At 54.8% G+C, this 57,671-nt stretch carries 55 protein-coding genes and 1 pseudogene (2 of these 56 cut by a window edge); 32 read left to right on the forward strand and 24 right to left on the reverse strand.

Going from position 1 to position 57,671, the window contains the following annotated elements:
* A protein-coding gene (locus tag BHAP_RS04790; RefSeq protein ID WP_094729608.1) for a xylulokinase crosses the window boundary here: on the forward strand, positions 1-218 show its end. Its footprint begins 1,294 nt before the window's first position; the window shows 218 of its 1,512 coding nt (coding positions 1,295-1,512); its start codon lies off the left edge, out of view; it ends in the stop codon at positions 216-218.
* Between the two features lie 449 nt (positions 219-667).
* Here BHAP_RS04790 and xylA read toward each other — a convergent pair whose 3' ends face one another.
* Positions 668-2,014 carry a xylose isomerase gene (xylA, locus tag BHAP_RS04795; RefSeq protein ID WP_094729609.1) on the reverse strand — a complete coding sequence of 449 codons (1,347 nt, stop codon included), beginning with the start codon at positions 2,012-2,014 and terminating at the stop codon, positions 668-670.
* Positions 2,015-2,350: 336 nt separating this feature from the next.
* On the opposite strand from xylA, the gene BHAP_RS04800 reads away from it, so the two are divergent.
* The 3 genes from BHAP_RS04800 to BHAP_RS04810 all read left to right on the forward strand — a co-directional run bounded on the left by BHAP_RS04800 (position 2,351) and on the right by BHAP_RS04810 (position 4,163).
* On the forward strand, positions 2,351-3,373 hold the full coding sequence (locus BHAP_RS04800) for an aggregation-promoting factor C-terminal-like domain-containing protein (RefSeq protein ID WP_094729610.1): 1,023 nt from the start codon (positions 2,351-2,353) through the stop codon (positions 3,371-3,373).
* 177 nt (positions 3,374-3,550) lie between these two features.
* Positions 3,551-3,973, forward strand: a complete 423-nt coding sequence (locus BHAP_RS04805) for a hypothetical protein (protein ID WP_094729611.1) — start codon at positions 3,551-3,553, stop codon at positions 3,971-3,973.
* Complete coding sequence (locus tag BHAP_RS04810) at positions 3,963-4,163, forward strand: helix-turn-helix transcriptional regulator (RefSeq protein ID WP_211279690.1); 201 nt, start codon at positions 3,963-3,965, stop codon at positions 4,161-4,163. The genes BHAP_RS04805 and BHAP_RS04810 overlap by 11 nt, the downstream gene beginning before the upstream one ends.
* A 255-nt stretch (positions 4,164-4,418) precedes the next feature.
* Here BHAP_RS04810 and BHAP_RS04815 read toward each other — a convergent pair whose 3' ends face one another.
* From BHAP_RS04815 to rplS, 4 genes are all read right to left on the reverse strand, one after another.
* A complete protein-coding gene (locus BHAP_RS04815) occupies positions 4,419-5,498 on the reverse strand; it encodes a LacI family DNA-binding transcriptional regulator (RefSeq protein ID WP_094729687.1) in 1,080 nt (359 codons plus the stop codon).
* 144 nt (positions 5,499-5,642) lie between these two features.
* Entirely contained in the window at positions 5,643-6,359 is a 717-nt protein-coding gene (locus BHAP_RS04820; protein WP_094729612.1) for a ribonuclease HII, read from the reverse strand.
* Positions 6,360-6,419: 60 nt separating this feature from the next.
* Positions 6,420-7,160 (reverse strand): signal peptidase I, encoded by a 741-nt coding sequence (lepB, locus tag BHAP_RS04825; RefSeq protein WP_338024684.1) that lies wholly within the window; start codon positions 7,158-7,160, stop codon positions 6,420-6,422.
* 166 nt (positions 7,161-7,326) lie between these two features.
* Positions 7,327-7,692: a 50S ribosomal protein L19 gene (rplS, locus tag BHAP_RS04830; RefSeq protein WP_094729614.1), complete on the reverse strand. Its 366-nt coding sequence runs from the start codon at positions 7,690-7,692 to the stop codon at positions 7,327-7,329.
* Between the two features lie 265 nt (positions 7,693-7,957).
* On the opposite strand from rplS, the gene BHAP_RS04835 reads away from it, so the two are divergent.
* The 4 genes from BHAP_RS04835 (at position 7,958) to BHAP_RS04850 (ending at position 11,733) form a co-directional block, all read left to right on the forward strand.
* Complete coding sequence (locus BHAP_RS04835) at positions 7,958-8,818, forward strand: aldo/keto reductase (protein WP_244569304.1); 861 nt, start codon at positions 7,958-7,960, stop codon at positions 8,816-8,818.
* A gap of 9 nt (positions 8,819-8,827) precedes the next feature.
* The gene (locus BHAP_RS04840; RefSeq protein ID WP_094729616.1) at positions 8,828-9,478 is read left to right on the forward strand and encodes an HAD family hydrolase; all 651 of its coding nucleotides are present in this window, start codon (positions 8,828-8,830) and stop codon (positions 9,476-9,478) included.
* A 170-nt stretch (positions 9,479-9,648) separates the two neighbouring features.
* A complete protein-coding gene (locus tag BHAP_RS04845; protein ID WP_094729617.1) occupies positions 9,649-10,221 on the forward strand; it encodes a hypothetical protein in 573 nt (190 codons plus the stop codon).
* A 39-nt stretch (positions 10,222-10,260) separates the two neighbouring features.
* Positions 10,261-11,733, forward strand: a complete 1,473-nt coding sequence (locus BHAP_RS04850; protein WP_094729618.1) for a class I SAM-dependent rRNA methyltransferase — start codon at positions 10,261-10,263, stop codon at positions 11,731-11,733.
* Positions 11,734-11,805: 72 nt separating this feature from the next.
* Here BHAP_RS04850 and BHAP_RS04855 read toward each other — a convergent pair whose 3' ends face one another.
* The 10 genes from BHAP_RS04855 to BHAP_RS04900 form a co-directional block, all read right to left on the reverse strand.
* Positions 11,806-12,246 carry a DUF1893 domain-containing protein gene (locus tag BHAP_RS04855; RefSeq protein WP_158216435.1) on the reverse strand — a complete coding sequence of 147 codons (441 nt, stop codon included), beginning with the start codon at positions 12,244-12,246 and terminating at the stop codon, positions 11,806-11,808.
* Positions 12,247-12,251: 5 nt separating this feature from the next.
* The gene (locus tag BHAP_RS04860) at positions 12,252-12,830 is read right to left on the reverse strand and encodes an ECF transporter S component (RefSeq protein WP_094729620.1); all 579 of its coding nucleotides are present in this window, start codon (positions 12,828-12,830) and stop codon (positions 12,252-12,254) included.
* Positions 12,831-12,886: 56 nt separating this feature from the next.
* Entirely contained in the window at positions 12,887-13,789 is a 903-nt protein-coding gene (locus BHAP_RS04865) for a DUF362 domain-containing protein (protein ID WP_094729621.1), read from the reverse strand.
* Positions 13,790-14,276: 487 nt separating this feature from the next.
* Positions 14,277-15,977: a glucose-6-phosphate isomerase gene (gene pgi, locus BHAP_RS04870; RefSeq protein ID WP_094729622.1), complete on the reverse strand. Its 1,701-nt coding sequence runs from the start codon at positions 15,975-15,977 to the stop codon at positions 14,277-14,279.
* Positions 15,978-16,220: 243 nt separating this feature from the next.
* Positions 16,221-18,473 carry an LTA synthase family protein gene (locus tag BHAP_RS04875; protein WP_244569305.1) on the reverse strand — a complete coding sequence of 751 codons (2,253 nt, stop codon included), beginning with the start codon at positions 18,471-18,473 and terminating at the stop codon, positions 16,221-16,223.
* Between the two features lie 254 nt (positions 18,474-18,727).
* Positions 18,728-19,654 (reverse strand): DUF3027 domain-containing protein, encoded by a 927-nt coding sequence (locus BHAP_RS04880; RefSeq protein ID WP_094729689.1) that lies wholly within the window; start codon positions 19,652-19,654, stop codon positions 18,728-18,730.
* A gap of 37 nt (positions 19,655-19,691) precedes the next feature.
* Complete coding sequence (locus tag BHAP_RS04885; RefSeq protein WP_094729623.1) at positions 19,692-20,081, reverse strand: cold-shock protein; 390 nt, start codon at positions 20,079-20,081, stop codon at positions 19,692-19,694.
* Positions 20,082-20,171: 90 nt separating this feature from the next.
* On the reverse strand, positions 20,172-22,262 hold the full coding sequence (locus BHAP_RS04890; RefSeq protein WP_169713168.1) for a sensor histidine kinase: 2,091 nt from the start codon (positions 22,260-22,262) through the stop codon (positions 20,172-20,174).
* Positions 22,259-23,002, reverse strand: a complete 744-nt coding sequence (locus BHAP_RS04895; RefSeq protein ID WP_094729624.1) for a response regulator transcription factor — start codon at positions 23,000-23,002, stop codon at positions 22,259-22,261. Before BHAP_RS04895 ends, BHAP_RS04890 begins: the two co-directional genes overlap by 4 nt.
* A 71-nt stretch (positions 23,003-23,073) precedes the next feature.
* Positions 23,074-23,898 (reverse strand): TPM domain-containing protein, encoded by an 825-nt coding sequence (locus BHAP_RS04900; RefSeq protein ID WP_244569306.1) that lies wholly within the window; start codon positions 23,896-23,898, stop codon positions 23,074-23,076.
* An 82-nt stretch (positions 23,899-23,980) separates the two neighbouring features.
* Here BHAP_RS04900 and BHAP_RS04905 point away from each other — a divergent pair, with 82 nt between their 5' ends.
* Positions 23,981-24,271: a WXG100 family type VII secretion target gene (locus tag BHAP_RS04905; protein ID WP_094729626.1), complete on the forward strand. Its 291-nt coding sequence runs from the start codon at positions 23,981-23,983 to the stop codon at positions 24,269-24,271.
* A 118-nt stretch (positions 24,272-24,389) separates the two neighbouring features.
* Here the strand turns inward: BHAP_RS04905 and groL are convergent, their stop codons facing one another.
* The 3 genes from groL to BHAP_RS04920 all read right to left on the reverse strand — a co-directional run bounded on the left by groL (position 24,390) and on the right by BHAP_RS04920 (position 27,478).
* Positions 24,390-26,006: a chaperonin GroEL gene (gene groL, locus BHAP_RS04910; protein ID WP_094729627.1), complete on the reverse strand. Its 1,617-nt coding sequence runs from the start codon at positions 26,004-26,006 to the stop codon at positions 24,390-24,392.
* A gap of 356 nt (positions 26,007-26,362) precedes the next feature.
* A complete protein-coding gene (locus BHAP_RS04915) occupies positions 26,363-26,566 on the reverse strand; it encodes a cold-shock protein (protein ID WP_094729628.1) in 204 nt (67 codons plus the stop codon).
* Between the two features lie 159 nt (positions 26,567-26,725).
* Positions 26,726-27,478 carry a LytR C-terminal domain-containing protein gene (locus tag BHAP_RS04920; protein WP_094729629.1) on the reverse strand — a complete coding sequence of 251 codons (753 nt, stop codon included), beginning with the start codon at positions 27,476-27,478 and terminating at the stop codon, positions 26,726-26,728.
* 97 nt (positions 27,479-27,575) lie between these two features.
* Between BHAP_RS04920 and BHAP_RS04925 the strand changes: the two genes are divergently transcribed.
* From BHAP_RS04925 to BHAP_RS04965, 9 genes are all read left to right on the forward strand, one after another.
* Positions 27,576-28,280, forward strand: coding sequence for a uracil-DNA glycosylase (locus BHAP_RS04925; protein ID WP_094729630.1), 705 nt, complete (start codon positions 27,576-27,578; stop codon positions 28,278-28,280).
* Positions 28,281-28,603: 323 nt separating this feature from the next.
* Positions 28,604-29,668 (forward strand): AAA family ATPase, encoded by a 1,065-nt coding sequence (locus tag BHAP_RS04930; RefSeq protein ID WP_094729631.1) that lies wholly within the window; start codon positions 28,604-28,606, stop codon positions 29,666-29,668.
* Entirely contained in the window at positions 29,665-30,600 is a 936-nt protein-coding gene (locus BHAP_RS04935) for a DUF58 domain-containing protein (RefSeq protein WP_094729632.1), read from the forward strand. The genes BHAP_RS04930 and BHAP_RS04935 overlap by 4 nt, the downstream gene beginning before the upstream one ends.
* Complete coding sequence (locus tag BHAP_RS04940; protein ID WP_244569307.1) at positions 30,597-31,112, forward strand: hypothetical protein; 516 nt, start codon at positions 30,597-30,599, stop codon at positions 31,110-31,112. The genes BHAP_RS04935 and BHAP_RS04940 overlap by 4 nt, the downstream gene beginning before the upstream one ends.
* A 1-nt stretch (position 31,113) precedes the next feature.
* Positions 31,114-32,244 (forward strand): vWA domain-containing protein, encoded by a 1,131-nt coding sequence (locus BHAP_RS04945; RefSeq protein WP_094729634.1) that lies wholly within the window; start codon positions 31,114-31,116, stop codon positions 32,242-32,244.
* The gene (locus tag BHAP_RS04950) at positions 32,241-33,305 is read left to right on the forward strand and encodes a vWA domain-containing protein (RefSeq protein WP_094729635.1); all 1,065 of its coding nucleotides are present in this window, start codon (positions 32,241-32,243) and stop codon (positions 33,303-33,305) included. Before BHAP_RS04945 ends, BHAP_RS04950 begins: the two co-directional genes overlap by 4 nt.
* Positions 33,302-33,955, forward strand: coding sequence for a DUF6466 family protein (locus tag BHAP_RS04955; RefSeq protein ID WP_094729636.1), 654 nt, complete (start codon positions 33,302-33,304; stop codon positions 33,953-33,955). The genes BHAP_RS04950 and BHAP_RS04955 overlap by 4 nt, the downstream gene beginning before the upstream one ends.
* A 152-nt stretch (positions 33,956-34,107) precedes the next feature.
* Positions 34,108-34,755 (forward strand): TetR/AcrR family transcriptional regulator, encoded by a 648-nt coding sequence (locus tag BHAP_RS04960; RefSeq protein ID WP_094729637.1) that lies wholly within the window; start codon positions 34,108-34,110, stop codon positions 34,753-34,755.
* Between the two features lie 88 nt (positions 34,756-34,843).
* Entirely contained in the window at positions 34,844-35,617 is a 774-nt protein-coding gene (locus tag BHAP_RS04965; RefSeq protein WP_094729691.1) for a mechanosensitive ion channel family protein, read from the forward strand.
* 128 nt (positions 35,618-35,745) lie between these two features.
* Here BHAP_RS04965 and BHAP_RS04970 read toward each other — a convergent pair whose 3' ends face one another.
* The 4 genes from BHAP_RS04970 to BHAP_RS04985 all read right to left on the reverse strand — a co-directional run bounded on the left by BHAP_RS04970 (position 35,746) and on the right by BHAP_RS04985 (position 40,632).
* On the reverse strand, positions 35,746-36,885 hold the full coding sequence (locus tag BHAP_RS04970; protein WP_094729638.1) for a D-alanine--D-alanine ligase family protein: 1,140 nt from the start codon (positions 36,883-36,885) through the stop codon (positions 35,746-35,748).
* 61 nt (positions 36,886-36,946) lie between these two features.
* Complete coding sequence (locus tag BHAP_RS04975; RefSeq protein WP_094729639.1) at positions 36,947-37,942, reverse strand: NAD(P)H-dependent glycerol-3-phosphate dehydrogenase; 996 nt, start codon at positions 37,940-37,942, stop codon at positions 36,947-36,949.
* Positions 37,943-38,130: 188 nt separating this feature from the next.
* Positions 38,131-39,015: a lysophospholipid acyltransferase family protein gene (locus tag BHAP_RS04980; RefSeq protein ID WP_094729640.1), complete on the reverse strand. Its 885-nt coding sequence runs from the start codon at positions 39,013-39,015 to the stop codon at positions 38,131-38,133.
* A 204-nt stretch (positions 39,016-39,219) separates the two neighbouring features.
* Positions 39,220-40,632 (reverse strand): ATP-binding protein, encoded by a 1,413-nt coding sequence (locus BHAP_RS04985; protein WP_094729641.1) that lies wholly within the window; start codon positions 40,630-40,632, stop codon positions 39,220-39,222.
* 372 nt (positions 40,633-41,004) lie between these two features.
* Here BHAP_RS04985 and BHAP_RS04990 point away from each other — a divergent pair, with 372 nt between their 5' ends.
* Positions 41,005-41,649, forward strand: a complete 645-nt coding sequence (locus tag BHAP_RS04990; protein WP_094729642.1) for a TetR/AcrR family transcriptional regulator — start codon at positions 41,005-41,007, stop codon at positions 41,647-41,649.
* A gap of 115 nt (positions 41,650-41,764) precedes the next feature.
* The gene (locus BHAP_RS04995; RefSeq protein ID WP_094729643.1) at positions 41,765-43,000 is read left to right on the forward strand and encodes an MFS transporter; all 1,236 of its coding nucleotides are present in this window, start codon (positions 41,765-41,767) and stop codon (positions 42,998-43,000) included.
* Positions 43,001-43,113: 113 nt separating this feature from the next.
* Here BHAP_RS04995 and murA read toward each other — a convergent pair whose 3' ends face one another.
* Entirely contained in the window at positions 43,114-44,442 is a 1,329-nt protein-coding gene (murA, locus tag BHAP_RS05000; protein ID WP_094729644.1) for a UDP-N-acetylglucosamine 1-carboxyvinyltransferase, read from the reverse strand.
* Between the two features lie 313 nt (positions 44,443-44,755).
* Here murA and BHAP_RS05005 point away from each other — a divergent pair.
* A pseudogene (locus BHAP_RS05005) lies at positions 44,756-45,315 on the forward strand (manganese efflux pump MntP).
* A gap of 101 nt (positions 45,316-45,416) precedes the next feature.
* Here BHAP_RS05005 and BHAP_RS05010 read toward each other — a convergent pair.
* Positions 45,417-46,166: a hypothetical protein gene (locus BHAP_RS05010; protein ID WP_094729645.1), complete on the reverse strand. Its 750-nt coding sequence runs from the start codon at positions 46,164-46,166 to the stop codon at positions 45,417-45,419.
* 211 nt (positions 46,167-46,377) lie between these two features.
* Here BHAP_RS05010 and BHAP_RS05015 point away from each other — a divergent pair, with 211 nt between their 5' ends.
* The 11 genes from BHAP_RS05015 to trmD form a co-directional block, all read left to right on the forward strand.
* Positions 46,378-47,148: a winged helix-turn-helix transcriptional regulator gene (locus BHAP_RS05015; RefSeq protein WP_094729692.1), complete on the forward strand. Its 771-nt coding sequence runs from the start codon at positions 46,378-46,380 to the stop codon at positions 47,146-47,148.
* Positions 47,149-47,157: 9 nt separating this feature from the next.
* Entirely contained in the window at positions 47,158-47,814 is a 657-nt protein-coding gene (nth, locus tag BHAP_RS05020; RefSeq protein WP_094729646.1) for an endonuclease III, read from the forward strand.
* A 104-nt stretch (positions 47,815-47,918) separates the two neighbouring features.
* On the forward strand, positions 47,919-49,442 hold the full coding sequence (locus BHAP_RS05025; protein WP_094729647.1) for an ABC transporter substrate-binding protein: 1,524 nt from the start codon (positions 47,919-47,921) through the stop codon (positions 49,440-49,442).
* An 86-nt stretch (positions 49,443-49,528) separates the two neighbouring features.
* A complete protein-coding gene (gene ffh, locus BHAP_RS05030) occupies positions 49,529-51,172 on the forward strand; it encodes a signal recognition particle protein (protein ID WP_094729648.1) in 1,644 nt (547 codons plus the stop codon).
* Between the two features lie 6 nt (positions 51,173-51,178).
* A complete protein-coding gene (locus BHAP_RS05035; protein WP_094729649.1) occupies positions 51,179-52,306 on the forward strand; it encodes an endonuclease/exonuclease/phosphatase family protein in 1,128 nt (375 codons plus the stop codon).
* Between the two features lie 167 nt (positions 52,307-52,473).
* A complete protein-coding gene (rpsP, locus tag BHAP_RS05040; RefSeq protein ID WP_094729650.1) occupies positions 52,474-52,929 on the forward strand; it encodes a 30S ribosomal protein S16 in 456 nt (151 codons plus the stop codon).
* A 2-nt stretch (positions 52,930-52,931) separates the two neighbouring features.
* Positions 52,932-53,165, forward strand: a complete 234-nt coding sequence (locus BHAP_RS05045; protein WP_094729693.1) for an RNA-binding protein — start codon at positions 52,932-52,934, stop codon at positions 53,163-53,165.
* A gap of 8 nt (positions 53,166-53,173) precedes the next feature.
* A complete protein-coding gene (rimM, locus tag BHAP_RS05050) occupies positions 53,174-53,794 on the forward strand; it encodes a ribosome maturation factor RimM (RefSeq protein ID WP_094729694.1) in 621 nt (206 codons plus the stop codon).
* Positions 53,795-53,856: 62 nt separating this feature from the next.
* A complete protein-coding gene (locus BHAP_RS05055) occupies positions 53,857-55,662 on the forward strand; it encodes an ABC transporter ATP-binding protein (protein ID WP_094729651.1) in 1,806 nt (601 codons plus the stop codon).
* On the forward strand, positions 55,655-57,490 hold the full coding sequence (locus tag BHAP_RS05060; RefSeq protein ID WP_211279689.1) for an ABC transporter ATP-binding protein: 1,836 nt from the start codon (positions 55,655-55,657) through the stop codon (positions 57,488-57,490). The genes BHAP_RS05055 and BHAP_RS05060 overlap by 8 nt, the downstream gene beginning before the upstream one ends.
* A gap of 53 nt (positions 57,491-57,543) precedes the next feature.
* Positions 57,544-57,671: the 5' end (the start) of a tRNA (guanosine(37)-N1)-methyltransferase TrmD gene (gene trmD, locus BHAP_RS05065; RefSeq protein WP_094729652.1), read on the forward strand. It continues 709 nt past the right edge of the window; 128 of the gene's 837 nt are visible here — the first part of the coding sequence; its start codon is at positions 57,544-57,546; its stop codon lies beyond the right edge, outside the window.

Genomic DNA, 57,671 nt, shown 5'->3' on the forward strand with positions numbered 1-57,671 from the left:
AGTCGGCGGCCGTGCGCGCATATGCGCCGTCGATTCTCGGTACCGATGTGCTACTGCCGAAGACTGACGAGTATGTAGCGATTGGTGCGGCACGTCAGGCTGCGTGGGTGCTGTCTGGCGAGGCTGAACCACCGGCATGGCAGTTGACGATCGAGGATACGTTGACTGGCGAACCAACGCCGCAAGTATACGCTCAGTACGCGCAGTACCGCGGCTGAGGCCATAAACTAAGCGGCTCTCCTTGTAGACAATGTCCTGACAAGGGGAGCCGCTTGCGATGATTTACGCCTGACAGCTCATCCTGCATTAGGGATGTGCTACAGACACAGACTAGAGTCGACCGTCGCGGCGCATACGCGCACGCATAGCAATGCCGAGCAGGGACAGGCCAAAGGCAGTAAGTGCAGCGATAATCATGGTAAACCCCTTCCCGATTCATATTTTTTTACAACGTCTTATGTAATCTCCATGCAATCAGTTCAGCAATCCTATATTGCCACCGACATCAACAATGATACGGTACACATGTTGCACACGATTAACCGATAAACGTCAGTAATGTAACAAACGGGCGAGCTGCTCATGCAACCCGCCCGCATATCGGTTTGAGTCAACCGCCCTGTCATAGACAAGTTGGCCAAACCATTTCCGAACTCATATCAGACGATCATGCCTCTGCGAGCGCGTCGACGATGTAGTTGTTGATCGTGGCCTTAACCGACTCAAGGTGATCGGACTTGGTCGCAGCGATGAGCTCCGACTGCGGCTTGTCGATCGCGTACTGCTCAAGCGAGGCCAGCGTGGCGGTACCGTTCTCAATGGTTGCGCCAATGCCGGAATCATAGGAGCTATAACGCTCGGCCATGAGATTCTGAATGAAGCCGTCGCGGTTCATCTTGTCGGCGACCAGCAGGCCAGCAGCATAGGAGTCCATGCCGGCGATGTGCGAACGGAACAGATCCTCGGCGTAGAAGGAGGTACGACGCGGCTTGGCATCGAAGTTCAGGCCACCGCGCGGGCCAATGGAGCCAGCCTGCAGAACTTCCCACATGACGGCGACGGTCTCGTACAGGTCAGTCGGGAACTCGTCCATATCCCAGCCGATGAGCTTGTCGCCTTGGTTGGCATCCAGCGAGCCGAGGAAGCCGTTCTCGCGGGCAACGCGGATCTCATGCTGGTAGGTGTGGCCGGCCAGATTGGCGTGGTTGCCTTCGAGGTTGAGCTTGAAGACATCGGTCAGGTCGTGGCTACGCAGGAACTCGATGGCAGTGGCCGCGTCGAAGTCGTACTGGTGCAGCGTCGGCTCCTTCGGCTTCGGCTCGATCAGGAACTGGGCATCAAAGCCAATTTCCTTGGCGTAGTCGGCGCACATGTGGAAGAACTTGGCGATGTGGTCGGTTTCGCGCTTCATCTCGGTGTTCCACAGGTTCTCGTAGCCTTCACGGCCACCCCAGAACACGTAGTTTTCAGCGCCGAGGCGCTTGCCAATCTCGAGGCTCTTCTTGAGCTGGCCTGCGGCGTAGGCGTAGATGTCCGCAAACGGGGAGGTTGCGGCACCGGACACGAAGCGCGGGTTGGTGAACAGGGATGAGGTGTTCCACAGCAGCTTGACGCCGGTGGCCTTCATGTTCTCTTCGATCTTGTCGACGACCTTATCGAGGTTGGCGTTCGTCTCGCGCAGCGTATCGCCTTCCGGCGCGATGTCGCGGTCGTGGAAGCAGAAGTATTCGACACCGAGCTTGGTGAACAGTTCGAACGCGTAATCAACCTTGGCGAGCGCCTGATCCATCGGATCGGTGTACTTGTAGTACGGGCGATGGGCGGTGCCAGTGCCGAAGGGATCGACGAGTTCCTGATTGAAGGTGTGCCACCATGCGACACCGAAGCGCAGCCAATCCTTCATCTTCTTGCCTGCGACGACCTTGTCAGCGTCGTAGTAGTGGAACGCAAGGCCCTCCTGCGGACCCTTGGTGCGGCCGACGTATTCGATCTTATCGATATCCCACAAACCCATGTGCGGTACTCCTTCGTGACAGTGTGCTGCGTTTGATGCGCAACGTGACCATTCAGTCAACTTCGTTGTTCGCCAACCACCGCATCGCATGTAACCATAATCTGCAACACCGCGATCAGCTGACATTGATAATATAAAACCATTAAACTATATTTGTCAAATCACTAAACTTATCCCGCGCGTGTCTCGTATACCCCCGCTCAAACCAGCCATTCATACGCCCCGAATTACAACCAAATCCACCCTCGTCACATTCACGGTCTACACTATGGACTTAAGTGCCGTTCATCGCCGAAAGGCGGAACGTACGAAATATTGGATCAACCAAGGAGCAATATGGCCAATCACCGCAAGCACACGCCTACGCTAAAGTCCCTCAGTACACGACAGTGGGTGAAGTTAGGGGCTATCGTGGCGGCGGTGGGCATGTTGGCCGGCGCAGGGGTTATCTCCCGCAATTTTTATGTAGCGGAACATCAGGCAACTGCACAGCAGCAGGTCACCTCATATTCTGCAACCGACCCGGACGCCCTTGAAGTTTCACGTGGTCAGTCCCGTAGCGATCTACGCGGAGCTGATAAGAACACTACATACGTCACCGTGAAAATCAACGGACAGTCGCGTACTGTACTCGGCTCTCATTTCACCGATGTCAAGTCCGTACTTGATGCAGGCGATATCACGCTTGAGCCGAACGATAAAGTCACGCCTGCACTCACCGATACAGTCAAAGAATCCACAGTCATCACAATTGAACGCGCCGGAACACAAGTCGAAACGAAAGACGAGCCGATCGCTTTCAACGAAGTGCGTAAAGAGACTGCCGACCTGCCGAAAGGCACCGAGAAAGTCGAGACTGAAGGCGAAACCGGCATTATGGAGACCACGAGTTTGGTCACCCGTTCCGGCGATCAAGTAATCGCATCGAACGTGTTCACGTCGTTTGTCAAGAAAGCCCCAGTCGACAAAGTGATTCTCGTCGGCACCGCTGAACAGCAGACGTCTAGCGTGGCCGAAGCTAACGCAACCTCGACGGACATTGGTACAACAACGCCTGTCGGCGATATGCAGCAGTGGGCACACGATTACCTGCTGTCAAATGGATATACTGAAGCTGATTTCACTGCAACCGCATTCATTATTAACCACGAGTCTGGTTGGCGCGTGAACGCTACGAACGGTTCGTCTGGCGCATACGGTTTGCCGCAAGCGCTGCCGGGTAGCAAGATGGCTTCAGCGGGCGCGGATTGGGCGACGAATTATCAGACGCAGCTCAAGTGGTTCTGGAACTACTGTGCTAGTCGATACGGCTCGATTCAAGGGGCGTATTCATACTGGCTCGCCAATCGCTCGTACTGATAGTACTGATAGTCGTACTGATAGTACTGACGAGTTGCGCCGATCTGTGAGTGGCAGAAAACGCTCGCTGACGATAGTCTCAGCGAGCGTTTTCTGCCACTCAGAATTGTGATTAGCGGCCGGCGGAATAGCTTAGCTCGTTTTATAATCGAGATTAATTGCGTACCGGAGGGTATTATGACGTTCAATCGCTACATTGCGTTCAGGATGATCACTGAACTCATCGGTGCTGCCGCCTGCATTACGCAAGTGTATTACAACAATAATCTCAACGGTATTATTATCACGGGCGTCATCGCACTCGTATGGATTCTCGGCGAAATTTGGACGGTTATCGTGTTCAACCGCGCCAATCCTCGTACTGACGAGTTGAGCGATATGCATCAATATTCGGCATACCGATTCGCGATGCTCACGTTGGTGATTGCGTTGACGATTATCGGGTTTGCAGGCATGCTGTACACGTTAGTCACTCGCGTGCCGATTGAAGTGGGACCGATGGTATTGCCAAGCCTTGCTATGCTTGCGTTAGCGATTGCAGACGCACGATATTTGTGGCTTGAACATGACGGTACATCTGGTGGTGATGATGAAGACTAACCTCAAACTACGCCGCATGGAGCGCGGTATGAAGCAGTCTGATCTCGCCGATATGGTGAACGTGCGTCGAGAGACAATCGGCCGACTTGAGCAGGGGCAGTACTGTCCGTCGTTGCGGTTGGCGATGGATATCGCAAAGATTTTCGATACGACCGTCGAAGACCTATTCAGTTTCGACGACGAACACTAAGCAGACGCGCTATGCGTACGATGCTCGTTTTCGCGGCTCCCCTTGTCAGCGTTGCCGTCCCGGGCGAAGTGTTTTTATCTGTGGCTCCCCTTGTCAGGACGGCGCCGTTAAGCAAACAGCAGAGCTGTTTGTAGGCGCTATACGAGCCGACAGGCGAGCCAAAAATATAAGTCCGCGCGTCGCGTCCTTAATTGCAGGAGAGCCAAGAGACAGGAGTTACTTCAGACAACGTCTGACAGAGTGAGCTGCACACTACTATCGTCGCGCAGCGGGACCGAGCGATGAACGATTCACAACTTTCGCGGCGATCAATCCCACTCCGTGCGCGGACGAAGAGAACGTCACTTCGTCCCCCACGCCGAGCAGATGCAGCGTCTCACGCATCGCAACTGAGCCGAGCTGCTCAAAATCAGGCCGCACAGTCGTCAGCGGCGGATACATGTTATCCATCGCTGGCATATCGTCGAACCCAACCAAACTCACGTCCTGCGGAATACGCACGTCATGTTCATGCAACGCACGCGCCACACCAACCGCCTGACTGTCATTCGCACACACCACAACCGACGGAAGCACGCCACCCGACTGGCCGATCGAATCAAGCACATGATTCATCCGTGCATACGCTTCAGACGAATCCCACGTTTCACAACGTACCGTCACCGAACTAATCGACTTCGACCGTGTCGTTTTCACCCATGCATCTAGTCGCGTAGCAGCATCACGCCATTCGCTAGGACCGGCAAAATACAGCGCGCGACGGTGACCGTACTCCCCCAGCAGACGCACGACCTCCTCCATTGCACCCCACTGGTCGACGCCCATCATCGAGAATCGACCGCGACCGCGCGCACGAACAAGTCGCTGCCCTTCGCTTACGCCAAGCGTGCCGTGCGTTGAGGTGAGAAACACACACGGCTGACTCACCTGCGTGCGACACGCAGCTTCAAACATGACGTCCGTTGGCGTCAGAAAAATAAACGCATCCACGTTTTGCTCGTTAAACGTGCCGCACAGCTCCTCAAACTCTTGCTGCGTGCACAATGCTTCATGCACCATCATCACCGACATGAACAGACCATGCTGCCGCGCAACAGTTTCAATAGACGAAATCGCTGAGATCGGACCAAAGAATCGCATACCACCAGCGATCAGGCCGATGGTGCGTGATCGTCTCGATGCAAGCGCGCGTGCGGAATTACTGGGGTGATAGTCAAGCTGTTTGATAGCTGCTTGCACGCGAGCGCGGGTTGTATCAGACACGTCCGGCGAGTCGTTGATCACGCGGGAAACAGTCTGATGGCTGACTCCTGCTAGCTTCGCGACCTCGAACATAGATGGACGCTTAGTGCCACGGCTGTTACCCATACGTCAAACCTCCCCGCATGTCACGCTGCTGTGCTGTGTTTTAGCTTACCGCGTCACTGCTAACGACACGGTGAGAACGTTCACAATGCTGTAATATCAACTGCAATATCGCTACTTGTGTGAGGTGAGATTCCAGCTCACACGATGCAAATCAGACGGACCATAAGTGGCGATGGCTTCTCGGTGCGCCGCTGAACCGTACCCTTTGTTATGTTCCCACGCGTACGGTGCGTATTGCGGCTTGCTGTGCGCGAGTTCGACCATGAGATGATCCCTCGTGACTTTGGCAATAACTGCGGCAGTTGCGACTGTGGCACAGTGACGATCGCCTTTGACTTTGGTGGTGATTGTAACGGGGACCGGTATTGTCGGCGCGTCGAATGTGTCGATTGCTTTGGTGATGTAGTCGTATGGTCCGTCGAGTATGCCGGCGATAGTGACGGAGTTGGCGGATTGATCAGTGTTCCCAAGTCCCAGCGATTGTTCGATATCGCCGATCGCTCGCAACGCTGCGATGCCAAGTGCGTGTCCGATACCCCACTGATCGATTTCATGATTGGTGACTTGCCCAATCGCGTACGCTGCACACCAATGTTTCAGCGGTTCAACAATCGCTTCGCGACGATGCTCGGTCAGCATTTTCGAATCCGCTACCCCATCGGGCACGCTTAACATGGTCAAATCACGCGACCAAATCGCAGCCGCACCAACCATCGCTGGGCCTGCAAGCGAGCCACGACCGACCTCATCAAATCCGATAATGAGATCGGCACCTTGTGAAGCGAGTTCATGTTCCAGATTAAGTGTGGGAATCTCACTGACGGCCAATGTACTGTACTGCCTTTCTTGTGTCACGATGGTATGTCACGATGTTGCGTCACGGTGGTATCAATTACCATTATGCTGACCGGATGGCACAGCAGCGAACGTGTCATGATGGCTGTTCAACGTACCGATGCGCGCAATCGGCCAGTAACGAGCGACTGCCACCCCGACAATATTCTTGATTGGTACGAGTCCGTGTTCACTATCGTCCTGATGATACCGGGAATCGGCGGAATTTGCGCGGTTATCGCCCATCACGAACACATGACCCGCACTCACTTCAACACGAAATGCAAATGCACTCGGCTCAACACCGTCACGCAAATACGCACGTTCATCAACCGCAACACCGTTGATACGAATCGGTTCACCGGCACCATCACATTCGACCACGTCGCCAGGCAATCCGATTAATCGTTTGATCAGATAGTCGCCACCAAGCGCGCCACGATCTTCTTGCGACAACCAGTGTGACGGATCATCAAATACGATAATATCGCCACGATGCAGACCATCGATACTAGGAGCAAGTTTGCTTGTAGCAACTCGATCTCCGGGTTGAATCGTGTCACGCATGGAACCGGATGGAATAACATAACAGCCAATCAACACGATACGTATCAGGAGCACAACAAATACTGGAATACCGCACCAAATCAGTACATCGTGCCAAGCCGACGCAGCCGACGAGTGACCACGCTGCCGTCGCAACGTTGCAACTGCATTGTTATCTGCCGTCATCGGTGCCGGATTCACGCCATGATCGGCCACCATCAGTGTGTGCCGGTCATCGTTTGACTGCATAATCAACTCCTTACTCATCGCCACATCGCAACGATTATGCCGCTCTCTATAGCACAAAGCCGCTGATATGCGACAGCCCGGAGCCATACCGGTTCCGGGCTGTAGTGTACACCTACTCACGCAAGTTAGCCGCATACATATATGCGAGCAAATGCGCGGATTATGCTCACTTCTCGGTGTTGTCGCGGCGCTCGACGATACGAGCAGCCTTACCACGCAGGGAGCGCAGGTAGTACAGCTTGGCGCGACGCACGCGACCACGACGAACCAGCTTGATGGAGTCGATGGACGGGGTGTGCAGCGGGAAACGACGTTCCACACCAGCACCAAAGCTGACCTTACGAACAACGAAAGTCTCGTGTACACCAGCACCCTTACGAGCGATCACCACACCGGTGAACGTCTGAATACGGGAGTTGTTACCTTCCTTGATCTTCACGTTCACGTCGACAGTGTCGCCGGGACGGAAAGCCGGGATTTCCTCAGCCGGCTTCAAGTGCTTGGCGTCAAATGCGTCAATAGCGTTAGCCATGATATTCCTTCAGTGCTGCCGCATATCAGTCACAATCAGGGTCTGCGATCATCTACTATGAGCAGCGCGCTCACACCCACAGACCGTAACGTTCCTCCCTCAGGTTTGCCCTTGGGAAGCCTGTCAATCCGCCGGAAGACTGGCGTGCATAATGCGCGCACCGCCCGGCTGGACCCTCGGAGTGACCGGCTTATGCGGCGACCGGCCCCTCGACACAGCAATCGTCTAATCTACATGGCAATCTCGACATGAGGAGATGATGATCATGGTATATCGTCGTGATGTGTCGTTACATGATGGCTCACATATGCCTCGCTTTGGCATGGGTACTTGGCATTTGGCCGAAGGTAGGCATTCTCAATCGCAGGAAATCGCAGCGTTACGAGCTGGTTTAGATGCAGGAATCTCGTTAATCGATACTGCCGAAATGTATGCGGATGGTCGCGCGGAATCGTTGGTCGGCCGCGCAATCGCCGGCTATGACCGGTCACGGTTGTTTCTCGTGTCCAAAGTCTATCCGCACAACGCTGGACGCGCGCATTTGCGGCACAGTCTCGAGGCGTCGCTCAAACGACTCGGCACCGACTATCTCGACATGTATCTACTGCATTGGCGCGGGTCTGTTCCGCTGGCTGAAACTATCGACTGTATGGAGCAAGCGAAGGCGGACGACCTGATTCACAATTGGGGCGTGTCTAATTTTGACACGGACGATATGCACGAGTTGTTTGCTATACCGGGCGGGGATAACTGTGCAGTCAATCAGGACTTGTATCATCTCGGCTCGCGCGGAGTCGAGTTCGATCTGTTGCCGTGGATGGATGCGCATCATGTGCCACTTATGGCTTACTGTCCGTTAGCGCAGGCTGGCCGATTGCAAGATCGATTACTCAGTTCACCGGCTGTGCGTGAGATTGCCGATGCGCACGACGTTCAACCATTGCAGATACTGCTTGCGTTTATTTTGCATCGCGATGACACTATCGCCATCCCGTGCAGCGGCAACGCCCGGCATGTGCTTGATAATCTGCGCGCGTGCGATGTTGAACTGTCCGCCGATGAGTTCGCCATGTTAGATGATGCGTTCCCTGCACCGTCTAGTAAAGAGCCGCTTGATATGCAATGACGGTGAACCATGATCGATAACGTAATCTTCGACGTATGCGGTGTACTGGTCGACTGGCAACCGCGGCGCGCGTTGGATGGCCTGTTTTCTCCTGATCAAATTGATGAGTTCTTTGCCGATGACGACCGTTGCGGATTCTTATATTTCGATGATCTACATGATGGCGGCACCGATTATGCCGACTTGATCGACGAGTACGAACGTGAGTATGGGGCTCGTCTTGGGTTGCGGATGCGAGCTTATGCAGCACATGTTGAACGCACGCTTGTCGGCACGATACCGGGTATGATGTCGCTGATTGAGGATCTTAAGTCAGCTGGCGTTGGCGTGTGGGCGCTCACTAACTGGGGACACGACACATGGCCGATCATGCGAAATCGGTTTCCGGACCTGTTTGACACATTGGATGGCGTGATGGTTTCCGGCGTGGAAGGAGTGCGCAAACCAGATCGCGCGGCGTTTGATCTGGCGATTACTCGGTTTGCAGTGGAACGAGGGCATACGCTGTTTGTGGACGATTCCCCATATAATGTGGACGGCGCGCGTGCTGCCGGACTTACGGCCATACGCTTCGACTCAGCCGAACAGACGCGTAACTGGCTGGCCGATCATGGCGTAATTTCACGAGCCGAACATCATTCATCCACGAGCTGGGCATGAGTTGCATGTATCTTCCCGCATTCTTATTATCTCGTCGTGGCTATTATTGGTCCGCATAACGAACTTATATAGCTCAAATAATGAACATCGTTCCGCTTGATGTGCGGACGTCGCAGTGCATAACTGAGTGCCTGTATACGACGAGAAAATCAGGGTGGTGGAGGGTTATCATGAGCGTGTTTTCATTGACCGCAAATAACGAAATCGGATCAGCGGCCGTCTGGAAATCCGTGGCATTAGGTCAGTTGACATTTCCACAAGCTCCCAATCCATATGAGGCAGACTTTGACGATACGTTCTGGACAAGCCGACATGAAGAATACAATCGCCTCGAATGGGACACACTAGATTGGCATGCCATTCGCACACAATTAAGTAATGTAGCTCACAAACTCGAACAACAACCTGACTCACAGCCAGAACTCGAATTCGACGTACCATCTATCCGAGAACGTACGTTCCTAGAAATGTGGTTCGGATACGGAGACCCAAGCGTAGAAGCACATCGCATAGGACAAGATCGATATGAAGTTGGTTATGGACAGCATCGTATTTGTGCTTACGCTGATTATCCAATGCAGCCCAGAGATCGCGATCTGATGAGAATCCCAGCAAGCGGCTTTTTACCAAGCGGCCCGCTCTCCCCCAATACACACATTCCTATGCTGATTCACGATGCAACTGTAGACAACAAGTCAACGAATCATACGGGCCATACAGATCGTTACACTAGCGGATTATAGGTTTACAGTCAGCTCACAGACACGGGAAGCAGAAACGGCATGAAGGCAAATAGAGCATACGCGCGCGCAACGATCACCGGTAAAGGCGAGCGCGCATTGCAAGATGGACATCCTTGGGTATACGAAGCCGAAATTCGGCGTTTCGAGTTACCATCCGGCCAAGCTTGGGATAACAACGGGTCACTTCAGGCCGGCGCATGGTCTTCTCCAACCAGTGGTACCAGTGGTCAAGAGGATTCCTCGATTTCTGCTCCTGAAGAAGTAAATAAACGATCGGCACCGGCGCGTCAGGAACGTGACACGGTTAGGCGAGCAATCTGGGAGCGTCGCCGCCGCAAAGAGGAGCTCAGTGCGCCTGCTACGGATGATGAGATCATTCCGCTTGATGCGTTGCCTGACGGTTCGATCGTCGATGTGGTGAATCGTAAAGGAACATATCTCGGTACTGGATTGCTGTCACGACACAGTCGTATTCGCATACGACTGGTGACGCGTAACGCTAACGATGATTTTTCGCCAGCGTTTTGGGAGCGCAAAGTTCGCTGGGCGTGGGAGTATCGCAAAACCGTTATGGGTTCTGATGCCAATGCTTGCCGCGTGATTTTCTCTGAAGCCGACGAATTCCCGGGGCTTATTGTGGACCGATTCAATGACGTGCTCGTTACCCAGACGTTGTCTGCTGGTATGGAACGTCTCAAGCCGGTCGTTTTCCCTGCCTTGCTTAAGGTTTTCGCAGACGATGGTATTACGTTGCGTGGTATTTACGAACGCAATGATGTGGCTACGCGTCGGCTGGAAGGTCTTGAACAGACAACAGGATGGTGGCGCGAGCCAGCCGGCGATGCATCGCTCGTTGTCACTGACATCACAGAAAACGGCGTGCACTACCATGTCGACGTGGCCAACGGCCAAAAAACCGGCTTCTTCCTTGACCAAAAATATAACCGCCGCGCAGTTGCACGTATCGCGCAAGGACGACGCGTGCTCGACTGTTGCACGCATACTGGTTCGTTCGCGCTTAATGCTGCGCTTGGCGGTGCTGAGTTCGTGCGCGCAGTTGACGTTTCTGAAACTGCTATTGCTATGGCACGCGACAACGCTCAGCTCAACGGTCCCGATGTTGTTTCACGCATGGATTTCACGGTTGCTAACATTTTCGATCTACTGCCTGAACTGGAACGCACGCATAATCCGGAACGATTTGACTTCATTATTCTTGACCCACCGGCGTTTACTAAGAGCCGCAAGACTGTCAGCTCGGCCGAACGCGGTTATCGTGAGATCAACTATCGAGCGATGCGTATTTTGCCACGCGGTGGATATTTAGCAACCTGCTCGTGCTCACATTTCATGGATCATGAACGGTTTAAGCGTATGATCGCTGAAGCTGCGCAGGATGCCGGCGTACGACTGCGGCAAATTGAAGAACGCCAGCAAGCGCCGGATCATCCGATCGTATGGGGTATTCCCGAGACGGACTATCTCAAGTGCTTCTTGTTCCAAGTAGTGTGACCGATCGCGTGGGCGGCTGTGGCGTAGCTTATATGCGCCGGCAGGGGCAACCATTGCCTTGCGGCAATGCCGCTATCGGCGCATCAACTTTGCCACCGCCGCCCGAATAGCCGGCTCGGCTTGAACTGGGTCGTCAATATCGACTACGGACTGTTCAATCGGACACATGCCAGTTCGGCTACGGTTCAAAATAACCGGTATCAGCGTGCCATACGATGAGTCAATATGGTGAGCTTGCAACGCAGCCAGTCCAGCTTCGCTCATCGTCTGCGCGTACACAGCCGCCACACCGAGCCGCACATACAGCAGAGCTGCACCCTTGCCGACGACCCGGTCAGCGGCAGCATACTCATCGAGTCGTTGGCCGGTTGCAAGCCATTGCAGCAGTGGTCGTACTCCTCGGCCAGTCCCCGTCAACACGTCAACATGACCGTTCACATCAGTGCGGCAGGCCGCGCAGCCGAACGAATCATCGCCAGTCAACACGGCCTTCGCACGTTCAAGATCGCTCACGCTTATCAGCGTGCGTACCGATCAACCGCAGTCATAATCACCGGAATCAGTATCCACTGCAAGATAAGTCCCGGCAGTCCAGTCACCACGGCAGCCCAAACCGACGCAACCGTCATCGTCGTATTACCGAGTACCGACACCGCCACGGCAATCGCGAGCACATCGGCAACACGACCGGCGACCTGTGCACCGAGTAACTTGCCAAGCCAGCTAAGCGGCGACGGCACGGCGGCTGGCACGCGCACGCCGCGCAACAATCCAGCAACCAGACCGTACACAGCCAGTTCAATCACCATAAACGGCACCATTGCAGCCATTGGCATACCGGTGAGCAGGAAACTCACGATCGGCGCGAGCGCACCGGTGGCAAGTCCTGCGAACGGGCCGGCCAGCAGACCGACGAGCAGTACCGGCAGGTGCATCGGCAGCAAGGTTTGACCGATCATCGGGCCAAAGCCGAGCGCAGCACCGGCAACGTGGAAAATCTGAGGTAGTGCGACGGCAGCGACTACAGCGATGAACGCGGCAGAAGTCTGGACTTTGACCGACGGTAATGCACGAGTTGACGTACTAGTAGTTGACATAATGTATGCTCCTTCTTCGCTTATGTTCCTCGTCAATCAACGTTTGTTAGCGTTTATCAGCGCTTATCAAGATCAATGAGATGATATTCGCGGCTGCCGAGGCCCATTTCGACCGCGTGTTCGATAGTGTGGATACCGTGGCGTGATTCGATGCGTTCAATCATGGCCGTGTTGTCTTCGTCGGACGTGTAAATACGGTCGACACACGCTTGATCGACGGCCACTGGGTCCAACGAGGCGAAAATACCGATGTCGTGCATGCACGGCGCGGACGGGTTACCGTCGCAATCGCAGTCGACTGACAGATTGTTCATGACGTTAATGAACAGCATGTTGCCCTTGAGCGCGTTGAATACAGCGGTCGCAGCTTCGGCCATCGCCTCTAAAAACGCGTCCTGCTCACCTGAGAACGGATTGTTGAGGATTTTGTCGCCGCCCGAATGCAGTCGGCGCTTGCCGTTGGCGGAAGCCATACCGATCGAAATATTCTTGAGCGCGCCGCCGAAACCGCCCATCACATGGCCTTTGAAATGAGACAGCACAGCGTAATAATCATAGTTTGGGAAGTGAGAGCCGACGATGTCGCCGGTGATGCGTTTGCCTCCCTCTACCGGAATCGTGATCTCGCCTTCCGCATCTTGGATATCGCACGGCGCAATGTCAGTGAAGCCGTGGTCTCTAATGGTTTTCCAGTGATGCTCATTCGTATCGCGAGTGCCGGGGTATGCGGTGTTGCATTCAACGATCGTACCGTTGAGTTCATGCACAAGATCGGCGATAAGTGCAGGCTGCAAGTAATGCTTGTTACCGCCTTCGCCTGAGCTGAGTTTGACCGCGACTTTGCCCTGCGGGCGGGCACCGAGTGCCTGATATGCTCGCATCAGTCCGGCAGGGCTGATATCGCGCGTAAAATACACCTTCGCCGCCATCGGATAGTCGGTGTTATAGGTCGTGACCATACTGCCTCCTTGCTTATTGATTACACCTAGTCTCAAGAATACTCAGTCCGCGTTACCGGCTACTCAATCGTTCGCGATCTGTCTATCAGCATCCAGCATCGCCAGCTGCCTCCCCGCATGGCATCAGCTCGCGCCATCCCCGCCGCGTGCCATCACCGCCGCGTGCCATCACCGCCGCGTGACATCACCGCGTGGGCCATCCCCGCGTGGCGGTTTTCGCTCACTGAGACACCCCTCAGCGAGCATTTTCCGCCACGCACACCACCGAGTGGCGGTTTTCGCTCACTAAGACACCCCTCAGCAAGCATTTTCCGCCACGCACAGTAAGCACAAAAAGGCCCCTCTCCATAGAGCGGAGAAGAGCCTTAATCACGCGCTATATCAGCTTAAGATCAGAACTCGCGGCGTGGACGGTCACCAGACCGTCCACCAAACAAGCACCGCGCGTCGCAGCGAACCGCGAGTTCTGGGCGCAGCAAAGCGAAGATCAGAACTCGCGGTTCGCGCGGTAGAACTGGATGAGCGCCTGAGTGGACGCATCCTGAGCAGCCAGAGCCTCGTCATCCTTGGAGATGGCCGGGGTGATCTGCTTGGCGAGTTGCTTGCCGAGCTCGACGCCCCACTGATCGTAGGAGTCGAGGCCCCACACGGTGCCTTCAACGAAGGTGATGTGCTCGTACAGGGCGATGAGCTCACCGAGGGAGAACGGGGTCAGCGCTACGCCGAAGATCGAGGTGGTCGGACGGTTGCCGGTGAACACACGGGCCGGAACGATCTCTTCCGGAGTGCCTTCAGCACGCACTTCGTCAGCGGTCTTACCGAAGGCGAGCGCCTTGGTCTGTGCGAGGTAGTTGCCGAGGAACAGCTCGTGCACGTCCTGATCGCCATCCTTGGTCGGGTTCGGCGTGTTGACGAACGCGATGAAGTCGGCCGGGATGAGCTGAGTGCCCTGGTGGATGAGCTGGTAGAAGGCGTGCTGGCCGTTGGTGCCCGGCTCGCCCCAGAAGATCTCACCAGTCTCGGTGGTGACCGGGGTGCCGTCCCAGCGCACGGACTTGCCGTTGGACTCCATAGTCAGCTGCTGCAGGTATGCCGGGAAGCGGTGCAGGTACTGGTCGTACGGCAGCACAGCGTGCGAAGCAGCCTTGAAGAAGTTGCGGTACCAGACGTTGAGCATACCGAGCAGCACGACAACGTTCTTCTCGAACGGAGTGTTGGCGAAGTATTCGTCGATCTCGTGGAAGCCGTGCAGGAACTCCTCGAAGCGCGCCGGTCCGAAGACGACGGCGAGCGAGGTGCCAACAGCGGAATCGACGGAGTAACGGCCGCCAACCCAGTTCCAGAAGCCGAAGGCGTTCTCAGGGTCGATGCCGAATTCTTCAACCTTTTCGAGGTTGGTGGAGACTGCGACGAAGTGCTTGCGAATAGCTTCGGCGCGGGCAGCGTCGTCACCCTTGGTGATGGCACCGTTAGCTTCAAGCTCTTCAAGCAACCACGTGCGGGCTTCGCGAGCGTTGGTCAGGGTTTCCAGTGTAGTGAAGGTCTTGGAAACGATGATGAACAGCGTCGTCTCCGGGTCGAGGCCCTTGGTCTTCTCTGCCAGATCGTTCGGGTCGATGTTGGAGATGTAGCGAGCGGAGATGCCAGCGTCTGCGTACGGCTTGAGCGCTTCGTACACCATGACGGGACCCAGGTCGGAACCACCGATGCCGATGTTGACGACGGTTTCGATCTTGCGGCCGGTGATGCCGGTCCACTTGCCGGAGCGCACATCGTCGGCAAACGCGTAGATCTTAGCGAGGGTCTCGCGCACATCCTTGACGGTGTCCTGACCGTCAACGATGTACTTGCCTTCGTCCTCAACCGGACGACGCAGTGCAGTGTGCAGCACGGCGCGGTCCTCGGTGTTGTTGATGTGAACGCCGGTGTACATAGCCTTGATGCGGTCGCCCAGCTTGACCTCGTCAGCGAGGAAGGTGAACAGGCGCAGGGTTTCCGGCTTGATGAGGTTCTTGGACAGATCGAAGTGCAGGTCGCCGGCGTCGAAGCTCAGCTCCTTGACACGATCGGGGTCCTCAGCGAACCACTTCTTAAGGCTAATGCCTTCAGACTGCAGCTCGTCGTAGTGCTTCTGCAACGCAACCCATGCTGGAGTCTGGGTGGCGTCAATGGGAGGATTGATGGCCATAGTGATTGGTCCTTTCATCATCACTTGCGAAGCGACGCCGCCTTCGGCCAACCATCAGCTAGCTGGTCGCAAGCCACGCCGATTACTTCACTGAACAAGATACTCACAAAAGCAGACATAATCACACAAAATTACGCGGCGGCAACGTAACAGTAAACAACGCAAACATACAGTAAATCACAAGCAAACGTAACCGCTTACCGCCACACAACGTAACTTCACGATCGTATCCGAGCGTACAACTCACTTCGTCGGCACATCCATGAATCCCAGCGAACGCAAGTATCCGTGACCTGCCGTAATGTCGTACTGAATGAGTCGGTAATCGTTGAGCAGCTGCGTAGTCGCGGCCGGCGCGTGAGTCAAGTCAATCTGTTTACCATCTGCATCCAAATACAGCGGCGTGCCTTCAGGAATGCGCGTCCAACCTTGCGTTACGTTGACGACCGGCGGTTCCATCGCAGCAACAGAGCGATGCATGGACGTCAGGAACGCAAGATACGGCGAAACGCGCGCGTTGAGATGCGTGGCAGTTTGCGCCATGAGATAGTTAGGTGACGTGTACGCGTTCTCTCGTTGCGCATCAGTCGAGTTGATGACTGAATCGTCAGTTGCACCGTCCGTACCAACTGAGCCAACCTCTCGCCGCGCCGCCGCATTCGACCAAATGAAATAATCCGTCTCATGCAGCGGAATCGAGTTACGATCGTCGCCACTCGCATGCTTGTAAATACTCGGCAGATGATCACCGTAGAAAATCACCGTAACTGGCTTGTCCATCGCGTCGAGCTTGTCAAGAAACTCTTGCGTGTACTGGTCCGTGTACTTCATGCCCTTGGCGTACGTGTCGATCTGCGAGAGCTCAGCTTTACTGATCGTCGCACCGTCCACGCCACGCGCAGTGAACTGATTGTGGTCATACCAATCGTCGTAACCCATATGATTTTGCATGGTGACAAGCTGAATAAACTGACTTGACGAACCAGTACCAGCACCATCAGCAGCAGACTCGCCGCGCTTACTGATGAGCTTGAGCACCGTATCATACGACGTTTCATCGCTGATATAGTGCGAACGATCGATACGTTTCGCATGATCAGCGATCAGCGGACTGTCTTGCGAATAAAACTGCGCAAAACCGAACTTTTTATAGTTACCTTCGCGCGAGTATAGCGCAGGATTGTACGGATGAACAGCTTGGCTGCCGGCAGCGTCCGTGTTCCAGATCTGGTTGAACGACGGCGACCAGTTCATTTGCGGTACAAGCTGCTGGTAAGGACTCGACAGCGACGCATCGAAGTTGGTCATGCTTAATCCAGTGAGTGCTTGGAATTCCAAGTTCGCTGTGCCGCCGCCGTAGCCGGAGGAAAGCATGAGTCCGGACGTGGTGCGCTGCTTGAGTGCGCGAATGAACGGCATGGGATCGTTGTTCAACGCGACGCCGGGTACGCGAGTTGGGTCGGAGAACGATTCGGATAGAATCATGACGACAGTACTGTCCGTGAGATTGGTGGTGCGTGTTGCGTTGATTGCGACGGCTTGTTGAGCGTATCGTTTAGCGATTTGTTGCATGGTCGCTTGGCTATAGTCGGCCGGCTGATCCATGACTTTCGGCCGCGTGAGTCGCAAGAAGCCAACTGCAACACCGTTGGATTGCGCGTCTTCGATTGAATCCCACAGTTTTGCTTTGTCGCCGAAACCGGCGGCGAGTGAGTTCGCCCATGAGCCAGTGGTGCCGAGTTCTGCAGAGAACGCGACGAGCATAACAGCGCACAGGATGGCAGCGATCGCGCGACGGATGCGACCGATGAAGCGGCGTGGCGTGGCAATGAGTGAGCGTCGCGTGTCGAACCATGCTCCGAGCACACACAGACCGACGAATATTATGACGGTGACACTCATTTGGATAATTGCTTCCGTGGAGCCGGTTGGTGTGTTGGTAACAGTATCTCCCATACCACCAGCGCCACCACTAGCCATAAGCGTGATGTCTGTGGGGCGAATAGTTTCAGAGCGTACGAGGACTTTCATACGTTCAAGTACCGCGATGACTCCAGCGATGACGATAAACAGTCCGCTGGCAATCCAGAATCGGTTGATTGCAAATACGAGTACCGCGTAGATGAGACCGACGACCAGCAAATTGAGCACGAACTGATATTGGCCGGGTTGGGTGAATGTTTTAGCGAAAAACTCCCACGGGGTAACTTTTCCGCGCACGATCATGACGCTCCACTGGAGCATGAGCACCGCCGCAGTGCAGTATACGAGTGCGACGATTACGTATGCCCACCACGGGAACGGGCGGCGAGCACTGACGGCACGAGAAGCTGGCATGGTGATGTCGTTGTTATTGTTCATGCCGTTGGCGTTAGCGCCATGTGACGTGTGAGATCCACGTAACCCTTGTGCGTGGATTGATGGCTTGGGGATGGTCAGCGGCGGGGCCGCCACGCTTGCTTCAACCACGTCACCGCCATCATGCCGCCACTTCATGCACACTCCTCGGCTCGCTGCTAGTACTTCTCATCTCCTACCCTACGATCTGCGAACATCCGATTCCATGCCGCTCACCGAGAAGTCACTTCCTCGTAACCAATATTCACCCGCGCGACACATCTCATCCCTAGCACGCCCTGTCCTGATTGCAGATGTGGGCGCGGGCTGTTATATGGGTGTGAATTGTTCATCTATGCCCTACAATCACAGTCACAACCACCCAGCTGCGTCTTTAGGAACTACGCAGGAGGTTAGAGCTGGGAAGTGAGGATGATAAGGCCCTTGGTGCTCCGAATACCGTTAGCGCGTAAACGTTCGATAAGCTCGATACGGCTACGCTCTTCGCTTGGCGACTGTGCGATCACATCAATATGCAGATCATCATAGGCTGGCTTGGACTGAATCCACAGATGTGTTGGCTCCGGCGGATCAATCTGCGAGTGCTCGCCACAACCGTGGTCCACGGACACCACGCGACCATCATCCGGACTCCACTTATTCGCGCATACACCAAACATCACGCTCAGTTCGCCCTTCAACTGGACGAAGAATCCGCAATTCGCGCACAGGTTACCGTCAGCGGTTTTCGTAGACAAGGACTTCGGACCGTGCGGACCTTCATACCAGCGTTTCGCCGTCTGCGAGCGGCCGAGTGCACTCAATACTCGGCGACGAGACAAATCGAACTCTTGCACTGCATCGGCAACATCCGGATTCTCATCAGCCGTATCAGCTGTATCAGTCGTATCAGCTACCGCATCTGACCGATCACCTGAATCGTCCACCGCAACAGGCTCTGTTTTGCGGAAACCGTCTTCCAACCGCACATCGTCCGGATCTGTACCGATCGAATCAGTTACTGACAAATCAGTCGGCTCAAGTCGTTGCCGCCACGGAACCCATGCCGGTGGACGCAACGCAGCAGCCGTCGGAATCAGCGACGACTCGTTGACTGTCCAACGGCCGGTTTCCTCGTCGTGGAAAAGCGTTACTGACCACTGCCAGCCTTCATAGCCGGTAATACCGCAGACAAATCGGAAATCCATGACATGATCGCCCATGTCAATCGTTTCAACAAACGGACCCACCTGCTCAGGCTGGTCAGCCATCTCGATAGCCACGGATTTGGCGACCGCCAGCGGATTCGGCACGGCAGCGGACTCCCCAGTCTCCAGCATGGTCGTCTCCTCATTCATGGCACTCATGGATGTACCTTCAGTCTTGCACGTCGAAATTGTCTGCAACCGCGCGCATGAGCGTAGCCAGCTTACGGCTTTCTGCTTGCGACGGATAATGATGGCGGCGCAAATCGTTGCCAGCTGCGTCGAGCAGTTTGATTAAATCTTCAACGATCGCAGCCATATCATCCGGCTTCGGACGCGTCGCCTTAACCAGTGACGGCGCGCTTTCAACTAGCGTCACACCCATTGCCTGCGGGCCGCGACGGCCGTCAACTACCGAATACTCCACTTTTGCGCCCTTGCGCAACGTGCTGACACCGGCCGGTAATGCAGCGGCCGGCAGGAACACGTCCTTGCCCTCATCGTTCGTAATGAAGCCATATTTTTTGTTCGCATCGTACCAACGCACTCGTCCACTGGGCATCGTGCATCCACCTCGTTCTTCGCCTCACCAGTCGGCGTGCCCCATGCCCGCCGACATCAGATCAAAATATCAGTGTATCTCAAGGTCTGTTCAGCGAGCACGTGATTTCTTGTCAGGCTTAGCAGCGGCGCGAGCTTTCGAACTCATACCAGTCAATCCACTGGCTATACCACCGGACACACCGGACATGCCAGCTACTCCAGCCGCTGCACCAGTCATGCCGCTGCCACCAGCCTGTCCATGCGCATACGGATGCGGTGCACCCGCAGCCATGCCGACAGCTTGCGGCTCAACTGGAGCAATCGGCAGCACCACCGTCAGCGTCAAACCGCCACCATCCGAACCAGACGCGCAGATAAATCCACAATGCGCTTTAACCACCGATAGTGCGATCGCCATGCCCAATCCGGTACCGCCCTTCTTCCGTGCGCGGGACGGATCAGCAGTGTAGAACCGTTCAAAAATCTGCGAGCGCGACGCTTCCGGCACACCTGGCCCATGATCGGAGAATCGTACAAACGCATAGTTCATGCCGACTTGCATGTTCTGACCGACTTCAACTGCCTCAATCAAGTGCCGCATGGACGCTTCTGTGGCAGGCATGCGAGACAACGATTCGGGACTAATCGACGCTGACAGCACGCCCATTGACACTTCTACCGGCGAGTCAGCCGGCGTGTATCGATGAATATTGCCAACAATATTGGTGACGACCTGCCGCAACCGCGATCCGTCACCAGACAAGGTCACCTGCGGCATGTCGCCATCCTCGAACGTGAAATGCGAAGCAACCCCATCCGCCGCAGGAGCGAGTACGAGTCGACCAGTGCGCACAACACGCTCAGGGTCGAGCGCATGCAAATCTTCGGTAGCGTCCGACACAATCGACGTCAACGGTACTTGCTGAGTCAAATCGATACCGCGACCTTCGTCGAGACGCGCGAGTGAGAGTAAGTCTTCCACGAGTACAGTCATACGTGCGCTCGACGCTTCAATATGTTCAATCGACTCGTCGGCACGCTCAAGCGCGCCCGGAAACTCGCGCTGCATCTTATACAGTTCTGCGTATCCATGAATAGCAGCAAGCGGCGTACGCAGTTCGTGACTTGCGTCAGATACGAACCGTTTCATCTTGTCGGTGGTCTCTTGCTGTTCGCGGAAGCTCTGCTCGATGCGAGCAAGCATGACGTTCAGCGACGCTGCGAGTGAACCAACTTCCGTGTTTTCAGGAGCCGATGGCACGCGCTGGCTCAAGTCACCGGCCGCGATTTTTGCAGCGGTTTTTTCGATGCGCTTGAGCGGCGTAAGCGTAGTTTGTACGAGCAGCGTACCGATTGCCGCACCGAGTAGCACCACCGCGACGCCGACCATTGCACTGTAACGTGTCAATGTATTCGTCGTATCCACTACATCTTTGAGCGGCAATGCAATGAACGCATAACCGTTGGGCGTGCCGGTTTTGTCGGCTGTTGGCAGCACGAGTACGCGCCACGGTGCGTTTGACTGGGTGACGGTGATCTGCGCTTGCTGAGTATTCGGGACGTTACTGTCACCGTTTGTGCCGGTTGAACCGTTCCCGTTAGTGCCATCCGTACCAGCTGAACCATTGCCGGTTCCGTTCGAGCCGTTCGTACCATTTTGTCCGCTGACCGTCTGCGTCGTCACCACCGCAGTAGTAGTAAACGGTACGCCGAGATCAATCGACCCCATTGACCCATCGTCTGGCAGCAGCGGTGCAATACTCGTCGTACCGTTGGCCGACGTCGGTTTCAACGGTACGCGCACAATCTTGTAGTCAAGATCGCGCAGCTGCACGTAGTAGTCGTTGAGTCCGAAGTTTGATTGACTGGGGTCAGTTTTGGCGAGAATATCCGCCGCGTTGACGACAAGCTCGCTCTGATTACTCAATTGCTTGTCAGTTTTCTCCATAAGGTAACTGCTGACCAGCTGACGAATGGAGAACGACAGCGTAAACGAACCGATCGTCAGCAGCACAATAATGCATGCGACCAGTTTCGTACTCAACGGAATCGCATCGATGCGGCGACGTACATTACGTTGGAACCAATTCGGCTGCGGCTGGGGTGGCACAGACTGTCCTGCCGACTGCTGCGCTGCCTGTGCTGCCGCTGCACCGTTCGCCGGCTTACCACCTGCCGGCTGTGCGTTCAACTCACTCATGCGTTTGCAACAGTCTTCGGTTCACGAATCATGTATCCGATGCCGCGTTTCGTTTCAATAAGCGGCGTCACCTTATGCGTTTCACCGTTCGCATCGGTGTACGTAATACCGTCCACTTTCTTACGCAAATATGAGATATAGGATTCGACGATTGCCGCGTCGCCGCCCCAGTCATACTGCCAAACGTGGTCGAGAATCTGTGCTTTGGAAAGTACGCGCCCCTCGTTGTCCATGAGATAACGCAAGAGCTTGTATTCGGTTGGGCTCAAGTCGATCGGCTGACCTGCGCGCGAGACATCGTGAGAGTCTTCATTAATTTCGAGATCGCCGACGCGGATAATCGGATCGTCTTCAATCTGTTCACGCGTACGGCGCAGAATCGCGCGAATACGAGCGACGACTTCTTCCAAACTGAACGGCTTAGTGACGTAGTCGTCACCGCCGACGGTCAGACCCATGACTTTATCTTGCGTGTTGTCACGCGCAGTCAGGAACAGGACTGGCGCACTAATGCCTTCCTGACGAATGCGACGAGTCACCGTGAACCCGTCAATGTCAGGCAGCATCACATCAAGCACGATAAGATCGGGGTCAGTTTTTTCGATGACTTCGATGGCCTCGGAACCGGAGGCTGCCGTAGCGACCTCGAAACCAGCGAAATGCAAAGAAGCGACGAGCAGCTCGCGGATGGAGGGCTCGTCGTCCACAACTACGATTGATGCTTCAATAGGCTTACTCATGTCTCCCAGCATGTCGCGCTGATCTGAAGGTTTCCTGAATGCCACCTGAGGCTTTGATAGTGGTTATCTGGTCAGTTCTTCCACATACCAGCCTTGCGTCGCATACGAATTTCCTTACGAGACAATCGTTCTTCGCCATCGCCCGTATCCTCACCAGATTCATCAGCGCTCTTCTTACGCTCGGCAGCCATCTTCAGCACCTTGCGCTTTATGCGCCGCCTGATTACGATCGTCGCACCGATAATCGCTATAAGCACTACGAGTACAATCACCAGCACAACCACGCCGATCACAACAGTAGACGTAGACGTCGCTGTTTTACGCTGTTTTGCGATCTCATCCATCATTGCCGTAGCTGCGCCAGCCCAATCCGGTGTGCTTTTCAGCAACGGATCGGCCGCCGCTTTCGACAGTGCATCAACTGTCGTCTGCCGTTTCAGCCACTCATCTGAATTGGATGACACAGCAACCACCAGATTGCCGTCGTTCGAGGCCACAGCCAACATCACCGTGTTCTTTGCAGGCGAAACTGCTTCAAGCACATCATTCGCCCACTGGTCAGGTTTGTCAGTCGTACCAAACGTCGGCAAATACATGAGGCGTACATTTACACCAGTGTCATTCTTGGTTTGTTGAATCGCGTCAGTAACTTTGCTCAGATTCTCGCCGAGCAAATTATTCGTATCGGTGATCTCGTCAGTGAACGTTGACGATGAGCCGGAATTCGTGCTCGGTGTGCTCGATGTGCCATCATCGGCAACAGCAACTTGAGAATTTCCTAAATTCAATATCACGATCAACAGCAACGCAAGCATTGCAAATACTGGCGACACGCCGTGCCGATACCGTTCGACCACATAGGTCGTTTTTTCTGCTGCGATTTCGTGATTTGTCATATTGTCCACCATAGCGACCGGCTTCGCCAAGATGCAGGTCGCCGGCACAATTCAAACAAACTGTTCTCGAAAGGAGCACATTATGCCGCAGTATCAAGTAGATTCTGAACAGATTCGGTCCTCATCGGCCGCAGTGAGTACATCCGTCGACGCAATTCGACAAGCTGTCAACGGCATGTACGCCAATCTCAATAATTTGCAAAGTGTATGGCGCGGTGGAGCGGCAACACAGTTCGCGGTTGTTGCCGAACAATGGCGTGCCTCGCAACGGCAGATGGAAGCATCGCTTGAGTCGATTCAACGCGCGCTAGCATCTGCTTCCACCGTCTACGCTGACGCCGAAGCACAAGCCGCGCGTCTCTTTGCTGGTTAACGATACAGGTGTGGGGAGCCTCCCGCAGGAGACTCCCCACACGTAACACAATTGTGACTGGGCTTTATCGGCTCCCCAGCAAGGGGAACCTAATTCACATCAGCGTTTTACGCGCCGATCAGTAGCCCATGTCAGCGCCAGCGGCCGGAGCAGCGGTCTTCGGTTCCGGCTTGTTGGCCACCACAGCCTCGGTGGTCAGGAACAGGCCAGCGATCGAAGCAGCGTTCTGCAGTGCGGAACGAGTCACCTTAGCCGGGTCAGCAACGCCAGCAGCCAGCAGGTCCTCGTAGGTGTTGGTCGCAGCGTTCAGGCCCTGACCAGCAGGCAGCGAGCGAACCTTGTCGATGACCACGTCACCGGACAGGCCAGCGTTCTCAGCGATCTGCTTGATCGGAGCCTCGATCGCACGGAACACGATCGCAGCACCGGTAGCCTCGTCGCCAGACAGATTGACATCCTTCTCAGCCTTGGCAGCAGCCTGAATCAGGGCAACGCCACCACCTGGCAGCAGACCCTCCTCAATAGCAGCCTTAGCGTTGCGCACTGCATCCTCAATGCGGTGCTTGCGCTCCTTGGCCTCAACCTCGGTAGCAGCGCCAACCTTGATGACAGCCACGCCGCCAGCAAGCTTGGACAGGCGCTCCTGCAGCTTCTCGCGATCGTAGTCAGAATCAGTGTTTGCCATCTCGGCCTTGATCTGCTCAACACGAGCATTGATCTCATCGCTGGAGCCAGCACCGGAAACGATGGTGGTCTCATCCTTGGTCACGGTGACCTTCTTGGCGGAACCCAGCATGGACAGGTCAACCGAGTCGAGCTTCAGGCCCAGATCGTCGGAGACAACCTGACCACCGGTCAGGATAGCCATATCCTGCAACATGGCCTTACGGCGATCGCCGAAGCCCGGAGCCTTGACAGCGCAGCACTTAATCGCGCCACGAGCGTGGTTGAGAACCATGCCAGCGAGAGCCTCGCCGTCAACATCCTCAGCGATAACCAGCAGCGGCTTGCCAGTCTTGACGACCTGCTCAGCGATGTGAGTAAAGTCGCTCATGCTCGACATCTTGCTGGTGGTCAGCAGGATGTACGGGTCATCGAAGGACACCGTCTGGTTCTCGGTGCCAGCAGCGAAGTAACCGGAGATGTAGCCCTTGTCGAAACGCATACCTTCGGTGAACTCGAGGTCCAGACCGAAGCCCTGATTGTCCTCGACGGTCACCACGCCGTCTTCGCCGACCTTGTCAAGCGCTTCAGCGATCTTGTCGCCGATCTCTTCATCGCCAGCAGAGATGGTTGCGGTTGCGGCGATCTCATCCTTGGTTTCAACGTCCTTAGCAGCAGCCTTCAGCTCCTTGACGATAGCCTCAGACGCCTTCTCAATGCCGCGGCGCAGTGCGATCGGGTTGGAGCCAGCGGTCACATTCTTGAGACCTTCGTGCACAAGAGCCTGAGCCAGCACGGTTGCAGTGGTGGTGCCATCGCCAGCGACGTCGTCGGTCTTCTTAGCGACTTCCTTCACCAGCTCAGCGCCAATGCGCTCGTACGGGTCTTCAAGATCGATTTCCTTGGCGATGGACACACCATCGTTGGTGATGGTCGGTGCGCCGTAGCTCTTGTCGAGCACCACGTTACGACCCTTCGGACCAAGGGTGACCTTAACGGTATCAGCGAGCTTGTCGAGGCCCGCGAGCATTCCCTGACGAGCTTCCTCGTCGTACGAAATGATCTTTGCCATGATTGTCCTCCACATGACTTCACGGTGACTGATATTCACTGCGTCAGGTGGCGCGATGACCAGCCGTCAGCTGCCGGTTATCACTCTCACCTTCCGAGTGCTAATTGGGAGATTAGCACTCTCGGTGCCCGAGTGCCAACCGTATGCGGCGATTGTGCTGACGGCATACGCGATTATGGGTATCAGTATGGCGTGGCAGAAATCTCTCACTGAGTGACACTCAGTGAGAGATTTCTGCCACAACCAAGGGTGTAAAACACCGCAGAACCAAGTCACATACGAACAAGCCCCGGTATGCATCTAGAAGTGCATACCGGGGCTTGATTGGGGAGGACTGTAGGAAAACAAGGCGATCCCTACAGCTTGATCACCTTTGTAGCCTGCATGCCTTTCGGGCCGCGCTCGGCCTCGTACTCGACCTTATCCCCCTCATCCAGCGTCTTGAATCCATCAGCTTGTATCACCGAGTAGTGGACAAACACATCATCTCCACCATCGTCCGGGTTGATGAAGCCGTACCCCTTTCCAGCGCTGAAGAACTTCACGGTTCCGTGTGCCATAACCATTCTTTCTTTGGTAATCCGAACATCGCAGACTCAAAGGAAGAGACACACACAACCCAAATCGCACTCCCCCCGCCTTGCGACTCTCCCTATTGTAGCGACTGGCGGGACGAAGCGTTAATCAAGTGAATAAAAACCGTGAGGAAATTGCGGCTTTCAGTTGCGCAGCACAACAACAATAGGGGTGGTCAGACCGTTAACTTGTTCGACTGCACTAATGCCGAGCGTAGAAGCAACGTCTTGAGCTGTGGCCTTATCTGCCTCAGATTGATACCACACCACTGTCGAGGACGGTAGGTTAGTCGTTGTCGGGTTCGCAGCTTCAACAGCCGTATAACCAGCCGATTCGAGCGAACTCTTTTTCTGTGCCGCATATCCATTAATCCCCGCAGCGTTCACGACACGCACAGATGTGGTCTTGTTCACAGCCGCGTTCTGATCAGTTTGCGTAGACTGATCATTGGACTGCGAATTGTCAGTATTGTCGGTATTGTCAGTACCGTTCGACGACGTAGAACCGTCGGTCGAGTCCGTTGAGTCAGAACTACCATCCGAGTTGGCGTCACTATCAGTCGATGAGTCAGTACCGTTCGACGACGTGCCGTCAGTCGAATCTGAACTGCCTGTACCATTGGACGAATCAGTACCAGAACCGGATGTACTCGTAGTGCCAGACGACTGTGTAGTCGTCGTATTACCACCCAAACCAGTAACCTTCGAGAACTCGCCGGTCACGAGACTCCACGTCAGCGCACCGACAAGAACCGCAGCAACGAGTACGATAGCGTACGGTGCAACGCGTGCACCAGCGGAACGCGGGCCGCGATGCACGCCGACCGGACCAGCCGGTGGATTGTCGAATGCATCAGGAGCATACGAATCGTAGGTCGCTTTGTCTTGTTTCGCCATATCAGCCCTTCCATACACAGCTACTCACGAGTGTAACCGCCACCTTGACCAAGTTACTGTGATCAACGACCGACGGTGTGCTTAGAATAAGGGCACTATGGAAGCAACTCATGTCAAGCCGCTGTCCGAACTCGTTGAAGCTGGCTGGGCTCAAGCACTGGCCCCGGTCGAGCCGAATGTGCATCGAATGGGCGATTTTCTGCGCGCTGAGATCGCCGCAGGTCGTCCGTATCTGCCGGCTAGTCGCAATATTTTGCGCGCGTTTACGATACCGTTTGACTCGATTCGCGTACTTATTGTTGGACAAGACCCTTATCCGACGCCCGGGCATCCAGTTGGACTGAGTTTTTGCGTGGCACCTGACGTGCGACCATTGCCGAAGAGTTTGATCAATATTTATAAAGAACTGACGGATGATTTGGGCGTACCGATGCCGTCAAATGGTGATTTGACACCGTGGACAAAGCATGGTGTGATGCTACTCAACCGATGTTTAACGGTTGGTGTGGGCCGACCGAATTCGCATCAGGGCAAGGGCTGGGAACAAGTGACCGATGCGGCGATTCGCGCGCTCAACGCACGCACCGATGAGCATGGCAATCCTAAACCGTTAGTGGCGATTCTGTGGGGACGCAATGCGCAAACCCTCGAACCACTGCTCGATAATGCGTACATTATTAAGTCGCCGCATCCGAGCCCATTATCCGCTTCGCGCGGTTTCTTCGGTTCCAAGCCCTTCTCCCGAGCAAACGCCGCTCTCACCGCCATGGGCGCCGACCCGGTTGATTGGACGCTGTCGTAAAGAAAACAGTCCTGTGGACTGTTTTTAGACAGCGTGCGAGCCGACAGGCGAGCCAGCAAGCTGCGCGCAGCGCGCGACCTTAATTGCAGGACGTTACCGTAAAAGAAACAGTCCAGTGGACTGTTTCTAGGTAACGTAGCGAGCCGACAGGCGAGCCAGCAAACTGCGCGCGCAGCGCGTCCTTAATTGCAGGACCGTTACCGTAAAGAAAACAGTCCAGTGGACTGTTTTTAGACAGCGTGCGAGCCGACAGGCGAGCCAATACAACGCACACCCCGCACCTCGCTCAGCGAAATTTGGGTTGCTGCGGTACAGTGGGGCGCATGCCTGTATTCCCAATTCAGCCAAATGTACCACCGCAGCCTGCGGCGATGCCTCCTCAACCGACGACGACCGGTCTGGCGCCAGACGATGTCATGCGCGCCCGTCAGCTCGCTGACCGTATTCGCTCACGATTCGCCGCTACCCTCATCGGTCAAGATAATCTGCGCGAATCCTTAATTGTCACTCTTGTCGCAGGTGGCCATATTCTCATCGAATCAGTCCCTGGTCTTGCCAAAACTACCGCTGCACAAACGCTGGCCACCAGCGTGTCGGGCACGTTCAAACGCGTCCAGTGCACCCCCGATCTCATGCCATCCGATCTGGTCGGCACACAAGTATTCGATTTCGCGTCACAAAAATTCACGACGCAAATCGGCCCAATTCACGCGAATTTCGTGCTACTCGACGAAATCAACCGTTCCAACGCGAAAACGCAGTCGGCCATGCTTGAGGCGATGGCTGAAGGCGCAACCACAATCGGCGGCGAGCGCATCCCCCTGCCGAAGCCATTTATGGTGATCGCCACGCAGAATCCCATTGAAGAAGAAGGCACGTTTAACCTGCCTGAAGCGCAAATGGATCGTTTCATGATGAAAGCGGTCATGACCTACCCGAGCGCAGATGAGGAAGCGCGTATGCTCGCACTGCTGACTCGGCGTGGCTCGGACACGATCGATCCAACGCAGCTCAGCCCTGACGTGGTGTCGATTCGTGACGTTGAATTCTTGCGCGCGGCCTCTCGTCGTGTGCATGTGTCGGATGCGATTATGCGCTACGCAGTTGATATGGCGTCTACGTCGCGCGGTGCTGGCACGCACCCAGTGAAGGGTTTGTCACAGCTGGTGCGGTTAGGTGCGAGTCCGCGTGCTTCGATCGCGCTCACGCGCATCGGTCAGGCTAACGCACTGCTCGCCGGACGCGATTATGTCATACCGGAGGATATTAAGGCGTTCGCTGCGGAAGTGTTGCGCCATCGCATTATGCTCACATTCGAGGCGCTAGCGGATGGCGTGAGTGCCGATCAGGTGGTGGATTCGATTGTTCGGGCGGTGCCGGTTCCATGATCGGTCAGCCCATAGCCGACGATCCAATTCGCAAGCGTATTGAATCGCTCGGCACGTCGCTGAGTCTGCCCACGGTACGCAAAGCGTTGGGCATTCTTGAGGGCGAGCATGCGTCGGGGCGGCGTGGCGGTAATGACGATGTGATGGATATCCGCGTCTATGAGCCCGGCGATGAGGCTCGTCTAATTGACTGGAAGTCGAGTGCGCGTCAAGGTCGTCCGATGGTGGTGCAGCGTGAGCGTCGTGTGACGAGTCATGTGTGGTTGCTCTTGGATGTTGGCCGTGAGATGACTGGCTCGTGTGATCATGGTGAGCGCGCGTGGCAGGTTGCAGCGAACGCACTGCGCATGTTTGCCGCCTTGTCATTGCGTCGCTCTGACGATATTTCGCTGATACTCGGCGATGCGTCGAGTATTACGCGCGTCCCGTTTCATGGCGGATTTAGTCAGTTTGAACACACGCTCGATCAGGCGTTAGATCGTTCATGGAATCACGCTCGCAATATAGACGCACTGCTTGCGTACGCACGACGCATCCGCGACCGTGACGCATTGATTGTGCTCGCGACCGACGAACATGCGCTTGAGCAGCGGCATGTGGCGACGATCGGACGTATTGCGCGCACACATCCGGTGGTGCTTATTGATGTCGCAACGTTAAATCCGTTTGCGGCGCCGATGAGCACGCACGTCACCGATGGCGTGAGCGGTCGTCGTTTACCCGCGTTTTTGCGCGGTCGCACGCAGGCTGAGCAGGTGCGCACACATCGCGAGTTCATCGCGGCCGCACTCAATCGTGAGTTAGTTCGGCATGGTTCGCGTATGATTCGCGGCTCGTCGAGCGAGGCGATGTTTGAACAGTTTGTGCGGCTCGTATCGCTGGCATCGGTATCAGCTGCGTTCAATCAGATTCGAGCGGGAGGTGCGGCGTGAATGATCTTAACGATCTCAATCCAGTATCTCAGCTTGATCTGATGATGCCGTTGGCTGCGATTGCACTGGGTTGTCTCGCTGCAGCGATCGCGCTAGTTGTTCTAGTGATCGTGTTGTCTCGACCGCGACGCCGACGCGTTACAACTGACCGTCGTGGCGTACATATGGATGGCAATGCGCTGGCACGTTGGCGCAGTGAAGTTGACGATATTGTGCGTCGCCATGATGAGGGTACATTGTCTCGTGAAGATGCGTTCGTTGAGTTAGCGGAGGTGGCGCGTCGATTCGCAAGTGTTGCGCTGGGCGCAGATGTGAGCGCAAGTACACTGGCGGAACTGTCGTTACTCCCTCGCACGTCCGGCAATCAGCACAGTCTCGATTTGCTCAAACAGACGATCGGAGCACTGTATCCTCCCGAATTCGCGGATGCTACGCTCAATCCGCACGCCAACTCAGTTGATGTTCGGCAGGCTGCTGCGTGGGTATCCAATTTAATCGAAAGGTGGCGCTGATATGTCTACTTCAACGCTAACCTGGCAGTGGCCGTGGGCCGCGTTGGCCGGTCTGCTCGCGATCGCAGCTATCGTACTGTTGATTGTCGTACTGTCCAGCCGTCGCAATACACACGCCAGCGGTGAAACACACGCAACAGAAGCGCCCATCTTCTCCTTAACCGATGATCTTGCAACTGAAGAAGCCGCGCAACAGCTCAAATCTTGGCGCAGATTGAATCGTCTCGCACTCGCATTGCTTATCGCGGCCGCACTTATCGCACTCACGCTACTCGCCCGGCCGTCCACTGTCGATATTGGTGAAGAACGTGCCAGCCGACGCGATATCGTACTGTGTCTCGACGTTTCCGGCTCCACGTTGCCGTATGACCGCGAAGTCATCGAAACATATCTCAATCTTGTATCGCATTTCCAAGGCGAGCGCATCGGATTGAGTATTTTCAACTCCACGTCACGCACAGTGTTTCCTCTAACTGACGACTACGATCTGGTTACCGATCAGCTCACGCAAGCTGCGACAATATTGAAGGGTGTCGAAACGCAAGACGATATCGACAAGATGAGCGACGAACAGTATCAGCGAATCGCAAATTGGCTGGAAGGTACACAAAATCGCGCGAACGCAACGTCACTGATCGGCGACGGCGTAGTCAGTTGCGCGGCCATGTTGCCCGGTTTCGCATACGGTTCGACAGCGACAGGCACGTCAAACGACTCGTCAGATAACTCAGCAGACCGTCACAACGCGACGCGCCAACGTGCCGCGTCAATCGTGCTCGCCACCGATAATGTCGTGTCCGGCGAACCAACGTACACACTGTCTGCCGCACTCGACCTCGTTTCCAGCGCCGGCATTACCGTGGACGGCCTGTTTTCCGGACCCAAATCGAGCGAGTCTGAGGCGACGACCACCGACATGCGCAATCTCATCGAATCGCATGGTGGGTTTTTCCTCACTCAGTCGAACGGTGCGGATATCAGCCAGCTCGTACGAGAAATCGACCGGCGACGCGAAGCAGTCAGTCAGCGCGACACAAAGGCCGCAATCAGTGACGCGCCGGGTTGGCTAACGCTCGCACTAGCAATATGTATGGCCGGCTGGATGATTACAGCGTGGAGGTTGCGCCGATGAGTGCGACGAATCTTTGGCAGTCGATAACAGGTACGCTCTCGCGGTTGACGTTTAATCCTGCGCTCGGTTGGCCGGTCGGTGGCTTGATTGCTGCAGTAATGATCGGCTTGGCGGTTGCGGCAGTGATCGTGCATGTGCGTCGCACTCGCGCGCAGACGACTGACGAAACGACAGCGAGTTGCGTGGTGCGCGTGCTGCTGTGCGTAACGGTTGCAGTGATGGCGTTAACGCCGAGCATCGTATCGACTACGACCAGTCAGGCTGTGAACGCGACTGACGTGGTGGTTGCGGTTGACGTCACTGGTTCAATGGCGGTTGCGGACGCGCAGTATGGGTCTGCTGAGTCGATGAGTCGGCTGGATGCGGCTAAACGCGCGGTTGCAGATATTACGTCGCTGTACGCGGATGCGAGTTTTATGGGGCTACGATTCGGCGGTTCGGCGGGAACGGTGGATGTACCATTAACGCCGGATGCGCGCGCGATCAATACGTGGGCGAATACGCTTGCGGTTGAGGCGACGAACGTGTCTGGCGGGTCGAGTCTTGACGCACCATTGGATGCGCTGTTGGTCAATCTCAAATCGATTCGTGAAAGTCGACCGAACGATGCGATTATTCTGTATCTGATTACCGACGGCGAAGAAACTGGCTCAACAACACGACGCTCATACTCAACGTTGCGCAAGTATCTCAACGATGGTTTTACAGTTGGTGTCGGCTCTACGGCAGGCGGCAAGATTCCTGTTATCCGTGACGGCAGTGCGGTTGATGGCTCGTGGGTTACTGATCCTGATACAGGTCAGCCGGGTATTTCTAAGTTAGATGAGACAACGCTTAAGAATATTGCCGATGAGATCAGTGGCACGTATGTGGCTGTGAACGCGAATGCGACGATGGCGAACGGCGTGTCGCAACAGCGATCGCAACAGTGGCGAGTGACGACGACAGTGAAGCAACGCACTCGTACAACGCCGATAGTATGGCCGTTGGCGATTGTTGCGGCTGTGTTGTTTGCAGCGCAGATTGGTATGTGGATTGTGCAATCGAGGAGGCTATTATGAGTGCTCATGCTGATCATGCGCGTGGCCGCAACCATGATCGTGACCGTGCGACTGAGCGCTCACGCGCGAGTCGCTCATCTCGTTCGATACGAATGCAGTCTCGTGCGTCAATCGGCGCACGCGTTGTAATCGGCATAGTTGCGGGATTACTGCTGATTACAGGTGTACTCGCTTCAGTCAATTTGCGCGCAGTGAGTACGTTTAATCAGGCGACAAGTAATCTGAACGAGAATATCGCGGCCGCACGCTCAGATACACCCGATTACAACACGTTGAGTACGCGACAAGATCAAACTGATGCACAGTTTGCTGATGCAGCTTCGGCTGGCGTAGTGTTGTTACCGTCGATTCGTGAGGCAATTGCCGCTAATGCTGCAGTGTCAGAACAGCTGACGAAATTCGTGAACGATCAGTTGACTGCGCAAGAAGAAGGGTCCTCTGACGATCAGCAATCGGCACAGTCATCTAGCGGTGCGGAGTCTGACTCATCGAATGGTGGCGCGTCTGGGGGGTTGACTGATGAGCAACGTCGTCAAGTCGAAGAACTGCTCAAAGCCAACGAACAGTCCACGCCGTCGAACGGCACCACGACGGATGGCTCACAGTCCGAGACCACCAACAACACCGGCAACACCAACAAACCGTGGTAAGGAGCTAACGGGACAGCACCGCGAGATGCTTTATCATGGCTCCCCTGACAAGGGAAGCCATGATTACGCACTAGCGCGCATAATCAGACACCGTGTATCATATCAAGCTAGACACAGTGTCTAGACAGCTTGTCTCAATACAAGGAGTCAATATGCCACGACCACGCAGGGATTCCGAAATCCTTCCTGCCAAAGAACGCATGGAAAATGCGTTCTGGGATCTACTCGCCGACCGCGAATATCACAAAATCACCGTCACTGACATCGTGCACGAAGCCGGCGTCAACCGTAACTCATTCTACTATCATTACAGCAGTCTGCCAGAACTCGCTGATTCAGCTATCATGCACGTCGTGCAGCAAGCCAAACCAGCACTGCCCACGCCAGACTCTGACCCAGACGTTACATGGCGCGAAAACATGACCAATCTCATGCAATCGCCCGAGCATCGCGAACGGCTCGATCGACTCTCGCTCATCGCCGGTCCACACAGCTCGCCTGAACTTGTCGATTCGCTCCGCGATTTCGGTCGACTCACGATTATCCACGTACTGCAGCTGCCCGAACAGATCGATCTCAAGACTGATCTCATGCTTGATTTCACGGTTGGAGGCATGCTCACTGTGCTCAGCCGATGGCCTGAACTGCGCGATAATGTTGAGCTTGACGACCTACTTAACGAGGATGTGGCTGTACTGGCAATGAGCATGTGCTTGTCACTGTCACGCAACGATTTGCTCAGCTATTGGCATCGTATTTTCCGCGGTAACATCGGCAATATGCCCAGCTCGCAAGCATAAGCCGCTAGGATAGAGCGCAAACGCACATGATTCGACAGGAGCCAGTATGGATAACATTACCGATGCAACGCAAGATAGTCTCAATATTATGCAACTTGCGTTGAGCTGGCTTGCATCGAACGCGGCTCGGATCATTTTCCTCGCAATCGTACTGATTGCCGCGTGGGTCATCGTCAAAATCGTCAGTAAAGTGTTACGCAAACTGCTCGACCGCAGTAATATGCCGAGCGCATCGATTTTTATCAATATTGTGCGTGTACTGATTTGGGTTGTCGCCGCAACAATCGTACTCAAACCAGTGTTCGGCATTGATCCAACCACACTGATGACAGCGCTTGGCGTCGGCGGCATTGCTGTGTCGCTTGGTTTGAAAGATACGGTTGCGAACGTGATCTCAGGATTCGGACTCATGCTCGGACGCGTGATTCAGCCCGGTGATCTGGTAACCGTCGCTGGTACCACCGGCGTGGTCAAAGATATTACGTGGCGGCAAACTGTGGTGCGCGAACGAAACGGTAACGAGATGGTGATTCCAAATTCGGTACTCAACACGGCATCGTTGGAACGACTCACGCCCAGTAATGAAGGTACCGTAACCGTGCCGTTTACTGCAAAAGCCGGCATCGATACAACGGAAGTCGAGCGACGCATTATTGATGTCGTCACGCGCGGGACAGCTGACGTTGCAGCAGATGACAGTGTGCCACTGGTGAAATTTACTGGATTTACACCCTTCGGTATTGAAGGGCAAGTGCTGGTATTTGCTAAGCCCGACGTATTCTTGTCGAGCGTGCGCGACGCAGCAGTGCGAGCATTAGCTGATGCCGATTTCCTCGAACAGCGCGCGGCTATCGGCGCGTAATCCAACAGCTGTATTAATTCGTTAACGAATTCGCCACCCCTTAAAAATGGCTCGCATAGCGCGTCCGCAATTGCAGGACGAACTGGTCGCTATCTTGGCTCCCCTTGCTAGGGGAGCCAAAGAACTGCTTAACGCAGCACGCCTTCGATCAGCGTGGTGATGAGATCCGTGTAGCTCACGCCAGTAGCCTCCCAAGCCTTGGGATACATAGAAATCGGCGTGAAACCAGGCATTGTATTGATCTCGTTGACCATCACGTCGCCGTTCGGCGTCACGAACGTATCCACGCGGCTTAAGCCTGCGCCATCAACCGCCTTAAACGCTTTGACAGCAGTTTCTCGTACACGTTCAAGCAGATCATCAGGCAAGTTTGCCGGTACTTCAACGTGGCTTGCAGACGCATCCATATACTTGCTGTCGAAATCGTAGAACTGATCGTCGCCGCCCGCGCGCTTGTCAAGCACAATCTCACCGGGCCAGCTGGCACGAGGCTTCTCACCAGCTTTCGGGCACAATACCGCACACTCAACCTCGCGCGCAGCAATACCCTGCTCAACGAGAATACGCCAATCATGGTGGCTCGCCTCGTAAACCGCGGCCGCAAGTTCAGCCGCATCACCAGCATGCTCAACCTTGGTCACGCCAAAGCTGGAACCAGCGCGCGACGGCTTGACAAACAGCGGATACTCAAGTCCAGCAGCCTCAACTTGTGCGAGAATCGCATCGCCGTTCGCTGCAAATTGAGTCACCTGATCGAATCCACGCGCATCCAACGTGATACCAGGTGCAACCGCAATACCAGCAGCCGCAAGCAGCAACTTCGTATAATGCTTATCCATGCACGCGGCAGACGCGAGTACACCACAACCAACATACGGCACGTTCATCATCTCAAACAGGCCCTGAATCGTACCGTCTTCACCAAACGGGCCATGCAGCACCGGAAATACCGCGTCAATATGACCAAGCGAAGATAGCGTGCCATCAGTGTTGCGCGCGAAGAAACCATCTTGGCCAAGCGCAACATCGAGCACAACATCACGCGAATCAGCAGTCTTCTCAACGGTCGGCAGCGTACTGCCACACAAGTTCCAACCGCGCGGGTCCTCACCGTCAACAATCCACTGACCAGCCTTCGTAATACCAACTGGAACCGGCTCGAAACGGTCGGTGTCAAGCGCTTTAAGCACGCCGGCCGCCGAAATACAAGAGATCGAATGCTCGTCGGCTTTGCCGCCATACATCACGATGATGCGCTTTGTGGTCATATTCATCCTTTTGTCTAAAACGCAATACTGGGGCAGTAGCTTACTCGCCGCGCTCCCCTACTTACTCTTCAGTGATCTCGTCGCCGAACAGCAATCCGAGCATCTGCTGGCAAGAAATACCGTCTTCAAGCACGCGACTCATCGCATACGCGAGCGGAGTTGCAACGCCAAGTTCCTTGCCGAGAGCAACAACTGCACTCGTAGTCGGCACGCCTTCAGCCACGCCATTGCTCGCCTTGGTAGCTTCCTCGACACTCAAACCCTTGCCAAGGTTCGCACCAAACGTGTAGTTACGGCTCAACGGAGAGCCACAAGTGGCAGTCATGTCGCCCACGCCAGCCAAGCCAGCAAACGTCTTCGGGTCAGCACCGGCAGCTTTGCCAAGGGCAGTGAGCTCAGCAAGTCCGCGGGTTTCAATCATTGCAGCCGTATTCTCACCGTATCCAGCGCCGCGAGCCATACCGACGGCGAGCGCAGTCACGTTCTTGAGAGAACCGCACATTTCGAGACCGATAACGTCACGCGTAACGAACGCCTTGAAATAGTCGGTGGTGCAGGCTTTCGCAACCTTACGCGCGTTATCGAGATCCGCGCAGCCGACAACAGTTGCAGCCGGCTGACGATCAGCGACTTCCTTGCTCAAATTTGGACCGGAAACAGCGGCGAATCGTTCGGCAGGTAGATCGAGAGCTTCACGCACGACTTGGTCCATGCGCTTGCTGGTCGTGCGTTCGATGCCTTTCATCAGGCTGACGACGATTGCCGTTTGAGGGATGAGATTCTTAAATTCGGCAAGTGCGACGCGTGCGAATTGCGCGGCGATCGCAACGACGACGATTTCAGCGTCTTTGACGGCCTCAGCACGATCGCCTGTAGCGGTCATGTTGTCGGGCAGTTTGGCAACGGACGGTAGGCGTACACCGTTGTGATGATGGTCGCGAATACCTTCAACGATTTCAGGTTCGATCGCCCACATGGTCACGTTGTTACCTGCGTCGGCGAGGACTTGGCCGAAGGCGGTACCCCATGCGCCTGCGCCTAGTACGGTAATGTTCATAATAATTACTCCTTAACTTATACCCCCGCATGGGGTGCTGTCATATTACCTCACGGCTGCCGCCGCTCGGCGTCGCCTACTGACAGTCCACCGGACTGTCAGTTTAACGGCTCCGCCCATGCGCCTGCGCCTAATACGGTAATGTTCAAAATAATTACTCCTTAACTTATGTAATTAGTCAGTTATGGTCAGTCGTGCACGCGCCGCATAGTGCGGTAATCCCAGTAGCCGTCAGGCGCGGATTCGCCGCGGATTTGAGCCATAATCTCGGTCATGCGAACGCGAATACGACGGGTCAGTTCGTCGGCGAGCTCGGCTGGAACTTCATCACCCCACGACTGTGCGTCTGCGAGTAAGTCGGCATAGTCAAGTCGCGTGTCATAGCACATGACAACGTTCTTGCGCGGCCACGGCCACCAGTGGTTAATGCTGGCCGCTCCCCACGTCACGGCGCAGAACAATGGCACTTGATAGCCAAGCCGCCGCGACGATTCAAGCGCAATCACGCCAACACCGTTTTTCATGCTCATCGGCCATTTCTTCGGGTCGCGCGTAACCGTGCCTTCAGGCCAAATCGTTAACGGCCGGCCAGAAGTCAAAATTTCAATTGATGTTTCTTCAATAGCCTTGGCTTTACCGCTGCGTCGTTGTACCGGTTGCATGCCGACGAGCTGGAACCATTTGCCGATCACTGGCCAGTGCGCCATTTCTGCTTTGGCCATATATCGCGGGCGACGGCCCATATGAAATAGGCTGGCCATTGGCACGAACACATCAAACATGGTGACATGCGTAGCGGCGGTAATAAATGGGCCAGTTTCAGGAATATTGTCGAGTCCCCACGCGCGCGTTTTGCAACTGGCTTTGAAGACAAGGTCAACGCCTTTTAAGAGACGGGCTGTGCCTTTGGGATGTTGCGCGTTAATTTCGGCTTGATTGATACGCCGATTCGGTCCGGTCGGCAGGTCACGCATCGGGTCAACAAGCGTATGCTGCTTGGCAAGTCGGGCAACTTGCTCGTTTGACAGTGGCGCAACCGCAGAGCGCGGCGACGGTTTTCCTTTGGATGCCATAAGGCCCCATTGTACCGAGGCCCCTGCGCAGCGAATCATTCTCAATAAGAAAAGTGTGAGGATTGGATTTCTGCAATCGAACATAAGCCACTGATAAACGGCGTTATTCCAACGATCTATAAAATGTGCGATTGAGCGATTTTGTGCGTTTGGCTCACACTTTTCTTATTGAGAATGATTCGCTGCGCAACCTTCCCATTGATATTATCGCGTGAACATATCGTTTGCACATACGAATATCATGTCTGGGTCACTTGCATATTTTGCCGTCGTGGATTCATGCACAGGGTTTTTCGTAAAGAACGCAAGTATAGTTTCTCGATAGCCTTTCACAAGGCCAACCCGTTCTCGTAATGCTGTTACCATGTCAGTCTCATTGACATTGTTGCGCCATTTGCACTCGCCAAGCAAAAGCTTATGTTCCATTGGGTCAGCTGCAACAAGATCAATATCCGTTTCCTCGTGTTTTAACGGGTTATTTCCCCACCATTTGCCAATCTGTGCCGGTGTCACCGAAAGTCGCCCTTCGCGGAATTCTCGCATCACCCACTGTATGCACATGTTCTCAAACTGTTGCCCAACATACGTCGCAAACGCAAGTCCCTGCACAACACGCTCAGCAATCATCGCCCCGTTGCCTGTTTCAATAAGTGTGACATGCGGAGCAACGAATCGATACCAAAATGAAAAAAACGGGTCTTTAATGTGGATGCGTGATTTACGCGACGTTGTCTTCTCCCCAAACGGAACAATGCGTTCAATCACTCGAAGCTCCTCAAGCGTTCGAGCATAGAACGGCAATGACGTTTGTTCTATGCCAATGCGATCAGCAATGGCTTTCGACGTATTACACCCATTGCTAATCGCTTGCAGTATCGAATCATATACGGCAGGACTTTTCAATTCCTCACGCAACATCATCATCGGCTCTTCATAGAGTAATCCAGACTTGTCGAAGCATAAAGCAGCAACATTCTGAGCATACGTCAATTCCGGTTTTAATTGCGACAGATAATACGGAGTACCACCAAACGTCGCGTAATATAACACGCATTCCTCGGCGCTTGCATTTGGTACAAACCGAGCCGCATCAAAACAGTCAAACGCTTGCAAACGCAACTGTCCCGTTCGACGACCATACAAAGGGCTCTTATAACCAAGCACCTCACTTTCCATAAACCCTTGATTACTGCCAGAAAGAATCAGCATGACATTCGCATCCTTAAGCCCATGATCGATTGCAATCTGCAATATCGACGCCAGACCAGGTTCAGCTTGTGCAGCATATGGAAACTCATCGAACACAATAATCATCTTGTCACCGACATGCTGTTGTGCCTGACGAACCAGAAAATCGATAGCTCGATCCCATGATGAAAAATCTAACGCATCCGCATACCCAAAATACTCAGATACAACAAGTGAGAACGACTGCAAAATAAGCTGCGAATTCTGCTGACGCGCTGTGAAATATAACGCTTTACGACCGTTGAGAAAATGATCAATCAGCGCGGTTTTGCCAATACGGCGTCGACCATAAATCACCATCATCTCAAATCGATCACTCGCGTACATACGCTCTAACGCAGCTAACTCCTGTTCTCGTCCAATGAACATGAACGTCACTCCTTCCACAGTCTTTACCGATAAAACGTTCTGAGCCACATACACCATAGCATTTATTATTGAATTTTCTATAATAGAAAATTCAATAATATTTTTCATGACACGCGATTGCGCAGCGAATCATTCTCAATAAGAAAAGTGTGAGGATTGGCTTTCTACAATCGAACATAAGCCACTGATAAACGGCGTTATTCCAACGATCTATAAAATGTGCGATTGAGCGATTTCGTGCGTTTGGCTCACACTTTTCTTATTGAGAATGATTCGCTGCACAGACACGCACATTCCATACCGACCGACGGTATGTATAATAGGGTAAAAACCAGTGAAAAGGCAAGCAGCCGACACCAAAGGTAGACGCACATGGCACGCAACGCACATCCCGAGGTAACCGAGCGACGTATCCTTGACGCCGCTCAAGGGATTTTTTTTACCAAGGGGTATGAAAACACCTCAATACAAGATATTGTCGATCAACTCGGTGACCTGTCGAAAGGTGCGATTTATCACCATTTCAAGTCAAAAAAGGCCATTCTTGACCGACTCACCGAGAATGATTGGCAAGCAGCCAACGCCAAATATGCCGACATCGCAGCTCGCACCGATATCAATGGGCTAGCAAAATTGCGGCTCATGATTCAAGAGTCGATTGGTAATGAACAACATAATAAACTTAACCAAGTGTCAATTTCGTTTCTTGACGATCCACAAACATTGGCGTCTAACTTGCGATTTTGGGCCACCGAACTGCCTAAGCGCTGGCAACCATTTATTGAGGAAGGCGTGCGTGACGGATCTATACCGACCGCATATCCACGCGAAGCAGCAGAACTTATCTCATTATTGTCAAATTATTGGCTACTGACCCATTTTTACCCCGCCACAAGAAGCGAATTACGTCATCGCGTGACCTGCCTCGCTACCATGCTCACCGCTATCGGTGTACCCGTGTTCAATGACGAGCTGATTGATCTCACCGTCAGTTTCTATATGTCATACAACGCCTGACCCCAACCATTAGCCATTGGCGTTGCCCAGCCGTATCCGCATCATCAGGTCATCTTTCACGATAATTTACATACCGGTGGTCGGTATGTAATCTAAGGAGACTAAGGAATCAATCATGACCAAAACCCCACTCGTTTCCCGCGACTTTATCCTGCTCGTAACCGGTCAAGGCATCTCATTATTCGGCAATATGATGTTGCGTTTCGCCATGTCCATGTGGGTGCTCGACGAAACCGGCTCAGCCACCGTCTTCGCATCAATCCTCGCCGTGTCTATCGTCCCAACCATCATTCTTTCTCCATTCGGCGGCGTCCTCGCTGACCGCATAAATCGCCGCACGATCATGGTTGCGCTCGACGCGTTGTCAGCCGTGCTCATTCTCGCCAGCGCACTTATATTCGTTGCTATCGGCTTTAATATTGTCGCCATCGCAACGATGCAAGTACTGCTCGCTGTCCTCGGCGCGTTTGAGACGCCAACCGTCCAAGCAGCACTCCCCCAGATGTTTCGCAGCTACGGCCAGTCAACCATGCGGCAAGCGATGGCCGTCGTCAATCAAGTACAGCAGCTCAGCTCCTTGCTCCCAAGTTTTCTCGGCGGCGTACTGTACGCAATGGTTGGCATTCGGCCGATGATGATCATCACCATTATCTGTTTCGCATTGGCCGCAACACTCGAATGTTTCATCCGACTCGCTGCGCCTGATCGAGGAACTGACACGCTGCCGGCACCGCTCGAAGATCTCAAAGCCGGTGTGCGATTCCTTGTCGCTGATCGACCGGCGCTACTGCGGCTGCTCGCGCTCGTTTCCGTGTTGAACTTTCTCGGCACCGGTTACTCGGCGGTTGGTTTCCCATATACGGTTCGCACCACACTCGGTTTCAACGCGACCGTGTACGGCATATCTGACGGACTCATCGGCATTGCCGGCATCGTAGGCGCGTTTTTGGCTGGCTTAGTCGCCGCCAAACTTACCATGCGTCATTTTCCGCTGACGTTATTGGTATTTTCGCTGACATTAATACCGCAAATCGTAGTATTTATACTGCCAGCAGACGCATGGACGAGACTTATTGTGCTCGTGATATTCACTTGCTGCACGATGATTGCGAGTTGTTTTGCTAATCTCATTGCGATTCCGACGATTCAAATGAGCACGCCGGAGGCGATGACCGGCAAAGTAATGTCAATAACCGCCGCACTCAGCATGTGTGCCACGCCGGTAGGGCAAATGGCATACGGATGGGCGTACGACCGCTTCTCCGTGAGTGTTATATTGATCGCCACGACGCTTGGCATCGCGGCCCTCACCGTGTTGATGAAGCCTCTCTCCACCCAGTTCGACGCCTAACCTCTGTGTAGCGATGTGCGTGGCGGAAAATGCTCACTGAGCAGTGCTCAGTGAGCATTTTCCGCCACGCACATCGCTACTGTCCTGACAACAAAGGGAGCCGCACTCAGCAATCAGTCGAAATCAGCGCCGAGAGCCGCGAGCTTGCCGCGGAAGTCAGCGTATCCACGGTCAATGAGCGAAATACCTTGCACGTTCGACGGGCCCTTCGCCGCGAGCGCCGCGATCAAATGTGAGAATCCGCCGCGCAAATCTGGCACGTCAATATCGCGGCCAGTCAGCGGCGTCGGTCCGAAAATCACCGCCGAATGCTTGTAGTTGCGCTGCTGGAAGCGGCACGGCAGCGATCCCAAGCATTCGCGATACAGCTGAATCGTCGCACCCATCTGTACGAGTGGCTTGGTAAAGCCGAACCGGTTCTCATACACGGTTTCGTGCACAATCGACAAGCCGTTCGCCTGCGTCAAGGCCACCACGAGCGGCTGTTGCCAGTCGGTCATAAAGCCTGGGTGCACGTCCGTTTCGATCGCAACCGGATGCAAGTCCCCACCCGGATGCCAGAAACGAATACCCTTATCAGTCACATCAAATTCGCCGCCAACCTTGCGGAACACGTTCAAGAACGTCATCATTTCCGGCTGAGTCGCGCCCTTGACGAAAATATCACCGTGCGTAGCGAGCGCTGCAGACGCCCACGAAGCCGCCTCAATACGATCGGTGAGCGAGGTATGTGTGAATCCCTTCAGCTCCTTAACACCTTCGATACGGAACGTACGGTCCACATCCACGGAAATAATCGCACCCATCTTCTGTAGCACGGCGACCAAATCCATGATTTCCGGCTCAATTGCCGCACCAGACAGCTCAGTCTTACCCTCAGCGAGCACTGCGGCGAGCAGCGTCTGCTCAGTCGCGCCGACAGACGGGTACGGCAGGTGGATTTTCGCACCGTGCAGACCGTCAGGAGCGGAAATGTGGATGCCGTCTTTGTGTTCCTTGTCAACGGTGGCACCAAGCTTGCGCAAGGTCTCCAAATGGAAGTCAATTGGCCGACCGCCAATATTGCAGCCACCGAGCGCAGGAATAAACGCTTCCCCAAGACGGTGGACAAGCGGACCGGAGAACAGAATCGGAATACGCGACGAACCAGACAGCGTGTCTACGTCGGCAACGTCGGCAAGCTGAACGTGGCTCGCGTCGATAGTGACGATACCGTTCGCACCATCCACGTCAACAGTCACGCCGTGCAAGCGCAACAGATCAGATACAACATGTACATCGCGAATTTCTGGCACGTTTTTCAGTACCGACTTGCCCGGGGCCAGCAACGCGGCAACCATAGCCTTGCTGACGAAGTTTTTCGCTCCGCGCACTTTAATTGTGCCGTTGAGAGGCTTACCGCCTTCGACGTGCAGGACATCTTCTTGCTGATCCTTGACCACGCTGACCTCTTTCGCTGCTCGCTCGTGCTCGATCGTTATCTGTTTCGCGGGAGCGCTTATACCACGCATCCGCATGACTAACCAACAGTTTGCCACAAGGTGTGTGCGCACCGTGTGAAAGATGCTGGCAGCGAAGTGGTATACTGGCTTCTCGTAATTGACGACATGCGAACAGCATTCGCTTCGGATTCAAAGCCCGGCGCCTTGCCCGGCAGTTCAATGTCGGTGCCCCTAGGCGTAGGCGGATTCACCGAAATCCCGTCGAGGCCCATCCCGTGGGGAGACCGGCGGGATGAACCTTGTTTGACTAGCTATGTTACAGACGTTACTCATTGCTATTTCCGTATCTATGGACGCGTTTGCTGTTTCGATCGGCAAAGGTTTGACCGTGCATCGTTTGCGCGGCGTGGACGCGCTTAAAACGGCACTGTGGTTTGGTGGATTTCAGGCGTTATTCCCGCTACTTGGCTATTTTTTGCAACAACGTTCGCAAGTTATGTGACGGCGATTGATCACTGGATTATCTTCGCTCTGCTTGCGTTTATCGGCGGCAACATGATTCGTGAGGCGTCTGAGGAAGAAGAAGAGAACGAGAAGGAGACGGCCGAGTTTGACTGGCGACACATGTTACCGTTGGCTGTAGCGTGCAGTATTGATGCGTTTGCCGTAGGCGTGAGCTTTGCGTTTATGAAGGTTAACGTGTGGTCGTCGGTACTGACGATTGGCGTGACGACTGGTGCGTTTTCGGCTGCGGGATTGTATATTGGACGCGCGTTCGGCTCGCGTTGGCAGCAGCCAGCGCAGATTACCGGTGGCGTGGTTCTGATTCTGATTGGTTTGAAAGTCCTACTCGAACACCTCGGCGTGCTGTGATGTGTGGTGTGGCACCCCTTGCACGATGAGCTGTCTTGCGGCTCCCCTTGTCAGGGGAGCCATGAAAACACCAATTCAGCTACACTGCGCCGCCCGTGAATCTAGTGAATCATTATGGATAGCAGGCCAGCCACTGGAACAAGTGCGCCTGCGAACATCGTCGGCAACACGATAATGCCGATCCACGGTGCGCGTGCATGCTCGTCAGGGTCAGCTTCAGCCACCCACCAACGGCTCGCCACAAGTAACGCTAGCGTGAGTAACATCACCACAGCCGCCGATACAATCATCACAATATTATTGCCACCCTCATCGGGTAACGCCATATAATCCGGCACAAAATACCAGCCGCTTACCGCAATCATCGACACGCCTTCAAGCACGGTATGTGAAAGGCTACGAATCAAATGCGAACGTTCAGCGCGCGCCATTTGCCGCACAAACGCAGCGACAATGAGCACAACCAACAGTCCACCAACAGACGCGAGCCATGCGGCCATACGCGTCCACACTGGCATGGTAATCGGACACGGGTGCGCTTGCGTGCATGCGATCACACCGAACAGGAATGCTGCTAGCTGCCTCGTATTGGCAACCAGTAGCGCCACCACACCAGCAACCGCAGCAATCACATGACCGGCCATGCCGTCGCGCAATGGCGAGCAGATGACAAACAATGTCATCAACGCGACAATAACCACATTCATACCAGTCACGCCGGCACCACCAAACGCGAGCACGACCGGCACCCCGAGCACAATCAGAGCACACGCCGGCGCGTATCCAGCCTCGAACGGTGCTCCTGCTCCCTTATTCGTTGGCGCCGATATCATCCCGTTCTGCTCGTCCATCCCATACTCCTGACGTTCACGGTACACTACGAGTGTTGTTCTCCATTAATCCTACGTCCTCTCGAGCCCGTATCAATCCCATTCATCGAGCAGTCAACATAATGTGTCCATATTGTGCGCGTACAATAAGGCGACATCATAAAAAGTCGTTACGATACCCGGTAACAGCCGTGGTTAAGGCCTATACAGCCTATACAAAAGGGGGCGAATGGTGACGGATCTTACGCTCATGACGTTTGCGGCCGATCCCGCGACCGTATTGCCGTCTCTCGCCCTACTGTCGCACCGCGTGCGCGTGCTACCGATGGACGCCGCAAGTCTAGTGAAGATGCCAGAGAACACGATTCTGTTTCTTGATGCGCGCGATGATCTAGCGACTGCGAAGACGTTGTGCCGCCTGATTCACGCATCTGGCTTGTCTACACCGATTGTGCTGGTACTCACTGAGGGCGGATTCACCGTGGTGAATTCGACGTGGGGTATCGCTGACGTGGTGGTGTCTTCTGCTTCTCCTGCTGAAGTGGAAGGCCGTCTGCGACTCGTTTCGGAACGCGGTAACTCGCCTCTTGGCACGGGTACGATTGGCGGTGGCGCGGCTGGCAGCGAGCCGGGCACTGTGAACGCTGATGGTCAGATTCGTTCCGGCGATTTGGTGGTTGATACGAACGGATATACCGCTTCTCTGCACGGTCACCCGATTGATCTGGCGTATAAAGAGTTTGAGCTACTCAAGTATCTTGTGCAACATCCTGGCCGTGTGTTTACGCGCGCACAGCTGCTGCAAGAAGTGTGGGGTTACGACTACTACGGTGGTACGCGCACGGTTGACGTGCATATTCGTCGTCTGCGCGCCAAGCTCGGTGGTGAGTACGAGCATTTGATTGGCACTGTGCGTAACGTTGGCTACCGTTTTGACCCGCCTGAGGATGAGGCGAACGGCGCTGCTCCGTCTGCTCCGATAACCACAGACGTCAAGAATTAACCGGTCACGATGCGTGAGTCAAAACAGGCGCGTTTGGAGCGTATGCATGCCGAATATGCGATCCTGTGCCGCGAGTTCCCGGCTCCGAAATGTGCACTGCATTTTACGAATCCGTTTGAGCTGCTGGTAGCAACAGTATTGAGCGCGCAAACAACCGATAAACGAGTCAATTCGGTTACTCCTGCCTTGTTTGCATCGTATCCAAATGCGGCGGCGTTAGCGAACGCGAGAGCTGAGGATGTTGAAGATATTATTCGTCCGCTCGGCTTTTTCCGTTCAAAAACGCAGCATTTGCTTGGGTTGGCTAACGCATTGGACCGCGATTTCGGTGGCGTTGTGCCGCGTACGATGGATGAGTTGACTGGTTTACCCGGCGTGGGTCGCAAGACTGCGAACGTGGTACTTGGCAATGCGTTTCATATTCCGGGATTTCCGGTGGATACGCATGTGATGCGTGTGACTGGACGACTGCGTTGGCGTAGCGATTGGCGGATTGCTAAGTCTGATCCGGTGAAGGTCGAGCGTGAGATCTGCGCTTGTTTTCCACCCGAAGAATGGACTGATTTGTCTCATAGATTGATACTGCATGGTCGTGCGGTGTGTCATGCGCGCACGCCTGACTGCGCTAACTGTCCACTCAATGAGACATGTCCATCAGCTGGCTGATACCGCTCGCGCAGTTTTTTCATGCCGCTTACAGCACGTAAACATCCGTTTGTTAAATAAGATGTTCCCCCGAGACGACAACGCCCCCCGCTAGACTGGGCGGCATGCATAAGCAAGGCGGGAATTCCCTACGTTCATGGTTGGTTTTCGTAGCAACAGCAGTCGTACTATCGCTGATCGCATGGTTGGTATGGTCAGCAGTCACAAACCGCGACGAGTTGCCCCTTATCGGCGGCGATAAACCGTCGTCGTCCGTAACAGTCGGTTTGACTGGCGCTCCAGACTCACTGGACATACGCACAGACGCAAGTACAGCCATATCACGCGCACTGATCGGCAACGTATACGAGACACTGGTGACACGCGATGAGAACAACGCGCTGCAACCGGGACTTGCGTCAAGCTGGAAGGTATCAGACGACGGACTGACGTACACGTTCACGCTGTCGTCAGGGCTGACGTTCTCAAACGGTAACGTGCTGGACTCGTCTGATGTTATTTGGTCGCTGCAGCAGATCGTCAAGAATAAATATCAGGGCGTTACCGATCTCGCTAATTTAAAGTCTGCGGTGAATCCGAACGAAACCACAGTCCAACTCACGTTGAGCAAGCCTGACCCGCGTTTCTTGCGTGCACTGTCCGGCCGTGCGGGCATTGTGTATGACTCCGAAGCTACGATCGACTATGCGACCGCCGCGCTCGGCTCCGGCCCGTTTACCGTGAAGCAATTCGATAAGGGTTCTTCGATTACGCTGGAACATAACAGTCGATATCACGGTGACAAAGCTAAGGTCGGTCAGGCAACACTGAAGTATTACGCGAGCGCGGATGCGTTGACGAAGGCTGCACAGAATGGTGAAGTGCAGCTTGCATTTTCAGATGATGCCACGCTGGCTAATGCGGCAAACGACGGTGAGAAGCCGAAAGTGGAGACTGGCATGTCGCGTTCGAAAGTGATGCTTGCGTTCAACAATGCAACCGATTCGATTTTGTCTGATCAGCAGGCTCGTCGTGCGTTCCGTTTCGGCATTGATGCGAAGGGTATTGCTTCGTCGCAGTCTGATTCGGCAGGTGCGCTCGGTGGTCCGTTTACGCCACTTGACCCGGGTTATGAGGATTTAACTGGCATGTTCTCGTATGATCAAGGTCAAGCTAGTAGTATGCTCGCTTACTTCTACCATAATTATTTAGGTACGGTTGATCTGCTTGTGCCTATGCGATACTCGTCATTGGCGAACACGATCGCTGATCAGTTGCGTGCGATTAGTTTGCCGGTCAATGTTGAGACTCTCGATAGTGAAGAGGCTGTTACGCAGCGTATTAACGACGGCAAGTACACGATCGCACTGACGACAACCATTGATGATGGTCCTGTGTATGCGGGTGAGAATGTGTATCACTATCAAAAAGGTGAAGTTCAGCAGTCGTATGCGAATGTGCTGGCAGCCACGAACGATAACGACTATCAGAACCGGCTCAAAGCGTATGCGAAAACACTCAGCGATGACGCGCCAAACGACTGGTTGTACACGCGAAAGACGTTCATCGCTGCCGCCAGCGGCGTAAGCGGCTATCCAAAGAACATGACCGACGAGCTTCTTCCGCTCGCCAAAGTCACCGTTGGCTGACGGATAGAGGGAGATTAGCCGTTCCGTTGGTGCGACTACCCTCGCTCACGCCCTTTTCAGGCCCCACGGCTAGACTAGTGCGCATTATGGCAGCATTTAGTTCTTTAACAGACCGTCTCTCAAATGCGTTTAAGCATTTGAAGAGCAAAGGCAAACTTTCTGAGGCTGATATCGACGGCACAATCCGCGAAATCCGCCGTGCACTGCTTGACGCCGATGTGGCGCTTGAAGTCGTGCGCTCGTTCACTGCTCGCGTACGTGAGCGTGCGCTGGGCACTGAAGTATCCGAAGCGTTGAACCCAGCGCAGCAGGTCGTCAAAATCGTCAACGACGAGTTGACCGACATTCTCGGCGCCGGTGTTGATCGTCCGCTTAACTTTGCGAAGAATCCGCCGACGATCATCATGCTCGCCGGCTTGCAGGGCGCTGGTAAAACCACGCTCGCCGGCAAGCTCGGCTATTGGCTGAAGGACGCCGGTCATACGCCGCTCTTGGTTGCAGCTGATTTGCAGCGTCCGAACGCCGTCACGCAGCTGCAAGTCGTGGGCGAACGCGCTGGCGTGCCCGTGTACGCACCGGAAAAAGGCGTGCAGTCTGACGGTGGCGACGCAGTATCCGCTCCGGGCCAGACCAGTGGCGACCCGGTAAAAGTGGCGCGCGATTCGATCGCGTTTGCTAAGCAGAAGCTGTACGACACGGTGATTATCGATACCGCTGGTCGTCTCGGCGTAGATGAAGAGCTCATGAAGCAGGCGCGCGATATTCGCGATGCCGTTCAGCCGAATGAAATTCTGTTCGTGATCGATGCGATGATCGGTCAGGATGCGGTCAAGACCGCGCAAGCGTTCGATGAAGGCGTTGATTTCACTGGCGTCGTGCTTTCAAAGCTCGATGGTGATGCGCGTGGTGGTGCGGCTCTGTCGGTGGCGAGCGTGACTGGCAAGCCGATTCTGTTCGCCTCGAACGGCGAAGGCTTGAAGGATTTCGAGGTTTTCCACCCGGATCGTATGGCCTCGCGTATTCTCGATATGGGCGATATTCTGACCCTGATCGAGCAAGCCCAAAAACAGTTCGATGAAGATAAAGCTCGTGAAGCGGCCGCGAAGATGGCTGAGGGCGAGTTCGGTCTTGATGATTTTCTTGAGCAGTTGCAGCAGGTTCGTAAACTTGGTTCGATGAAGTCACTACTCGGGATGATTCCGGGTATGGCTGCTCATCGCAAAGAGCTAGAACAGTTTGACGAACGTGAAATCGACCGTACTGAAGCGATTATTCGTTCGATGACACCAGCCGAGCGTCGCAACCCGAAGATTATCGACGGTTCTCGTCGCGCACGTATCGCCTATGGTTCAGGTAACACTGTTTCCGCAGTAAACGCATTACTGCAGCGCTTTGATCAGGCTGCGAAGATGATGAAGCGCATGTCCAGCAAGGCTGGCATGGGTGGCGTACCTGGCTTCGGCGGTCCTGCTATGGGCGGCGGTAAGAAGAACGGTAAGAAGAGCAAGAAGAAGTTCAAGTCCGGTAACCCGATGAAGCGTGAGGCTGAAGAAAAAGCATTGCGCGATAAGCTCGCTGGCAAGTCGTCTAGCGGCACGTCGGGCGGTTCGGCGTTCGCCAAGAAGCCACAGAATCCGGCACTTCCAGCCGGCTTGCAGCAGGCTCTTGATGCAAACGGTGGCGAATTGCCCCCGAACTTCGGCGGCGGACTGAGCGGTCTTCTCGGCTGAGTACGTATGTTTTGGTTCTTATGGACTGTCGTGCTCGTATGCGCACTGTGGGCCGCGCTGAGCTTACTACCAGCAGGCGCGGACGCGCATATGCCGTTACCATATCTCATCGCGTTAGTACCGCTTTTATGGGTGCCTACGATTGCCGTCGCTGTGACGGCAATCGTCATGCGCGAATGGGGACTCTTATGCGGTGCGATTGCAGCTGGCCTGTTATCGCAGATGCATGAGGCTGGATACTGGACTAATTATTCGCTGAATCGTAGTATTTTGCAGCTGGTGCAGCGCTCGTCAACGCCAAGCAAAACGCCAGCTCATCGTCAGCCGACTACTGCTGAACTACTTGCAACCATCCGTGAAACACGTCGTGAAACAGATATTACGGCGCGTGAAACAGCCAACGACGTACTATCCGAACGCACCTCAGCAGCCGCAACTATCAACGTGATGACACTTAACTGTCGTTACGGTCGCGCGGATGCCAAGTCTATCGTTGCGATGGTATTGAGTCGCAATATCACTGTGCTCGCACTGCAAGAGCTCACCCACGAACTCGTGCAAGACCTCAACGATAACGGACTTGATCTCCTGCTGCCCTATCATCAACTCGGCGAAGATCGCAGTGACCAAGACAACGGCGGTTTTAACGGTATCTGGATTCGCGTCGATCCTCAATCAAGCGAACAATCTTCCGTGTCGATTGACGCAGCAGACGTACCGTCTATCACGATTCCTGTTGACGCGACGCGAGATATTACGTTTGCGTCCGCACATCCGAAGTCACCGATGCGCGGCACACATGCGTGGTCTGCTGGCATTATGGGACTTAAGGATCTGGCTGCTGTTCAGAGCAACGCTGAGCATGGCAATCGTGATATCACGGTCATACTCGGTGATCTCAACTCCAGCATGGCGCATCCAAGTTTCCGAGCGTTATTAAAGTCCGGTTTTATTGATGCGAACATCAGTGTCAGTCAAGGTGCGCAGCGCACGTTCCCCAGCTGGTTGCCGTGGCCGCGCATTGTCCTCGATCATGTGATCGCCACTACGGGTGTTACGTTCACTGACGTCAAGTCAACCGTGATCGAACACACTGATCATCTCGCACTCACCGCCACGCTCACGATTCGCTGAATACACAGCGTGTCGCGCGATCTACCCCTGTGCGCTATAATAGCCCGGTTATTCACGATGGACGGTGCCCTCTACTCCCGGCTGTCGTGAGGAACACGTGGGCTCGGCGAGCTGCGCCCCACAATGCAAACCGAAACCACACCCCGAGTATTACAAGGAGAGCCATTTTGGCAACCAAGATTCGTCTGAAGCGCATGGGTAAGAAGTTCTACGCGTTCTACCGCGTAGTCATCATGGATTCGCGCACCAAGCGCGATGGCCGTGCCATCGAAGAGATCGGTACGTACAACCCGAACACCCAGCCTTCGACCATCGACATTAAGTCTGACCGCGCTCAGTACTGGCTCGGCGTTGGCGCCCAGCCGACCGAGCAGGTGCTGAACCTGCTCAAGATCACCGGTGACTGGCAGAAGTTCAAGGGTCTTGACGGTGCTGAAGGCACCCTGAAGACCGCTGCTGCTGGCCCGGATGCCGCTGCTCGCGTTGCAGCCGTTGAGAACGAAGCTCAGAAGCTGAAGGCTGCTAAGTCTGAGGCTGCTGCAAAGGCTAAGGCTGAGGCCGAAGCTGCTGCCGCTGCTGAAGAAGCGCCGGCTGCCGCTGCTGAGGAAGCGCAGGCTGAGTGATTATGCTCGCACAGGCTGTGGAACACCTTATTAAGAACATCGTCGATTTTCCTGACGATGTCTCGGTTAAGTCCCATGAGAATCCGCGCGGCGAACTTCTTCGCGTGCGTGTGAATCCTGAGGATATTGGCCGCGTGATCGGTCGCAACGGCCGGACCGCGAATGCGATTCGTACCGTGATTCAGGCGTTGTCTGATCACAAGGTGCGCGTTGACATTATGGACGTGCGCAGGTGAACCCCGACGTGGTGCGTGAACAACACTCCGATGACCCTCAGCAGCTTGACCTGCTGAGGGTCTGTCGTATCGGACGCGCTCAGGGGCTCAAAGGCGAAGTGAACGTCTACAGCTTTACGGACGAACCGGAATACCGGTTCGCTCCCGGTTCCGTACTGTACTCACGCGATGGCGAAACTGAGTACATTGTGGAACGTTCCCGTTCTGTCAAAGCTCGTTGGATTCTCAAGCTTGAAGGCATCGATACGCGCGACGATTCAGAAGCGCTTAACGGTATCGAATTGTTCGGCGAGGCTGATGACCCGGATGAGATGCTTGAGGATGATGCGTGGTATCCGAAGGATCTGATCGGCTTGGAAGTTCGTTTGGCTGAGCATAACGGACTCGGACTGCCGGATGGTCAGGTCGTGGGCACTGTCGTGGACGTGCTTGACGGATTCCAATCGTTACTGAAAGTACGGCTTGAGCATCCTGTGCGCGATGCTGCCACTGGCGAAGTGACTGAGTCTTCTGCGCTGGTGCCATTCGTGGATGAGATTGTGCCCGATATTGATCTCGATGAGCAGTATCTGACCATCGATCCGCCGGGCGGTCTGATTCCAGGACTAGCTCAAGGTTCGGAATCCTAATTAGCATATCTCGGCTCGCACAGCACAGGGTATAGTATCGTCTTACCTAACGGGAGGCGATCATGCGACTCATATTCCATTATGTCCGGCGGCACTGGGTTATGGCACTCACTGCCGCCGGATTTTTGCTTATCGAAACGATTGGCGATCTTCTACAGCCGACCTTGATGTCGATGATCGTCGATCAAGGCGTGGTCCATGCGGATGTTGGCGTGGTATTGCGTTGGGGTGCACTCATGCTCGCTGTCGCCCTCATTGGCGCAGGTGCGGCTGCTATGCGCAATATTTACGCGTCGCGCGCCTCGCAGCTTATCGGCCGTGATATTCGATCCGACACTTATCGCAAAGTCATGGCACTCGGATTCGACACAGTAGACCGACTCCAACCTGGCGCGATTATTACGCGCATCACAAATGATGTGGTGCAAATCCAAAATTTTGCACAGGGACTTATGCGCATTATGCTCAAAGCTCCCATCACCTGTGTGGGCGCAATCGCACTGATTATCATTCAAATTCCTGAGCAGACGCCGACCGTAGCAGTCATTTTGATCATCGCCGCGCTGCTGATCTGGGCGAATATGCACTTGAGTTTCCCTCGATTCCTACGTGTGCAGCGCGCGCTCGACCGACTCGGTATCGTCAGTCGTGAGTTCTTGCGTTCAATTCGCGTTGTCAAAGCGTTCGTGATGGAACACGCCGAACGTGCTCGATTTGGTGCGGCAGCACGCGGATTCGCAGATGCGAATGTCTCTGCAACACGCGTCAACGCTACGTTCGGTCCGCTGATTAACTTGAGTGTCAATATGGGCATTGTCGCCATGTTGTGGTTGTCACGATCGCAGCATGCGGCACAGATCGGCGCGCTTATGGCGTCCATGAACTATATGACGCAAGTCTTGTTCGCGCTGAATCGCGTGTCGATGATCGTCAATTCAGCCACGCGAGCGAGCGCATCGGCCGCGCGCATCAAAGAAATATTCGACTGTCCAAACGAGTTCGCATCCGCAACATCTTCCCACGAGTCCGACTCGAAAGATCGCAATGATGTGATGTTGCCGACGTCATCATCTGCTGTCACCTTGCACAACGTGACGTTCACGTACGAACAGTCCGCAGTTCCAGCTTTGCGTGACATAACGTTCACGATGGCGCGCGGCGCAACGCTCGGTATCATCGGACCAACTGGCTCCGGTAAATCAACGCTCGTATCGTTGATCGCGCGACTGTACGATCCACAGTCTGGCACGGTTATGATCAACGGACGAAACGCACGCGAATGGGATGTGGATGAGCTGCGCGCGCAGATCGCGCTTGTTTCGCAGCAGCCGGTATTGTTTACCGGTACGATTCGGTCGAATTTGCAGTGGGGTGATCCGCAAGCGGACGCCGAACGTATTCGCCGCGCGGCTCATCTCGCGTGTGCCGACGAGTTTATCGAGACCTTGCCCGGCGGCTATGATGCGCGCGTGGGCCAGGGAGGCGTGAACTTGTCAGGTGGGCAAAAGCAGCGCATTAATCTTGCTCGCGCACTGGTACGCAACCCACACATTCTTATTCTCGACGATTGCACGAGCGCGCTTGATGCGGTTACTGAGCACGAGGTGCTTGCGAATTTGCGTTCGCTGACCGCTGCAAGTCCGAACGCAACTTCTACTTCGACGGCTGCTGCGGCACCGGCTCAGCCAAACCACTTGAGCGTCATTATTATTTCGCAACGTATCACTACCGTACGCACGGCCGATCGCATCATCGTCATGGATAACGGTCATATCGCCGGCATCGGCACGCACAACGAACTCATGCGCACATGCGAGCTCTGCCAAGCGATCAGCGCGTCTCAGTTGGGAGGTGACCGGCATGAGTGACTCCCCCGCGCAATCGGCTGCACAACCTAGCGCAACGTTCGATCGCCGCGCAACCGGACCGCAGTTCGGCGGCGGCATGGCTCGCCGAGGCGCACCTGTCGTCAAACCGCACGACATGCACGGCACATTGCGCCGGCTGCTTGACGTCACGCGCGGTCACCGTCGTGGTCTCGGTCGCGTATTCGCACTTTCCGGGCTGGGCGCCGCCTCGTCGGTGCTCTCGCCGTTGCTCATCGGTATGGTCATCGACCATATTTCCGCTCGCACGTCAGTTGTATTCGTGCTCGCACTGCTCGCCGGACTGTATGTGGCCGATTGGCTGATTGATTTTGGCAAACAGTGGATGATGGCTGCGGTCGGCCAGCGTATCGTGCTGCATTTGCGGCTTTCGCTGTTCGAGGCGATGGAACGCTTGCCGTTGCGATTCTTTGACCGGCATCAGCATGGCGAGCTCATGAGCAGACTCACGAACGACGTGGACAATATCAGCTCCACAATTTCTGACTCACTCGCACAACTTATGGTGTACGCGTTTACGATTGTCGGCACGCTCGTATGCATGCTCTGGCTGAGCGTGCCGCTGACGGCAGTGTCATTGGTTTCGGTGATGCTGGTGCTGCTACTCGCACGCACGGTAACACGACGCACGCGACCTCTGTTTGCGACGCAACAGCGCGTGCTCGGCGAGCTCGACGGGCATGTGGAGGAAACAGTTTCCGGCTTGGCGACGGTGAAATCATATGGTCAAGAGCAGGCGATGATCGACGATTTCGAGCGGTTAAATGAGCGACTGTGCGTCACGGCGACGCGTGCGCAAACATGGTCGGGGTTTATGATGCCGCTGTCGAATGCGATCAATAATTTCGGCTTTCTTCTCGTTGCCGTGGTCAGCGGCGTGATGGCGGCGCGCGGAGCTATTGGCATCGGCGTGGTGTCAAGTTTTCTGCTCTATGTACGGCAGTTCTCGCGTCCGTTCGTCGACATTGCGAATATTTACAACACGTTCCAGACTGCAGTGGCTGGTGCGGAACGCATGTTTCAGATCATGGACGAGGAACCGGAACCTGCTGACCGAGCTGATGCCGTGTCGGTCGATCGTCCGAATGGCGAGATTGTATTCGATCATGTTTCGTTCGGATACGATCCCGATCACCCGGTGATTCACGATGTGTCATTGACGATTCCAGCCGGATCGCGCGTTGCGTTTGTTGGCCAGACCGGTTCCGGTAAAACAACGATGGTGAACCTCGTGACACGGTTCTACGATCCAGATGCTGGACGAATTTTGCTCGATGGGCGAGATTTACGCGATTATCAGATGACCAGTTTGCGGCATGCATTTGGGAGCGTATTGCAAGAGCCATCACTGTTTGAGGATACAGTTGCTGCGAATATTGCGTTCGGGCGGCCCGATGCAACACGCGATCAGATTCGTGATGCGGCGCGCGCAGCCGGCGCGGATGGGTTTATCGAGCGACTTGAAAACGGGTATGATACCGTACTCACTGGTGGCGGCAGTGCACTCAGTCAGGGCGAACGACAACTGCTCACGATTGCGCGAGCACTGCTTGCTGACGCGCCCATCGTGATTCTTGACGAAGCGACAAGTGCGGTCGATACGGTGACCGAACAATCGATTCGTCGCGCGATGATTCGCATGACATCAGGTCGCACGAGTATCGTGATCGCACATCGACTCTCCACGATTCGCGATTCCGATCTCATCGTTGTGTTCTCGCACGGGCGGATTGTCGAACAGGGCACGCACGAGTCGTTGATGGCCACAGGCGGCACCTACGCCCGCATGGTCGCCGATCAACGTGCGTAACACCCCGCCGTCTCAGCGTCGTCGTGCCAGCCCTCACGCTAGGCTAGGAGTTCATGAAGATCGACATCGTTTCTGTATTTCCCGAGTACTTCGACGTGCTGAACTTGAGTCTCTTCGGCAAAGCGCAAGCCAAGGGACTCGTCGAAGTGCACGCGCACAATCTACGCGACTGGACCCATGA

The sequence above is a fragment of the Bifidobacterium hapali genome (assembly GCF_002259755.1).
Taxonomy (GTDB): domain Bacteria; phylum Actinomycetota; class Actinomycetes; order Actinomycetales; family Bifidobacteriaceae; genus Bifidobacterium; species Bifidobacterium hapali.

Bases quoted from the DNA above. Each gene is read 5' to 3' on its own strand.
- xylA (WP_094729609.1), bottom strand. From the start codon at position 2,014: ATGGGTTTGTGGGATATCGATAAGATCGAATACGTCGGCCGCACCAAG.
- BHAP_RS04800 (WP_094729610.1), top strand. From the start codon at position 2,351: ATGGCCAATCACCGCAAGCACACGCCTACGCTAAAGTCCCTCAGTACA.
- BHAP_RS04805 (WP_094729611.1), top strand. From the start codon at position 3,551: ATGACGTTCAATCGCTACATTGCGTTCAGGATGATCACTGAACTCATC.
- BHAP_RS04810 (WP_211279690.1), top strand. From the start codon at position 3,963: ATGAAGACTAACCTCAAACTACGCCGCATGGAGCGCGGTATGAAGCAG.
- BHAP_RS04815 (WP_094729687.1), bottom strand. From the start codon at position 5,498: ATGTTCGAGGTCGCGAAGCTAGCAGGAGTCAGCCATCAGACTGTTTCC.
- lepB (WP_338024684.1), bottom strand. From the start codon at position 7,160: ATGCAGTCAAACGATGACCGGCACACACTGATGGTGGCCGATCATGGC.
- rplS (WP_094729614.1), bottom strand. From the start codon at position 7,692: ATGGCTAACGCTATTGACGCATTTGACGCCAAGCACTTGAAGCCGGCT.
- BHAP_RS04835 (WP_244569304.1), top strand. From the start codon at position 7,958: ATGGTATATCGTCGTGATGTGTCGTTACATGATGGCTCACATATGCCT.
- BHAP_RS04840 (WP_094729616.1), top strand. From the start codon at position 8,828: ATGATCGATAACGTAATCTTCGACGTATGCGGTGTACTGGTCGACTGG.
- BHAP_RS04845 (WP_094729617.1), top strand. From the start codon at position 9,649: ATGAGCGTGTTTTCATTGACCGCAAATAACGAAATCGGATCAGCGGCC.
- BHAP_RS04850 (WP_094729618.1), top strand. From the start codon at position 10,261: ATGAAGGCAAATAGAGCATACGCGCGCGCAACGATCACCGGTAAAGGC.
- BHAP_RS04860 (WP_094729620.1), bottom strand. From the start codon at position 12,830: ATGTCAACTACTAGTACGTCAACTCGTGCATTACCGTCGGTCAAAGTC.
- BHAP_RS04865 (WP_094729621.1), bottom strand. From the start codon at position 13,789: ATGGTCACGACCTATAACACCGACTATCCGATGGCGGCGAAGGTGTAT.
- pgi (WP_094729622.1), bottom strand. From the start codon at position 15,977: ATGGCCATCAATCCTCCCATTGACGCCACCCAGACTCCAGCATGGGTT.
- BHAP_RS04875 (WP_244569305.1), bottom strand. From the start codon at position 18,473: ATGAAGTGGCGGCATGATGGCGGTGACGTGGTTGAAGCAAGCGTGGCG.
- BHAP_RS04880 (WP_094729689.1), bottom strand. From the start codon at position 19,654: ATGCTGGAGACTGGGGAGTCCGCTGCCGTGCCGAATCCGCTGGCGGTC.
- BHAP_RS04885 (WP_094729623.1), bottom strand. From the start codon at position 20,081: ATGCCCAGTGGACGAGTGCGTTGGTACGATGCGAACAAAAAATATGGC.
- BHAP_RS04890 (WP_169713168.1), bottom strand. From the start codon at position 22,262: ATGAGTGAGTTGAACGCACAGCCGGCAGGTGGTAAGCCGGCGAACGGT.
- BHAP_RS04895 (WP_094729624.1), bottom strand. From the start codon at position 23,002: ATGAGTAAGCCTATTGAAGCATCAATCGTAGTTGTGGACGACGAGCCC.
- BHAP_RS04900 (WP_244569306.1), bottom strand. From the start codon at position 23,898: ATGACAAATCACGAAATCGCAGCAGAAAAAACGACCTATGTGGTCGAA.
- BHAP_RS04905 (WP_094729626.1), top strand. From the start codon at position 23,981: ATGCCGCAGTATCAAGTAGATTCTGAACAGATTCGGTCCTCATCGGCC.
- groL (WP_094729627.1), bottom strand. From the start codon at position 26,006: ATGGCAAAGATCATTTCGTACGACGAGGAAGCTCGTCAGGGAATGCTC.
- BHAP_RS04915 (WP_094729628.1), bottom strand. From the start codon at position 26,566: ATGGCACACGGAACCGTGAAGTTCTTCAGCGCTGGAAAGGGGTACGGC.
- BHAP_RS04920 (WP_094729629.1), bottom strand. From the start codon at position 27,478: ATGGCGAAACAAGACAAAGCGACCTACGATTCGTATGCTCCTGATGCA.
- BHAP_RS04925 (WP_094729630.1), top strand. From the start codon at position 27,576: ATGGAAGCAACTCATGTCAAGCCGCTGTCCGAACTCGTTGAAGCTGGC.
- BHAP_RS04930 (WP_094729631.1), top strand. From the start codon at position 28,604: ATGCCTGTATTCCCAATTCAGCCAAATGTACCACCGCAGCCTGCGGCG.
- BHAP_RS04935 (WP_094729632.1), top strand. From the start codon at position 29,665: ATGATCGGTCAGCCCATAGCCGACGATCCAATTCGCAAGCGTATTGAA.
- BHAP_RS04945 (WP_094729634.1), top strand. From the start codon at position 31,114: ATGTCTACTTCAACGCTAACCTGGCAGTGGCCGTGGGCCGCGTTGGCC.
- BHAP_RS04950 (WP_094729635.1), top strand. From the start codon at position 32,241: ATGAGTGCGACGAATCTTTGGCAGTCGATAACAGGTACGCTCTCGCGG.
- BHAP_RS04955 (WP_094729636.1), top strand. From the start codon at position 33,302: ATGAGTGCTCATGCTGATCATGCGCGTGGCCGCAACCATGATCGTGAC.
- BHAP_RS04960 (WP_094729637.1), top strand. From the start codon at position 34,108: ATGCCACGACCACGCAGGGATTCCGAAATCCTTCCTGCCAAAGAACGC.
- BHAP_RS04965 (WP_094729691.1), top strand. From the start codon at position 34,844: ATGCAACTTGCGTTGAGCTGGCTTGCATCGAACGCGGCTCGGATCATT.
- BHAP_RS04970 (WP_094729638.1), bottom strand. From the start codon at position 36,885: ATGACCACAAAGCGCATCATCGTGATGTATGGCGGCAAAGCCGACGAG.
- BHAP_RS04975 (WP_094729639.1), bottom strand. From the start codon at position 37,942: ATGAACATTACCGTACTAGGCGCAGGCGCATGGGGTACCGCCTTCGGC.
- BHAP_RS04980 (WP_094729640.1), bottom strand. From the start codon at position 39,015: ATGGCATCCAAAGGAAAACCGTCGCCGCGCTCTGCGGTTGCGCCACTG.
- BHAP_RS04985 (WP_094729641.1), bottom strand. From the start codon at position 40,632: ATGTTCATTGGACGAGAACAGGAGTTAGCTGCGTTAGAGCGTATGTAC.
- BHAP_RS04990 (WP_094729642.1), top strand. From the start codon at position 41,005: ATGGCACGCAACGCACATCCCGAGGTAACCGAGCGACGTATCCTTGAC.
- BHAP_RS04995 (WP_094729643.1), top strand. From the start codon at position 41,765: ATGACCAAAACCCCACTCGTTTCCCGCGACTTTATCCTGCTCGTAACC.
- BHAP_RS05010 (WP_094729645.1), bottom strand. From the start codon at position 46,166: ATGGACGAGCAGAACGGGATGATATCGGCGCCAACGAATAAGGGAGCA.
- nth (WP_094729646.1), top strand. From the start codon at position 47,158: ATGCGTGAGTCAAAACAGGCGCGTTTGGAGCGTATGCATGCCGAATAT.
- BHAP_RS05025 (WP_094729647.1), top strand. From the start codon at position 47,919: ATGCATAAGCAAGGCGGGAATTCCCTACGTTCATGGTTGGTTTTCGTA.
- ffh (WP_094729648.1), top strand. From the start codon at position 49,529: ATGGCAGCATTTAGTTCTTTAACAGACCGTCTCTCAAATGCGTTTAAG.
- BHAP_RS05035 (WP_094729649.1), top strand. From the start codon at position 51,179: ATGTTTTGGTTCTTATGGACTGTCGTGCTCGTATGCGCACTGTGGGCC.
- BHAP_RS05045 (WP_094729693.1), top strand. From the start codon at position 52,932: ATGCTCGCACAGGCTGTGGAACACCTTATTAAGAACATCGTCGATTTT.
- BHAP_RS05055 (WP_094729651.1), top strand. From the start codon at position 53,857: ATGCGACTCATATTCCATTATGTCCGGCGGCACTGGGTTATGGCACTC.
- BHAP_RS05060 (WP_211279689.1), top strand. From the start codon at position 55,655: ATGAGTGACTCCCCCGCGCAATCGGCTGCACAACCTAGCGCAACGTTC.